54 protein-coding genes and 1 pseudogene (2 of these 55 cut by a window edge) are annotated in these 55,274 nt (G+C 72.8%); 27 read left to right on the plus strand and 28 right to left on the minus strand.

Annotation, left to right across the window (positions count from 1 at the left end; translation table 11 throughout):
• Window positions 1–420 carry the 3' portion of an SRPBCC family protein gene (locus tag ACIRO3_RS07805; protein WP_404133654.1) on the plus strand. 81 nt of this gene lie to the left of the window's left edge, so the window shows 420 of its 501 coding nt (coding positions 82–501); its start codon lies off the left edge, out of view; the stop codon is at window positions 418–420.
• A gap of 69 nt (window positions 421–489) precedes the next feature.
• Here the strand turns inward: ACIRO3_RS07805 and ACIRO3_RS07810 are convergent, their stop codons facing one another.
• A complete protein-coding gene (locus ACIRO3_RS07810) occupies window positions 490–1,617 on the minus strand; it encodes a PLP-dependent cysteine synthase family protein (RefSeq protein WP_404133656.1) in 1,128 nt (375 codons plus the stop codon).
• A gap of 231 nt (window positions 1,618–1,848) precedes the next feature.
• Between ACIRO3_RS07810 and ACIRO3_RS07815 the strand changes: the two genes are divergently transcribed.
• A complete protein-coding gene (locus ACIRO3_RS07815) occupies window positions 1,849–2,535 on the plus strand; it encodes an ATP-binding protein (RefSeq protein ID WP_404133658.1) in 687 nt (228 codons plus the stop codon).
• A 165-nt stretch (window positions 2,536–2,700) separates the two neighbouring features.
• Here the strand turns inward: ACIRO3_RS07815 and ACIRO3_RS07820 are convergent, their stop codons facing one another.
• Window positions 2,701–3,963 (minus strand): ROK family protein, encoded by a 1,263-nt coding sequence (locus ACIRO3_RS07820; RefSeq protein WP_404133661.1) that lies wholly within the window; start codon window positions 3,961–3,963, stop codon window positions 2,701–2,703.
• Between the two features lie 40 nt (window positions 3,964–4,003).
• On the minus strand, window positions 4,004–4,726 hold the full coding sequence (locus tag ACIRO3_RS07825) for an alpha-ketoglutarate-dependent dioxygenase AlkB family protein (protein WP_404133663.1): 723 nt from the start codon (window positions 4,724–4,726) through the stop codon (window positions 4,004–4,006).
• A gap of 224 nt (window positions 4,727–4,950) precedes the next feature.
• On the opposite strand from ACIRO3_RS07825, the gene ACIRO3_RS07830 reads away from it, so the two are divergent.
• Window positions 4,951–5,202: a DUF6332 family protein gene (locus ACIRO3_RS07830; protein ID WP_404133665.1), complete on the plus strand. Its 252-nt coding sequence runs from the start codon at window positions 4,951–4,953 to the stop codon at window positions 5,200–5,202.
• Window positions 5,203–5,276: 74 nt separating this feature from the next.
• On the opposite strand, the gene ACIRO3_RS07835 is transcribed toward ACIRO3_RS07830, so the two are convergent.
• A complete protein-coding gene (locus ACIRO3_RS07835; RefSeq protein WP_404133668.1) occupies window positions 5,277–6,248 on the minus strand; it encodes a spherulation-specific family 4 protein in 972 nt (323 codons plus the stop codon).
• A 356-nt stretch (window positions 6,249–6,604) separates the two neighbouring features.
• Between ACIRO3_RS07835 and ACIRO3_RS07840 the strand changes: the two genes are divergently transcribed.
• A complete protein-coding gene (locus tag ACIRO3_RS07840; protein ID WP_404133670.1) occupies window positions 6,605–7,837 on the plus strand; it encodes an MFS transporter in 1,233 nt (410 codons plus the stop codon).
• A gap of 581 nt (window positions 7,838–8,418) precedes the next feature.
• Here ACIRO3_RS07840 and ACIRO3_RS07845 read toward each other — a convergent pair.
• Window positions 8,419–9,117: a TetR/AcrR family transcriptional regulator gene (locus ACIRO3_RS07845; protein WP_361776564.1), complete on the minus strand. Its 699-nt coding sequence runs from the start codon at window positions 9,115–9,117 to the stop codon at window positions 8,419–8,421.
• Window positions 9,118–9,266: 149 nt separating this feature from the next.
• Here ACIRO3_RS07845 and ACIRO3_RS07850 point away from each other — a divergent pair, with 149 nt between their 5' ends.
• Complete coding sequence (locus tag ACIRO3_RS07850) at window positions 9,267–9,725, plus strand: nitroreductase/quinone reductase family protein (protein WP_404133673.1); 459 nt, start codon at window positions 9,267–9,269, stop codon at window positions 9,723–9,725.
• A 509-nt stretch (window positions 9,726–10,234) separates the two neighbouring features.
• On the opposite strand, the gene ACIRO3_RS07855 is transcribed toward ACIRO3_RS07850, so the two are convergent.
• A complete protein-coding gene (locus ACIRO3_RS07855) occupies window positions 10,235–11,461 on the minus strand; it encodes a geranylgeranyl reductase family protein (RefSeq protein WP_365996798.1) in 1,227 nt (408 codons plus the stop codon).
• A gap of 236 nt (window positions 11,462–11,697) precedes the next feature.
• Here ACIRO3_RS07855 and ACIRO3_RS07860 point away from each other — a divergent pair, with 236 nt between their 5' ends.
• Both ACIRO3_RS07860 and ACIRO3_RS07865 read left to right on the plus strand, forming a co-directional pair.
• Entirely contained in the window at window positions 11,698–13,062 is a 1,365-nt protein-coding gene (locus ACIRO3_RS07860; protein ID WP_404133675.1) for a dipeptidase, read from the plus strand.
• A gap of 233 nt (window positions 13,063–13,295) precedes the next feature.
• Complete coding sequence (locus tag ACIRO3_RS07865; protein ID WP_404134121.1) at window positions 13,296–13,994, plus strand: MBL fold metallo-hydrolase; 699 nt, start codon at window positions 13,296–13,298, stop codon at window positions 13,992–13,994.
• A gap of 48 nt (window positions 13,995–14,042) precedes the next feature.
• Here the strand turns inward: ACIRO3_RS07865 and ACIRO3_RS07870 are convergent, their stop codons facing one another.
• The gene (locus ACIRO3_RS07870) at window positions 14,043–15,080 is read right to left on the minus strand and encodes an NUDIX domain-containing protein (RefSeq protein ID WP_404133677.1); all 1,038 of its coding nucleotides are present in this window, start codon (window positions 15,078–15,080) and stop codon (window positions 14,043–14,045) included.
• Window positions 15,081–15,278: 198 nt separating this feature from the next.
• Between ACIRO3_RS07870 and ACIRO3_RS07875 the strand changes: the two genes are divergently transcribed.
• Complete coding sequence (locus tag ACIRO3_RS07875; protein WP_404134124.1) at window positions 15,279–16,265, plus strand: LacI family DNA-binding transcriptional regulator; 987 nt, start codon at window positions 15,279–15,281, stop codon at window positions 16,263–16,265.
• A gap of 97 nt (window positions 16,266–16,362) precedes the next feature.
• Here the strand turns inward: ACIRO3_RS07875 and ACIRO3_RS07880 are convergent, their stop codons facing one another.
• The 5 genes from ACIRO3_RS07880 to ACIRO3_RS07900 all read right to left on the minus strand — a co-directional run bounded on the left by ACIRO3_RS07880 (window position 16,363) and on the right by ACIRO3_RS07900 (window position 21,029).
• Entirely contained in the window at window positions 16,363–17,661 is a 1,299-nt protein-coding gene (locus ACIRO3_RS07880) for a DUF6986 family protein (RefSeq protein WP_361776582.1), read from the minus strand.
• Between the two features lie 184 nt (window positions 17,662–17,845).
• Window positions 17,846–18,808, minus strand: a complete 963-nt coding sequence (locus tag ACIRO3_RS07885; protein WP_361776585.1) for an electron transfer flavoprotein subunit alpha/FixB family protein — start codon at window positions 18,806–18,808, stop codon at window positions 17,846–17,848.
• 56 nt (window positions 18,809–18,864) lie between these two features.
• Window positions 18,865–19,650 (minus strand): electron transfer flavoprotein subunit beta/FixA family protein, encoded by a 786-nt coding sequence (locus tag ACIRO3_RS07890; RefSeq protein ID WP_053678301.1) that lies wholly within the window; start codon window positions 19,648–19,650, stop codon window positions 18,865–18,867.
• Between the two features lie 201 nt (window positions 19,651–19,851).
• Window positions 19,852–20,388, minus strand: coding sequence for a flavin reductase family protein (locus ACIRO3_RS07895; RefSeq protein ID WP_361776588.1), 537 nt, complete (start codon window positions 20,386–20,388; stop codon window positions 19,852–19,854).
• A 296-nt stretch (window positions 20,389–20,684) separates the two neighbouring features.
• Complete coding sequence (locus tag ACIRO3_RS07900) at window positions 20,685–21,029, minus strand: TlpA family protein disulfide reductase (RefSeq protein WP_404133681.1); 345 nt, start codon at window positions 21,027–21,029, stop codon at window positions 20,685–20,687.
• Between the two features lie 214 nt (window positions 21,030–21,243).
• On the opposite strand from ACIRO3_RS07900, the gene ACIRO3_RS07905 reads away from it, so the two are divergent.
• Both ACIRO3_RS07905 and ACIRO3_RS07910 read left to right on the plus strand, forming a co-directional pair.
• A complete protein-coding gene (locus ACIRO3_RS07905) occupies window positions 21,244–21,966 on the plus strand; it encodes a lysophospholipid acyltransferase family protein (RefSeq protein WP_361776594.1) in 723 nt (240 codons plus the stop codon).
• A 45-nt stretch (window positions 21,967–22,011) separates the two neighbouring features.
• On the plus strand, window positions 22,012–23,247 hold the full coding sequence (locus tag ACIRO3_RS07910; protein WP_404133684.1) for an MFS transporter: 1,236 nt from the start codon (window positions 22,012–22,014) through the stop codon (window positions 23,245–23,247).
• On the opposite strand, the gene ACIRO3_RS07915 is transcribed toward ACIRO3_RS07910, so the two are convergent.
• From ACIRO3_RS07915 to ACIRO3_RS07935, 5 genes are all read right to left on the minus strand, one after another.
• A complete protein-coding gene (locus tag ACIRO3_RS07915; protein WP_404134127.1) occupies window positions 23,183–23,779 on the minus strand; it encodes a transglutaminase family protein in 597 nt (198 codons plus the stop codon). The genes ACIRO3_RS07910 and ACIRO3_RS07915 overlap by 65 nt on opposite strands.
• 72 nt (window positions 23,780–23,851) lie before the next feature.
• Window positions 23,852–24,946, minus strand: coding sequence for a threonine aldolase family protein (locus ACIRO3_RS07920; protein WP_404133686.1), 1,095 nt, complete (start codon window positions 24,944–24,946; stop codon window positions 23,852–23,854).
• On the minus strand, window positions 24,925–25,695 hold the full coding sequence (locus ACIRO3_RS07925) for an SDR family NAD(P)-dependent oxidoreductase (protein ID WP_361776604.1): 771 nt from the start codon (window positions 25,693–25,695) through the stop codon (window positions 24,925–24,927). The genes ACIRO3_RS07920 and ACIRO3_RS07925 overlap by 22 nt, the downstream gene beginning before the upstream one ends.
• Before the next feature lie 26 nt (window positions 25,696–25,721).
• On the minus strand, window positions 25,722–27,128 hold the full coding sequence (locus ACIRO3_RS07930; RefSeq protein ID WP_361776607.1) for a DUF6421 family protein: 1,407 nt from the start codon (window positions 27,126–27,128) through the stop codon (window positions 25,722–25,724).
• A gap of 278 nt (window positions 27,129–27,406) precedes the next feature.
• Entirely contained in the window at window positions 27,407–28,534 is a 1,128-nt protein-coding gene (locus ACIRO3_RS07935; RefSeq protein ID WP_361776610.1) for an LLM class flavin-dependent oxidoreductase, read from the minus strand.
• A 49-nt stretch (window positions 28,535–28,583) separates the two neighbouring features.
• On the opposite strand from ACIRO3_RS07935, the gene ACIRO3_RS07940 reads away from it, so the two are divergent.
• Both ACIRO3_RS07940 and ACIRO3_RS07945 read left to right on the plus strand, forming a co-directional pair.
• On the plus strand, window positions 28,584–29,195 hold the full coding sequence (locus ACIRO3_RS07940; protein ID WP_404133690.1) for a PadR family transcriptional regulator: 612 nt from the start codon (window positions 28,584–28,586) through the stop codon (window positions 29,193–29,195).
• A gap of 238 nt (window positions 29,196–29,433) precedes the next feature.
• Entirely contained in the window at window positions 29,434–30,126 is a 693-nt protein-coding gene (locus ACIRO3_RS07945) for a glycerophosphodiester phosphodiesterase (RefSeq protein WP_404133692.1), read from the plus strand.
• Window positions 30,127–30,147: 21 nt separating this feature from the next.
• On the opposite strand, the gene ACIRO3_RS07950 is transcribed toward ACIRO3_RS07945, so the two are convergent.
• A complete protein-coding gene (locus ACIRO3_RS07950; RefSeq protein ID WP_404133695.1) occupies window positions 30,148–30,687 on the minus strand; it encodes a GNAT family N-acetyltransferase in 540 nt (179 codons plus the stop codon).
• Between the two features lie 146 nt (window positions 30,688–30,833).
• On the opposite strand from ACIRO3_RS07950, the gene ACIRO3_RS07955 reads away from it, so the two are divergent.
• From ACIRO3_RS07955 to ACIRO3_RS07980, 6 genes are all read left to right on the plus strand, one after another.
• Entirely contained in the window at window positions 30,834–31,409 is a 576-nt protein-coding gene (locus tag ACIRO3_RS07955; RefSeq protein WP_404133698.1) for a DUF5134 domain-containing protein, read from the plus strand.
• Between the two features lie 88 nt (window positions 31,410–31,497).
• On the plus strand, window positions 31,498–32,436 hold the full coding sequence (locus ACIRO3_RS07960) for a M56 family metallopeptidase (protein WP_404133701.1): 939 nt from the start codon (window positions 31,498–31,500) through the stop codon (window positions 32,434–32,436).
• A gap of 33 nt (window positions 32,437–32,469) precedes the next feature.
• Window positions 32,470–33,132: a phosphatase PAP2 family protein gene (locus ACIRO3_RS07965; protein ID WP_404133704.1), complete on the plus strand. Its 663-nt coding sequence runs from the start codon at window positions 32,470–32,472 to the stop codon at window positions 33,130–33,132.
• A 2-nt stretch (window positions 33,133–33,134) separates the two neighbouring features.
• Complete coding sequence (locus ACIRO3_RS07970) at window positions 33,135–33,575, plus strand: hypothetical protein (protein ID WP_404133707.1); 441 nt, start codon at window positions 33,135–33,137, stop codon at window positions 33,573–33,575.
• A 129-nt stretch (window positions 33,576–33,704) separates the two neighbouring features.
• The gene (locus tag ACIRO3_RS07975; protein ID WP_404133709.1) at window positions 33,705–34,514 is read left to right on the plus strand and encodes a hypothetical protein; all 810 of its coding nucleotides are present in this window, start codon (window positions 33,705–33,707) and stop codon (window positions 34,512–34,514) included.
• 117 nt (window positions 34,515–34,631) lie between these two features.
• Window positions 34,632–35,261: a helix-turn-helix domain-containing protein gene (locus ACIRO3_RS07980; protein WP_361776637.1), complete on the plus strand. Its 630-nt coding sequence runs from the start codon at window positions 34,632–34,634 to the stop codon at window positions 35,259–35,261.
• A 21-nt stretch (window positions 35,262–35,282) separates the two neighbouring features.
• Here ACIRO3_RS07980 and ACIRO3_RS07985 read toward each other — a convergent pair whose 3' ends face one another.
• A complete protein-coding gene (locus ACIRO3_RS07985) occupies window positions 35,283–36,767 on the minus strand; it encodes an LVIVD repeat-containing protein (protein ID WP_404133712.1) in 1,485 nt (494 codons plus the stop codon).
• 76 nt (window positions 36,768–36,843) lie between these two features.
• On the opposite strand from ACIRO3_RS07985, the gene ACIRO3_RS07990 reads away from it, so the two are divergent.
• Window positions 36,844–37,497 carry a DUF305 domain-containing protein gene (locus tag ACIRO3_RS07990; protein ID WP_404133714.1) on the plus strand — a complete coding sequence of 218 codons (654 nt, stop codon included), beginning with the start codon at window positions 36,844–36,846 and terminating at the stop codon, window positions 37,495–37,497.
• A gap of 52 nt (window positions 37,498–37,549) precedes the next feature.
• Entirely contained in the window at window positions 37,550–38,926 is a 1,377-nt protein-coding gene (locus ACIRO3_RS07995) for an FAD-dependent oxidoreductase (RefSeq protein ID WP_404133717.1), read from the plus strand.
• Here ACIRO3_RS07995 and ACIRO3_RS08000 read toward each other — a convergent pair.
• Both ACIRO3_RS08000 and ACIRO3_RS08005 read right to left on the minus strand, forming a co-directional pair.
• A complete protein-coding gene (locus tag ACIRO3_RS08000) occupies window positions 38,916–39,287 on the minus strand; it encodes a helix-turn-helix domain-containing protein (RefSeq protein WP_361776649.1) in 372 nt (123 codons plus the stop codon). The genes ACIRO3_RS07995 and ACIRO3_RS08000 overlap by 11 nt on opposite strands.
• 157 nt (window positions 39,288–39,444) lie before the next feature.
• Complete coding sequence (locus tag ACIRO3_RS08005; protein WP_404133720.1) at window positions 39,445–40,545, minus strand: NADH:flavin oxidoreductase/NADH oxidase; 1,101 nt, start codon at window positions 40,543–40,545, stop codon at window positions 39,445–39,447.
• Window positions 40,546–40,772: 227 nt separating this feature from the next.
• Here ACIRO3_RS08005 and ACIRO3_RS08010 point away from each other — a divergent pair, with 227 nt between their 5' ends.
• The 3 genes and pseudogenes from ACIRO3_RS08010 to ACIRO3_RS08020 all read left to right on the plus strand — a co-directional run bounded on the left by ACIRO3_RS08010 (window position 40,773) and on the right by ACIRO3_RS08020 (window position 43,607).
• Window positions 40,773–41,861, plus strand: a complete 1,089-nt coding sequence (locus ACIRO3_RS08010; protein WP_404133723.1) for a WD40/YVTN/BNR-like repeat-containing protein — start codon at window positions 40,773–40,775, stop codon at window positions 41,859–41,861.
• A 27-nt stretch (window positions 41,862–41,888) separates the two neighbouring features.
• Window positions 41,889–42,576 (plus strand): annotated as a pseudogene (locus ACIRO3_RS08015) (uracil-DNA glycosylase).
• Between the two features lie 110 nt (window positions 42,577–42,686).
• Window positions 42,687–43,607 carry a sirohydrochlorin chelatase gene (locus ACIRO3_RS08020; RefSeq protein ID WP_404133726.1) on the plus strand — a complete coding sequence of 307 codons (921 nt, stop codon included), beginning with the start codon at window positions 42,687–42,689 and terminating at the stop codon, window positions 43,605–43,607.
• A 96-nt stretch (window positions 43,608–43,703) separates the two neighbouring features.
• On the opposite strand, the gene ACIRO3_RS08025 is transcribed toward ACIRO3_RS08020, so the two are convergent.
• From ACIRO3_RS08025 to ACIRO3_RS08040, 4 genes are all read right to left on the minus strand, one after another.
• Window positions 43,704–44,771 (minus strand): lactonase family protein, encoded by a 1,068-nt coding sequence (locus tag ACIRO3_RS08025; RefSeq protein WP_404133728.1) that lies wholly within the window; start codon window positions 44,769–44,771, stop codon window positions 43,704–43,706.
• A 55-nt stretch (window positions 44,772–44,826) separates the two neighbouring features.
• Entirely contained in the window at window positions 44,827–45,966 is a 1,140-nt protein-coding gene (locus ACIRO3_RS08030; protein ID WP_404133731.1) for a nitric oxide synthase oxygenase, read from the minus strand.
• A gap of 219 nt (window positions 45,967–46,185) precedes the next feature.
• Window positions 46,186–46,839 (minus strand): response regulator transcription factor, encoded by a 654-nt coding sequence (locus tag ACIRO3_RS08035; protein WP_361776670.1) that lies wholly within the window; start codon window positions 46,837–46,839, stop codon window positions 46,186–46,188.
• Entirely contained in the window at window positions 46,836–47,789 is a 954-nt protein-coding gene (locus ACIRO3_RS08040) for a HAMP domain-containing sensor histidine kinase (RefSeq protein WP_404133734.1), read from the minus strand. Before ACIRO3_RS08040 ends, ACIRO3_RS08035 begins: the two co-directional genes overlap by 4 nt.
• 215 nt (window positions 47,790–48,004) lie before the next feature.
• On the opposite strand from ACIRO3_RS08040, the gene ACIRO3_RS08045 reads away from it, so the two are divergent.
• Together ACIRO3_RS08045 and ACIRO3_RS08050 are read left to right on the plus strand one after the other, a co-directional pair.
• Window positions 48,005–48,490, plus strand: a complete 486-nt coding sequence (locus ACIRO3_RS08045; protein WP_404133738.1) for a cation:proton antiporter regulatory subunit — start codon at window positions 48,005–48,007, stop codon at window positions 48,488–48,490.
• A gap of 4 nt (window positions 48,491–48,494) precedes the next feature.
• Complete coding sequence (locus ACIRO3_RS08050; RefSeq protein ID WP_404133741.1) at window positions 48,495–49,757, plus strand: cation:proton antiporter; 1,263 nt, start codon at window positions 48,495–48,497, stop codon at window positions 49,755–49,757.
• Between the two features lie 21 nt (window positions 49,758–49,778).
• Here ACIRO3_RS08050 and ACIRO3_RS08055 read toward each other — a convergent pair whose 3' ends face one another.
• Entirely contained in the window at window positions 49,779–51,281 is a 1,503-nt protein-coding gene (locus tag ACIRO3_RS08055) for an FUSC family protein (RefSeq protein ID WP_404134129.1), read from the minus strand.
• Between the two features lie 302 nt (window positions 51,282–51,583).
• The gene (locus ACIRO3_RS08060) at window positions 51,584–52,042 is read right to left on the minus strand and encodes an Lrp/AsnC family transcriptional regulator (RefSeq protein WP_267797030.1); all 459 of its coding nucleotides are present in this window, start codon (window positions 52,040–52,042) and stop codon (window positions 51,584–51,586) included.
• 128 nt (window positions 52,043–52,170) lie between these two features.
• Here ACIRO3_RS08060 and ACIRO3_RS08065 point away from each other — a divergent pair, with 128 nt between their 5' ends.
• Window positions 52,171–53,139, plus strand: coding sequence for a DMT family transporter (locus ACIRO3_RS08065; RefSeq protein WP_404133744.1), 969 nt, complete (start codon window positions 52,171–52,173; stop codon window positions 53,137–53,139).
• Window positions 53,132–54,337, plus strand: coding sequence for an aromatic amino acid transaminase (locus ACIRO3_RS08070; protein ID WP_404133746.1), 1,206 nt, complete (start codon window positions 53,132–53,134; stop codon window positions 54,335–54,337). The genes ACIRO3_RS08065 and ACIRO3_RS08070 overlap by 8 nt, the downstream gene beginning before the upstream one ends.
• 161 nt (window positions 54,338–54,498) lie before the next feature.
• Here the strand turns inward: ACIRO3_RS08070 and ACIRO3_RS08075 are convergent, their stop codons facing one another.
• On the minus strand, window positions 54,499–55,274 hold the final stretch of the coding sequence (locus tag ACIRO3_RS08075; protein WP_404134132.1) for a M28 family peptidase. Its footprint extends 2,713 nt past the window's final position; the window shows 776 of its 3,489 coding nt (coding positions 2,714–3,489); its start codon lies beyond the right edge, outside the window — the gene reads right to left on this strand; it ends in the stop codon at window positions 54,499–54,501.

Consider the following 55,274-nt stretch of genomic DNA (forward strand, 5'->3'; position numbering starts at 1 on the left):
GCGACGCCCGAGGCCGTGTACCGGGCGCTCGCGGAGGAGGTGACGGGCTGGCCCGACTGGTTCCGGGCGGTGACGTCGGCCCGCCCGACGGAGGGCGGGGCCGGTCGCGAGGTCCGGCTGACGGGTGGGGTCCGGTTCCGCGAGACGATCATGGCGGCGGAGCCGGAGCGACGGTACGCGTACCGGGCGGACGTGACCAACGCGCCGGGTCTGCGGGCCCTGTTGGAGGAGTGGCGACTGTCGGCCGCCGGCCCGGAGGGGTCTTCCGGCACCCGGATCCAGTGGACCTTCGCGGCGGACGGGCCCTCCCCGTTCCGGCTGGCCCTCAAAGCCGCCCGACCGGGACTCGACCACGCGTTCCGCTCGGCGGTACGTGCCCTCGACGCCCGACTCACGGGCCGGCGCGGCGCGGCTCACTGACGCCGGCGCGCCGCGCGCGAGCGGTCCGCTCTCCGGGGCCGGGCCCGCGGGGCGGGCGCCGCCCCGGCGTCAGCTCGCCGGTTCCCGCCAGACGCCGGCCGTCAGCAGCGTGTCGATGGTCTGCGCGTACGGCGCGATGTCCAGGCCTTGTTCGGCCAGCCAGGCGTTCGAGTAGTACTTGTCCAGATAGCGGTCGCCCGGGTCGCAGAGCAGCGTCACGACACTGCCCGTGCGGCCTTCGGCCACCATCTCCGAGATGATCTTCAGGGCGCTCCACAGGCCGGTGCCGGTCGAGCCGCCGGCCTTGCGCCCTATGGCCCGCTCCAGGGCGCGACAGCCCGCGACGCTCGCCGCGTCCGGCACCTTCATCATCCGGTCGATGGCGCCCGGCACGAAGCTCGGCTCCATCCGGGGACGGCCGATGCCCTCGATGCGGGAGCCGCGGTCGCTGCTCGCGTGCGGGTCGTGGTGGGTCCAGCCGTCGAAGAAGCAGGAGTTCTCCGGGTCGGGCACGCAGATCCGGGTGTCGTGCTGCATGTAGTGCACGTAGCGCGCGATGGTCGCGGAGGTGCCGCCGGTGCCGGCCGTGGCGACGATCCAGGTGGGCTCGGGGTACCGCTCCAGGCGCAGCTGCTGGTAAATCGATTCTGCGATGTTGTTGTTGCCGCGCCAGTCCGTCGCCCGTTCGGCGTAGGTGAACTGGTCCATGTAGTGCCCGCCGGTCCGCGCCGCCAGCTCCGCGGATTCCTCGTACATCTTCATCGAGTCGTCCACGAAGTGGCACTCGCCGCCGTGGAACTCGATGAGCCGACACTTCTCCGGGCTGGTCGTGCGCGGCATGACGGCGATGAACGGGACGCCGATCAGCTTGGCGAAGTACGCCTCCGACACGGCGGTGGAGCCGGACGAGGCCTCGATGACCGGGCGGCCGGGGCGGATCCAACCGTTGCACAGCGCGTACAGGAACAGAGACCGGGCGAGGCGGTGCTTGAGCGAGCCGGTCGGGTGCGTGGACTCGTCCTTGAGGTACAGGTCGATGCCCCACTCCTCGGGGAGCGGGAAGCGCAACAGGTGGGTGTCGGCGGACCGGTTGGCGTCCGCCTGCACCTTCCGTACGGCTTCTTTCAGCCAGGCGCGGTAGTCCGCGTCGCTGCGGTCGACGTCAGCGGTCGTGGCCGTCGTGCGGGTGGTGCCCATGCGCCGTACTCCTTCGTGCCTTCCGTGGTCCCCTGCTGCGCAATGTACCTCCCTCACCTGCGCAAACACTTGCTTTGGGTGTCCATGCGAATCCCTTTAGGACCCCTGTCGGCCGGGCCCCGGAGCGCCCGTCGTGCTCGTTCGGTTGCACAGCGGGGTGGTGTGGGTGACTCTGGTGGAGCATTACCGAGGGTGCAGCACCCGTAACACTCATGTCGGGGAGTCGCAGCCGTGATCAGTCATTCCCGCAGGCACTGCGTCGTCGAACTGCAGGCCCTGCCGTCGCGGATCGGCCAGATCCGCCGCATCGTTTCCGCTCAACTGCGCCACTGGCAGCTCGACCCGCTCATAGACCGGGCTGCGCTCGGCGTGACGGAGCTGCTCGGCAACGTCCACCGCCACGCGCAGCCGAGCAAGGTCTGCACGGTGGAGATCGAGCTCCGTCTCGGGCGCCTCACCGTCTCGGTGGCCGACAGTGATCCGCGCCTGCCCGTCCTGCGGGCGGCCGGTGACCTGGAGGAGCTGGAGACCTGCGGCCGCGGGCTCGCGCTCGTCGAGGCGGTCAGCGAGGCGTGGGGGGCGCGGCAGCGGACGGACGGCGGCACCGGCAAGGTGGTGTGGTTCTCCCTGCGGGCGGCCCCCGCCATGACCCCGCCGACGGGTACGGTGCGGATCCCGTCCAAGCCCGTGCGCGAGGTCGCCCCGATCGTGTCGGTCGCCGTGGAGCCCGCGGCCGTGATCACGAGCGTGCCGGTGTCGGCGTCGATGCAGGCGTCGATGGTCGCGTCGATGCCTGCCGCGTCCATGCCCGCCGCGACGGCTGCGGCCGGGGCGACGGGGGCCGGTGCGACGGCGTCCATGCCGGTGACGCCTGTGTCGGCGTCACCGCCGGTGGCCGTCGGCGCCGAGCCCGGTTAGGGCCCGCACCGGCGGGCACCCGTCCGCCGGTGTGGGCCCGCCCTCCGCCGGGGTTCGGGTAGGGCGGGGGTTCGGCTCCGCCGGGGGTTCGGGTCCGCCGGGTGTTCGGGTAGGGCAGGGGTTCGGGTAGGGCAGGGGTTCGGGTAGGGCGGGGGTTCGGGTCCCTCAGGCCGCCGCGCCCAGTGTCCCGAGCGGGTCGTCGAGTACCGGCTGCCACGCCAGTTCCGCCGCCCCGACCAGGCTGTTGTGGTCCAGGGTGCACGGCAGGATCGGTACGCCGCCGCTGCGCCCCCACAGGCTCCGGTCCGCCACCACCGCGCGCAGCCGCTCCGGGTCCGCGGACAGCAGCTCCCGGTGCAGGCCGCCCAGGATGATCCGGTCCGGGTTCAGGATGTTGACCAGGCCCGCCAGGCCCAGGCCGAGCCGGTCGATGAGTTCCTCGGCCGCCGCCCGTACGGCCGGTTCGGCGTACTCGGCGCGCAGCAGGTCACGTGCCTGCTGGAGCAGTGACACCTCGGGCCCCGGTGTGCGGCCCGCCGCCGTGAGGAAGGCCAACGGGTCCGCCTCGACGTCCAGGCAGCCCCGGCTCCCGCAGTGGCAGGCGCGCCCCTCGGGGTTGACGGTGAGGTGGCCGACCTCCAGGGCCAGGCCGGCGCTGCCGCTGTGCAGGCGGCCGTCCAGCACCAGTGCCCCGCCGACCCCGCGGTGGCCGGTGGCCACGCACAGCAGGTGCTGGGCGCTGCGGCCCGCACCGTGGCGGTGCTCGGCGAGCGCGGCGAGGTTGACGTCGTTGCCGGTCAGCGCCGGACCGTCGATCCCGGCGGCTTTCACCCGTTCGGCGAAGATGGCCCGTACGGGAGAGCCGGCCGGCCAGGCCAGGTGCAGCGGGTTCAGTGCGGTGCCCTCCGGTTCGGCGACCGCCGAGGGGACCGCGAGGCCCGCGCCGACGCACCGCAGCCCCGATTCGGCGAGCAGCGCGGCGCCCGCCTCGACGACGGCGCCCAGCACCTGCGCGGGGTCGGCGGAGACGGTGACCTTGCCGGGCGCGGTGGCCACGATCCGGCCGCCGAGGCCGACCAGGGCGGCCCGGAACCCGTCGGGGTGGACCTGCGCGGCCAGGGCCACGGGGCCGTTCTCGTCGATGGAGAGCCGGTGCGAGGGCCGGCCCTGCGCGCCGCCCGCACCGCCGGGGCGGGAGTCGACGCGGATCAGCCCGAGCGCCTCCAGTTCGGCGGCGACGGCCCCGGCGGTGGCACGGGTGACCCCCAGCTCGGCGGTGAGGACCGCGCGGGTCGGGGCCCGGCCGGTGTGCACGAGCTCCAGCGCCGGACCGAGTGCGCCGCGCCCCCGCTCCAGTCTGGTCCTCGCGGACGCCGCGGACACCGTGGACACATCCCCCACCCGCGGCGGGGCCCCGTTGCCGTTCATGACAGCGATCCTCGCATGATCGGGAGGCACCCGAGGCCGCTCACGGGACGAGGCCGCCGACCCGCAGTGTGATGTTCAGCCGCCCGCTCAGGCCGAGGGCTCGCGGCCCGGTGCCGGGCAGGACCTTCGGCACGCCGTGGTGGGCCAGTCGGCTCGGGCCGCCGAAGACGAACAGGTCCCCACTGCGCAGTTCGACGTCCTGGTACGGGCGTCCGCGCGAGGCCGTGTTCCCGAAGCGGAAGACGCAGGAGTCACCGAGGCTGAGCGAGACGACGGGCGCCCCGGACCGCTCGTCGGCGTCGCGGTGCATGCCCATGCGGGAGTCCCCGTCGTAGAAGTTGATCAGCGCGATGTCGTAGACCTCGTCGCCCTGCCAACCGTACGAGGGGTACGAGCCGAGCCGCCCGGCGGGCTGCTCCCCATCGCCCCGCCCGAGCGCGTCGGGCGCCCCGTACGCCGCGGCCACCGCGGCGCGCCCGAGGTCGGCGAGCCTGGCGGGCATCGGCTTGACCGGCGCCCCGTCGCCGTCGACGGCGGTGCGGGCGTATCCGTACGGGTACCAGTGCAGGCCCAGGCACACCTGCCGGGCGGTCATCGTGCCGCCGCCGGGGGTGTGCACGGTGCGCAGCCCGGCGGGCGGTCGCGCCCACTCCCGGCACTCCGCGAGCAGTTCCCGCTGCCGGTAGGGGCCGAGCCAGTCGGGCACGTGCACGGCGCCGGGTGCGATCTCGGTCCGCTCGCGCGGGAAGAGTTCCCCATGCATGCCTCCATTGTCACGGCCGGCCGATCCCCTCGCCCGCGCGGCGCCTCCACGGCGGGGACGGCGGAGACTGCGGGGACTGCGGAGAGGGGGGTGAGGCGGCCGGGTGGGCGGGGCGGGGATACGGGGGGTGTGGGGGTGGCGGGTGCCAGCGGTGGGGCGGTCGTGCCCAACGGCGGCTCGAAGATGCCCTTGTGACAGTCCGTCCGACATTGGACACTGCCCGTATGGGGCGACGCACACAGGCCGATCGGGACGCGATCACCATCGAGATCGGCTACGCCTTCGTCAGCGCGGGGCTCGCCGCCGGCCTCGTCTTCGCGGCGGTGTTCGCGCCCGCGCCGGTCTTCGACCTCTCCCCCGCCGCACACCGCCTCCTCGCGGTCGCGGGCGGGATCCTGGCCGCCGCCGTGTTCGTACTGCGCGTCACACACCTGCTGTGGCGCTTCTCGCGCCGCCCGGAGAACGACGGTCGCTAGGTCCTGTCGTCAAAGTGGCGCCACGGGCCAGGCGAAACCTTGACGACAGGACCCAGTGCTGTGACCGGAAGGGTTCAGCCCAGGGTGGCGGCGTAGCTGGTCTGGCCGCGGTACTTCCATGTCGGGCCGGTGTTCCACGGGTTGGGCATGACGGTGTTGGTGGCGTAGGCGTAACCGGCGCCGCGCTCGAAGGCGGTGCGCAGGGTGGTCAGCATGGCGGAGGCGTCGGGCACGTCGTGGACGAGGTGCCAGAACGAGGTTCCGCTCGGGTCGAGTTCATCGCCGGCGCGGTAGCCCGTCGCCTCGTTGAAGACGTTCCCGCCGAGCCGGCCCTCGGAGGTGTAGGCGGCGTAGGTGTCCTCGAACGTGACGAAGACGTCGGCGGTGCGACGGCCGGGCTCCAGGTAGCAGTCGGCGATGGCGGTGCCCGGGTTGTTGACGACCAGGTCGGGGGCGGCGGGGTCGACGGCGTCCATCGTCTCCTGGACGTAGCGGCGCAGCGCGGCGTAGTGGTCGCGGGTGGCATTGTCCGGCCCGCAGTCGCGGCTGACGACGTCGAAGAAGATCCCGTCCACGTGCAGCCGACCGTCGGGGGTCTTGAGGTAGTTGTCCACGGAGGCCTTGACGGCGGCGATGTCCCGATTGCCGTGGTCGGTGTGGACGTAGCCGAGTACCTTGGTCCGCTCGCCGGTGGAGGTGGTGCCGCCGCGCAGGGCATCGGCCCGGTCCCGCCACGGGGAGTCGAAGGGGGAGTCCCCGTTGCCGGGGTTCAGGACGACCAGCGAGGCGGCCGGGCCGGTGGCGGTGAGGTCGTTCAGCATCGGATCGTCGGCCCACACGTACGCGGGGACGCCGATCTCCAGCCCCCGGACGCCGGGCAGCCGGGGGACGGGGGGCGTGGTGGGCGCCGGGGCCGGCGCGGGTTTGCGGGCCGCCGGCGCGTGGTCGGCGCTGTCCGCCGAGGCGGTCACGGCCGGCGCCGGGGCCACCAGTAAGAGGGTGGCCACGACGGCGAGCAGAGCCTTGCCGGCACGAGCGCGGGTCATGGCTGTTCCTTCGGCGGCAGTGGGCGGGACCCGACGAACACTAGGCGGACGGACGGTTCGTGAAAGCCGAACCACCCGCTTTCGTATGAGGAACAGAAAAACGATCCTTCACCTCATCATGTGAATCTCCGTCAGATGCCGCCGGCCGCCCCGCGCCCGTCCGCCCCGCGTCGGCCCCCGGCGCTGTCGGCCGGGGGCGGCCAGTGCCGGCACCGTGTCACCGCGTTCGACCGCGTTCGACCGGCCACCGGCGGGGGGCGGGCCGGGTGTGGGGGGCCGGGGGTTCCGGGGGGCGGGTGCTACAATGATCACGTCGGCCTTCAACGCCCCACCTCGGGCGTTCGGGGGCTTTTTTCATGCCCTCTCACACCTCCCGCCCCTCCCCGGTGCCCGCCACGGCCGGCTACCGATCCCTGCTCCGCAACCGCGAGTTCGCCGGCCTGTACGTCGGCTTCACCCTGACGGTCGCCGCGAGCACACTTTCCGGTTTCGCCCTCGGCACCCTCGTCCACGAACGGACCCACTCCCCGTTCCTGACGGCCGTGAGCATGTACGGTGCCACGTTCGCGGCGGTGCTCGGTGCGCTGACGCTGATGTCGGTCGCGGACGGACACCGCCCCCGCCGCACCCTGGTCACGCTCCAGTGCCTCGCCTTGACGGGTGTCGCCGCCCAGGCGATACCGGGGCTCCCCCTGGCGGCCCGGTTCGGACTGCTGCTGATGCTGGGGTTCTTCCAGTCCCTGGGAACCGGCACCCGGATGGGACTGCTCGCCGAGATCGTGCCCGCAGCTTCCTACGCGACGGCGCGTTCGCTCATGAACATCACTTCCGGCGGCATGGCGATCCTTGGCTACGCCGTCGGCGCCGCCCTGCTGAAGTACCTGAGCCCATACGGCGTGTTCCTCGTCGCCGCCGTCCTCACCGGCATCGCCCTCGTCGTGGTCGCGGCCACCGTCCGGGAGCACTCGATCCGCCTGACCCGCAGGCCGGGACTGCGCCAGACCTGGACCACGAACGTGGAGCTGTTCTCCCACCCCGGCCGGCGGGCGCTGCTGCTGAACCTGTGGGTTCCCAACGGTCTGATCGTCGGCTGCGAGGCGCTGTTCATCTCCTACGCGCCCGACCACGCCGGCGCCCTCCTGGCCGCGGGTTCGGCCGGCATGCTCCTCGGAGACCTCACCGTCGGCCGACTGCTCACCGCCGAACGGCGACGGCGGTACGCGTTCGCCCTGCGGCTGCTCCTCGCCGCCCCCTACCTGCTGTTCACGTTCCACCCACCCGTACTGATGGTGACGGCGGCCGTGTTCGTCGCCGGCGCCGGGTTCGCCGCGACCCTTCCCCTCCAGGAACAACTCCTCGAACTGACCCCCGATCCGGTCCGCGGCCAGGTCCAGGGCGTCGAGTCCGCCGGCCGGATGACCTGGCAGGGCGTCGGGGCGGCGATCGCCGGGGGCATCGCCCAACACCTCACGCCGGCCGTCACGATCACCACGATCGCCGCGGTCTCCGTCGCCGTCACCGTGACCTCCCGCCCCTTCGTGACCCGCGCCCACGCCCACACCGACCGGGTGAAGGGGGGCGGTGCATAGGGGCGCGGGCGCGTGGACGTCGAACGCGTGGGGGGGCGGACGCCCTGGGGGGCCCGGGGGCGGAGGCCCGGGGGGGGCGGACGCCCGGGGACAGACCCGAGGGCAGACGCCCGGGGGGCGGACGCCCGGGGGGCGGACGCCCGGGGGGCGGACGCGAGAGGCAGACGCCCAGGGGAGCGGAGGCCCGGGCAGCGAATGCCAGGGGACGGACCCGAGGGCGGACGCCGGGGAGCGGAGGCGTGCTGTGGGCGGGCTCGCAGGGGTCGGAGGCGTTGCGGACCGGATGCGCAGGGCGCTGGATGCGCCCAGGCGCCGGGGCGGACGCACAGCCGACCCGATACGCGCAGCGGACCCGATACGCCCGCGGTAAGGCCGGTGTCGCCGGAGCGCCACATGAGTAGTGCAGCGGGGGCGTCATACGGCGGACGGCTCCATACCGGCGGACGCCTCCGCACTGACAGGGCTCCGTACCGGCCGACGCCTCCACACTGGCCGACGCCTCCGCACTGACGGGGGCTCCACACTGACGGGGGCTCCGTACGGCGGACGCCTCCGTACGGCGGGCTCTCGTACGGCGGGCGCTACACGGCGGGGAGTCCGACCCCCTGCGCCAGCTGTCCGGCAGCGTGCGTGAAGAGGCCCGCGCGATCCTCGACCACGCGGTTGAACTGGCCGAACAGCTCGAAGGAGACCATCCCGACGAGCTGCGCCCAGGCGACGACCAAGGCGGCGGTCGCCTCCGGGGGCAGCCCTTCGGCGAAGTCCTCAGTCATCCGGGCGGCCTCGGGACGCAGGCTGTCGGGCAGCGGCGGCAGGGCGAGGCCCCGCCCCTCGTACGCGGCACGCACCACGCCGATGAGCGTGTTGCCGACCCTCGACGCGGGACCGACGGTATCGAGGGGGGCGCTGTAGCCGGGGACGGGGGAACCGTAGATCAGGGCGTACTCATGGGGGTGCGCGAGGGCCCAGGACCGGAAGGCCTCGCAGATCGCGAGCCAGCGCCGGCGGGGCGGCGCGCCGGCGGCGCGGGCGGCGGCGTCGGCCCGTTCCGCCGCCGCGCCGACGCTGTCGTACGCGTCGACGATCAGCGCGGTGAGGAGCTCGTCTCGACTGGGGAAGTAGCGGTAGAGGGCCGAGGAGACCATGCCCAGCTCCCGGGCGACGGCGCGCAGCGAGAGTTTGGCCGCGCCTTCGGCCGCGAGCATGCGGCGCGCCTCGTCCTTGATGGCGGCGGTGACCTCGATACGGGCCCTTTCCCGGGCCCCACGCACGGTGCTCATGGGGATCAGTGTGCCATGCGGTCGGAGCAGTGCCCAAAAACGAGAGCGCCGGTCACATACGAGAGCACCGCTCTTGCTTCGCGCCGCGCATGCGTGCACACTGATCTCAAGCGAGAGCAGTGCTCTCCCAAGCGGTCTCGGAGGCCAACATGAACGCGCCCGCTCCCTATTACCTCAAGGCCGGCCCGCTCGGCGTGCGCTTCAACGCCCTCTTCGGCAAGCTCGCCCGCCTGGGCGTCAGCCTCGCCGGCACCGCCGAGCTGTCCGTCCGCGGTCGCACCTCCGGCACGATGCAGAGGATCCCGGTCAACCCGCACACCTACGAGGGCGACCAGTACCTCGTCTCCGCCCGCGGCCACTCCCAGTGGGTGCGCAACATGCGGGTCGCGGGCGGTGGGGAGTTGCGCGTGGGTCGCAAGGTGCGCACCTTCACGGTCGCCGAGATCACGGACCCGGTGCGGCAGGCGGAGATCCTGCGCGCCTACCTGGAGAAGTGGGGCTGGGAGGTCAACCGGTTCTTCCAGGGCGTCACCGCGAAGTCCTCCGACGCCGAGCTCCAGGCGGCGGCCGGTGACCACCCCGTCTTCCGGATCACCCTCGTGAACTAGGGCGCCGACTCCCGCGCCGGCGGACGGCGGGAGTCACGACCGCGCCAGCCCGACCCCACGCCATCACCCACCTCTCCCGCACCGCCGATCTGGCCAGGGCCGGGGAACGGGGGCCAGGGACCGGGACCGGACCGGCCCCGCCCCGGCTTCGCGCCCGACTCCGACCCAGGTCCGGATCCGGCCCGAGCCCCACGCCCCCACCAGAGGCCGGGCCCGCCCCCGGCCCGAGCCCCAGCCCGGGCCCGGGCCCGGGCCGGAGCCGCACGGGTCGCACGCGTCGGACGCCTCGGACGGTCGCCACGGGTCGGACGGGCGACAGCCGGCTGGGCAGACAGTCAGCCGGGCCGCCGGGCGGACAGTCAGCCGGCCAGACGGCCGCGTACACCAGCCGGATCCGCCGGCCGCTCCGGCCCGCCCCGCCCGCTCCGCCTCGGCCCACTCCGCCTCGGCCGGCTCCGCCCCGCCTCACCCCGCTCCCAGCCGCCCCGATCCGCCCCGCCCCACCCGACCTAAGAACCGCCCTTGCCGGTCTGTCGGCTGTCCAGCGCGTGCAGCGCCCGCCGTGCCAGCGGGTACTGGCGCACCAGTTCGGCAAGGGTCGTCGAGCCGCGCGTGATCCGGGCGAAGGCCAGCCACGCGGGCCGCAGACCCGTGATCACGGCGTGCAGCAGGCCCGGCTTGGCCTCGAACAGGGTCAGCATGCGCCGGCCCACGCCCATCTCCACGCCCAGCCCGGCCTTGACGGCGAAGGCGTAGTTCAGGGCCTGACGCCGAGCGTCCACCGCGTCCTGTGCCTCGGAGATCTTGACGGCCCACTCCCCCGCGAGCCGTCCCGAACGCAGTGCGAACGAGATGCCCTCGCGGGTCCACGGCTCCAGCAGTCCGGCCGCGTCGCCCGCCACCAGCACCCGGCCCCGCGACAGCGGCGAATCGGGCTTGCGGCAGCGGGTCAGGTGCCCGGAGGAGACGGACGGCTCGAAGCCCGCCAGGCCCAGCCGGGCGATGAAGTCGTCCAGGTACCGCTTGGTGGCGGCGCCTTCGCCCTTCGCCGAGATGACCCCGACGGTGAGGACGTCGCCCTTGGGGAAGACCCAGCCGTAACTGCCGGGCAGCGGACCCCAGTCGATGAGCACCCGCCCCTTCCAGTCGGCGGCGACGGTGTCCGGTACCGGGATCTCGGCCTCCAGCCCGAGGTCGACCTGCTCCATCTCGACCCCGACGTGCGCGCCGATGCGGCTGGCGCTGCCGTCCGCGCCGACCACGGCGCGGGCCAGTACCGTCTCGCCGTCCGCGAGCACCACGGCCACGGTGCGCCGGTCGGGCACGGCCGCGCCGTGCTGCTCGACCCGGGTCACGGCCGTGCCCGTACGGATCGTCGCGCCGGCCTTCTCCGCCTCCGCGACCAGGGCCGCGTCGAACTCCGGGCGGTTGACGAGCCCGAACAGCATCCCCCTGGAACGCCGGGTCCGGGTCAGTCGCCCGTTCATGGAGAAGGTGACCGCGTGCACGCGGTCCTGGAAGGGCAGCACGAACCCCGGCGGCAGGGCGTCGCGCGAGGGCCCGATGATGCCACCGCCGCAGGTCTTGTACCGGGGCAGTTCGGCCTTCTCCAGCAGCAGGACGCGCCGCCCCGCCGTCGCCGCCGCGTGCGCGGCCGAAGCCCCGGCCGGGCCGGCGCCGACCACGACCACGTCCCAGACCTCGCCGGTCCCCCCGGCGTTCCCCTCCTCCGTCACCTCGGCGGCGGACCGCTCTGCGCTTGCGTCGTGTACGTCGTCGTCGCTGCTCACGATGTGTTGCTGCTCCTGATCGCGCTGTTGCTCGGATGCCGGGGAAATCCTACGGTGAGAGATCGCCTCGGCCTGCTGTGCGAGGATCGGGAATGTCTTTCGCCGTACCCGACATACGCACACCCTTGCGGATGCGGGCGGCGTACAAACAGCACAACGTCGCACCCAAGAGGAGCGTGCCCATGTCCCAGAATCCGATCGCCGAGACCATCGCCTCGTTGATGCCCCGCGCCAAGACGGAGCTGACCGAGCTGGTGGCCTTCCAGTCGGTTGCGGACTGGGCCCAGTTCCCGCAGAGCGAGAGCCACGGCGCCGCGAACTGGGTGGCCGACGCGCTGCGCGTCGAGGGGTTCCAGGACGTGGCGCTGCTCGACACCCCCGACGGTACGCAGTCGGTGTACGGATTCCTGCCCGGGCCCGAAGGCGCCCCGACCGTGCTGCTCTACGCGCACTACGACGTCCAGCCGCCCTTGGACGACGCCGCCTGGATATCGCCGGCCTTCGAACTGACCGAGCGCGACGGCCGCTGGTACGGGCGCGGCGCGGCGGACTGCAAGGGCGGGTTCATCATGCACCTGCTGGCGCTGCGCGCGCTGAAGGCCAACGGCGGCGTACCGGTGAACGTGAAGGTGATCGTCGAGGGGTCCGAGGAGCAGGGCACCGGCGGCCTCCAGCAGTACGCCGAGGCCCACCCCGAGCTGCTGACGGCCGACGCGATCGTCATCGGCGACGCCGGCAACTTCCGTCTGGGTCTGCCCACCGTGGTCGCGACCCTGCGCGGGATGACCCTGCTGAAGGTGAAGATCGACACGCTGGGCGGGAACCTGCACTCCGGCATGTTCGGCGGGGTCGCGCCCGACGCGCTGGCCGCGCTCATCAGGGTCCTGGACTCGCTGCGCGACGCGGACGGCACGACGACGGTCGACGGTCTCGCCTCGGACGCGATCTGGGAGGGGCTCCAGTACCCGGAGGCGGATTTCCGCACCGACGCGAAGGTCCTCGACGGTGTCGAGCTGATCGGCCGCGGCACGATCGCGGACCGGCTGTGGGCGCGTCCGGCCGTCACGGTCCTCGGCATCGACTGCCCGCCGGTGATCGGCGCCACCCCGTCGGTGCACGCCAGTGCCGGCGCCCTGGTCAGCCTGCGGATCCCGCCGGGCGTGGACACCGCGGAGGCCATCAAGCTGCTGGAGGCGCACCTGGTGGCGCACACGCCGTGGAAGGCGCGCCTCGAACTGGAGGTCGTCGGCCAGGGTCAGCCCTTCCAGGCTGACACGAACAGCCCGGCGTACGCGTCGATGGCGGCGGCCCTCGAAGTGGCGTACCCGGGGCAGGAGATGCAGATCAGCGGCATGGGCGGCTCCATCCCGCTGTGCAACGCGCTGACCTCCCTCTACCCGGAGGCGGAGATGCTGCTGATCGGGCTGAGCGAGCCGGAGGCGCAGATCCACGCGGTGAACGAGAGCGTCTCTCCCGAGGAGTTGGAGCGCCTCTCGGTCGCGGAGGCCCACTTCCTCGTCAACTACGCGGAATCCAAGCGAGCCTGAGGCGGGCGCGTCCGCGACGCCCGCCTGAAGGCACACACTCGAAGGCACACACCCGAAGACACACGCCCGAGGCACACGCCCGAGAGGTACGTCCCAGACGTACGTCCCAGACGTACGTCCCAGACGTACGTCCGAGACGCGCGCCCTGGGCTTGCGCCACGGGCGAACTCCGCTCCCGGTGAACCGGACGCCGGGAGCGGGGGTCATCACCGTAGGTTCGCGACATGACTCTCATCGATCGCGTCGAGGTACTGCCCGGTCGGCTCCACATGCTGCGCTTCCCCATCGGTCAGGCCTACTTGTGGTGTGACGACGAGGCCCTCACCCTGATCGACGCCGGGTACGCCGGTTCGGCGCCGGAGATCGAGGATGCGATCCGCTCGCTCGGCCTGCGACCCGAGCTCCTGGAACGGATCGTCCTGACCCACTGCCACCGCGACCACGTGGGATCCTCGGGGGAACTCGCCGCCCGCCTGGGTGCCGAGGTCGTGGCGCACCGGTTGGACGCGCCGGTGATCCGTGGCGAACAGGACGTCCCTGAGCCGGTGTTGGCGGATTGGGAGCTCCCGCTGTACGCGCACGGTCTGACGGCCCCGAAGGCTCCACCGACCCGCGTGGACCGGGAGGTCGAGGACGGCGAGGTCCTGCCGTTCGGCGGCGGCGCGGTGATCGTCCACTCCCCCGGGCACACACCGGGCAGCATCGGCGTCCATCTGCCCGCGTGGGGCGTGCTGTTCACGGGCGACTGCGTCGCGGGGATCGGTCAGGTCAGGCCGGGGGTGTTCAACGTGGACGGCGCGCAGGCGCAGTCCTCGTTCCGCCGCTTGGCGGCTCTGGCCCCGTCGATCGCCTGCTTCGGCCACGGTGACCCGCTGACGCGGGACACCGCCCGGATCCTCACCGCCGCCACCACCGCCCCCCAACCGCGCTGAACGTCCCGGAGGCCGCCCCGATGCCTCCGGGGCGGACTCCGCCAGGACCTACGGAACGGGTCGCCCCCCCTCCAGGTACAGCGCCCGGCCCCGCTCCCGCGCGCGCAACGCCCACCGCAGGCGTTCGTGGCGCTGCGCCGGCAGCAACGCCCCCGCCTCCTCCTCCGTCACGAACCGCCACTGCCTCAACTCCGGTCCGGGCAAACAGAGTTCGGAGACCTGGGCGTCTGTCAACCGCCCCCCGTCGAAGAGCAGCCGCAGACCTCCGTACGCCGGGTGGGCGGGCGGTTCCCAGTCCATCACCAGCAGCCCCGGCAGCCCTCCCAGGACCAGTCCCAGCTCCTCCTCGACCTCCCGCAGCCCGGCGCGGGCCGGCGCTTCTCCGGGCTCGACGACTCCTCCGGGGAACTCCCACCCCGGTTTGTACGTCGGGTCGACGAGCAGGACCCGGTCCCGGTCGTCGAAGAGGAGCACCCCGGAGGCCACCGTCTCGCGGGTCGGTTCGGGTGTCTGCACGATGTCGCAGATCCCGGCTGCGTCCGTCCGAACGGCTTCCGCGATCCGTTCGGCCGTCTCGCGGACGGACAACCGCCCGTTGTCGACGACGTGCGCGTCGGCCGCCAGCCAGCCCAACGCCTCCTGGTACGCGGGAATGTGGTCGTACGCCCACTGTCTGACCCGCAGGTCCACCCGCTCCGGCGCCCCCGACTCCTCCCTGGTCGCGATCCGTTCCCGGAGAATCGTTTCCTCGGGAGCGAGCAGCACGTGCCGCACGGGAATCCGTCGGGCCGCGAGCCCGCCGAAGATCTCGTCCCGGTACTCCTGCCGCAGCAGCGTCATCGGCACGACCAGCACCCCGCCCAGCTCCGCCAGCAACGCCGCCGCCGTGTCCACGACGAGCCGCCGCCAACTCGGCAGGTCCTGGTAGTCGCAGACCTCCGCGAGCCGTTTGCGCGGCAGCAGCACCCGCAGCGCGTCCCCGATGAACTCCGGGTCGAACAAAGCGCTATCCGGCAGGAGTCCGGCCAGTTCGCGGGCCGTGCTGGTCTTCCCGGCACCGAAAGTGCCGTTGATCCAGACAATCACGTCTACCCCTCTCCCGATGGCTCGCCTCGAAGCCCCCAGAGGCTTGCCCGCACCACCCTGCCACGGAAACCCATTCGTCGACCGAGTGCTTATCCTCAAGGTCAGAGCCTTGCCCGAGGCTCGTCCGACCACTCCGCCGGAGATCCCGTGCCCCACTCCCGCCGCCCGTCCGAGACCCGTTACGGCAACCGGCCGACCATGAAGGACGTGGCGGCGCACGCCGGCGTGGGCCTGAAGACGGTCTCACGGGTGGTCAACGGCGAGCCGGGGGTCACGCCCGACACCGAACGGCGCGTCCAAGAGGCCATCGACGCGCTCGGTTTCCGGCGCAACGACAGCGCCCGCGTGCTGCGCAAGGGACGCACGGCCACCGTGGGCCTGGTCCTGGAGGACCTCGCCGACCCCTTCTACGGGCCGTTGAACCGGGCCGTGGAGGAAGTGGCCCGGGCCCACGGCGCCCTCCTCATCAACGGGTCCAGCGCCGAGGACCCGGACCGGGAACGGGAGTTGGCCCTCGCACTGTGCGCCCGGCGGGTGGACGGGCTGATCGTGATTCCGGCCGGAGACGACCACCGCTACCTGGAACCGGAGATACGGGCGGGCGTGGCCACGGTGTTCGTGGACCGCCCGGCGGGCCGGATCGACGCGGACGTGGTCCTGTCGGACAGCTTCGGCGGCGCCCGGGACGGGGTGGCCCACCTGATCGCCGGCGGCCACCGCCGGATCGGTTTCATCGGCGACCTGCCGCGCATCCACACCGCGACGGAACGCCTGCGGGGCTACGAGGCGGCCATGGCGGCCGCGGGCCTGCCGGTGTCCGAGTCGTGGGTCTCCCTGGGCTCCACCACACCGGACCGGGTCACGGCGGCGGCGCACCGGATGCTGACCGCCCGGGAGCCGGTCACCGCGCTCTTCGCGGGCAACAACCGGGTGACGGTCACCCTGGTCCGGATCCTGGCCGGCGGTGTCGATCCGGTGGCCCTGGTCGGCTTCGACGACTTCGAGCTGGCCGACCTGTTGCGCCCCGGTGTGACGGTGGTCGCCCAGGACGCGGCCGCCCTGGGCCGGGTCGCCACGGACCGCCTCTTCCGCCGCCTTTCGGGCGCCGCGCTGCCCCCGGCCCGCATCGAGCTCCCGACGCGCCTGATCCCGCGCGGCTCGGGCGAGATCCCCCCGAGGCCCTGACCCGGCGCCGGAAACCGATCACCAACCGCCGACGCCGAAGCGCACGAGGCCCGGCCGGAATCAGCGGGCCGGGCCTCGTGCGCTTCGGACGAACGGGTCAGGCGGTGGCCGTCAGGGTCGCGGAGCGGCGCGGGATCGCGAAGGCGTCCAGTTCCGCGCGGGTCAGGCCGGTCAGGGCGGTGACCTCGTCGGCGCCGACGGCGCCGCAGTCGAGGCCGCGGACCAGGTAGCCGGCCAGGGCCTTGGCGGTGGCGGGCTCGTCCATCACGTCGCCCTCGATCTTGGCCACGTACGCCTTCAGGCGCGCGGCGGCGGTCTCCAGCCCCTCGCGGTAGAAGGTGAAGACGGCCGCGTAGCGGGTCGGCAGGTGCGCGGGGTGCATGTCCCAGCCCTGGTAGTACGCGCGGGCCAGGGCGCGGCGGGTGAGACCGTAGTGCAGTTTCCAGGCCTCGTGGACGTGCTCGGTGGTGCCGATCGGCAGGACGTTGGTCGAGCCGTCGGAGACCCGTACGCCGGTGCCCGCGGCCGCGACCTGCATGATGGCCTTCGCGTGGTCGGCGGCCGGGTGGTCGCTCGACTGGTACGCGGCGGAGACCCCGACGCAGGCGCTGTAGTCGAAGGTGCCGTAGTGCAGGCCGGTGGCGCGGCCCTTGGCGGCCTCGATCATCCGGGCCACGGTGGCGGTGCCGTCGGAGGCGACGATGGACTGGCTGGTCTCGATCTGGATCTCGAAGCCGATGCGACCCGGGCGCAGGCCGCGGGTGATCTCGAAGGCTTCCAGCAGTTTGACGAAGGCGCTGACCTGCTCGGCGTAGGTGACCTTCGGCAGGGTGAGGACGAGGCCCTCGGGCAGGCCGCCGTGCGCGAGGAGCCCGGACAGGAAGATGTCCGTGGTGCGGATGCCCCGGTCGCGGACGTTGGACTCCATGCACTTCATGCGGATGCCCATGTACGGGGCGTTGGTGCCGTTGGCGAAGGCCTCCGAGACGAGGCGGGCGGCGCGGGCGGCGGCCTGGTCCTCCTCCTCGTCGGAGCGGACGCCGAAGCCGTCCTCGAAGTCGACGCGCAGGTCCTCGATGGGCTCGGACGCGAGCTTGGCGCGCACCCGGTCGTAGACGGGCCCGGCCAGTTCGTCGGAGATGCCGAGCACCTTGGCGAAGGTCGCGGCGTCCGGGGCGTGCTCGTCGAGGGCCGCGAGGGCCTGGTCGCCCCAGGAGCGGATGGTGTCGGCGGCGAAGACGTCACCGGGGACGTAGACCGTGTGGATGGGCTGGCGGGTGCCGGGGTCGCCCGGGTAGTGGCGCGCGAGTTCCGCGTCCACCGGCGCGAGGGAGGCGCTGATGCCCTCGCTGACCGCGCCTGCGAGGCTCGTCGCCACCTTCTCCTGCTGACCCATCGTGCACTCTCCTCTTTTCCGCTTCACGGAATCTTAGATCCGTATTGCAGAATTTAGTCACGGGGTTCCGCTCAGTCAATGGTCCCCCGGCCCTCCTGGACAAACGACTCGGGGCCGCGTGGTGACAAACACCACACGGCCCCGGAGGCGGAGAGTACGCAGGTCAGCGAGTGACCCGGGGGTTTCAGCCCTTGCGCGCCTTGATCTCGCCGGTCAGCTGCGGGACGACCTCGAAGAGGTCGCCGACCACGCCGTAGTCGACCAGGTCGAAGATCGGGGCCTCGGCGTCCTTGTTGACGGCCACGATGGTCTTCGAGGTCTGCATGCCGGCCCGGTGCTGGATCGCGCCCGAGATGCCGGAGGCGATGTACAGCTGCGGGGAGACCGACTTGCCGGTCTGGCCGACCTGGTTGGAGTGCGGGTACCAACCGGCGTCGACGGCGGCACGCGAGGCGCCGACGGCCGCGCCGAGGGAGTCCGCGAGGTCCTCGATGATGTGGAAGTTCTCGGCACCGTTGACGCCACGGCCGCCGGAGACCACGATCGCGGCCTCGGTCAGCTCGGGGCGGCCGGTCGACTCGCGCGGGGTGCGGGAGGTGACCTTGGTGCCGGTGGCCAGGGCGCCGAAGGTGACGGCGAGCGCCTCGACGGCACCGGCGGCAGGGGCGGCCTCGACCGGGGCCGAGTTCGGCTTCACGGTGATGACCGGGGTGCCCTTGGAGACGCGGGACTTGGTGGTGAACGACGCGGCGAACACGGCCTGGGTCGCGACCGGACCCTCGTCGCCGGCCTCCAGGTCGGTGGCGTCGGTGATGATGCCGGACCCGATGCGGACGGCCAGGCGGGCCGCGATCTCCTTGCCCTCGGCGGAGGACGGGACGAGCACGGCGACCGGGGAGACGGCCTCGTACGCGGCCTGGAGGGCGTCCACCTTCGGTACCACGAGGTACTCGGTGAACTCGGGGGCGTCGGCGGTGAGGACCTTGACGGCGCCGTGCTCGGCGAGCACGGCGGCGGTGGCCTCGGCGCCGGCGCCGAGGGCGACGGCGACGGGCTCGCCGACGCGGCGGGCGAGCGTCAGCAGCTCGAGGGTGGGCTTGCGGACGGCGCCGTCCACGTGGTCGACGTAGACGAGAACTTCAGCCATGGGAATGCTCCTGCGAATGCGAAGAGGTCAGGGGGGTGTCGAGGTGACCGAAGCTCTTAGATGAACTTCTGGCCGGCCAGGAACTCGGCCAGCTGCTTGCCGCCCTCGCCCTCGTCCTTGACGATCGTGCCGGCGGTGCGCTCCGGGCGCTTGGTCGCGGAGTCCACGGCGGTCCAGGCGCCCTCGAGGCCGACCTCTTCGGCCTCCAGGTCCAGGTCCGACAGGTCCCAGGCCTCGACCGGCTTCTTCTTGGCGGCCATGATGCCCTTGAAGGACGGGTAGCGGGCCTCGCCCGACTGGTCCGTCACCGAGACGAGCGCGGGGAGGGAGGCCTCCAGCTGCTCGCTCGCGGAGTCGCCGTCGCGGCGGCCCGTCACGGTGCCGTCCTCGACCTTGACCTCGGAGAGCAGGGTGACCTGCGGGACGCCCAGGCGCTCGGCCAGGATCGCCGGGAGGACGCCCATGGCGGCGTCGGTGGACGCCATGCCGGTGATGACCAGGTCGTAGCCGGCCTTCTCGATCGCCTTGGCGAGCACCAGCGAGGTGCCCATGACGTCGGTGCCGTGCAGGTCGTCGTCCTCGACGTGGATGGCCTTGTCGGCGCCCATCGAGAGCGCCTTGCGCAGCGCGTCCTTGGCGTCCTCGGGGCCCACGGTCAGGACGGTGATCTCCGCGTCGTCCGCCTCGTCGGCGATCTGCAGCGCCTGCTCCACGGCGTACTCGTCGAGCTCCGACAGCAGACCGTCGACGTCGTCGCGGTCGACGGTCAGGTCATCGGCGAAGTGCCGGTCGCCGGTGGCGTCGGGTACGTACTTCACACAGACAACGATCCTCAGGCTCACGCCGGCTCTCCTACCGCATCGTCTTTTTCTGATACCGCCTTGTGCAGGCAGCATAGGCGCCTTGTCGGGCGGATCCCGATCGGGGCGGCCCGCGCCCCGACAGGAATGTTACTCGTCAGTACACAGTTGGTCTTCCCTGGTGGCAAGGCCACCGAACTGTGATCTGCCCAACGCCGCCCGAACGGCGCCCGCAGGGACGATTCAGTCGCGCAGCGCGTTGAAGCGACCCTGGTGGTAGAGCAGCGGACGCCCCTCGCCGGCGGGGCCCGAGGCGGGATCCCCCGCCACCACCTCGGCGATGATCACCCGGTGTTCCCCGGCGGGCACCCGCGCCACCACCCGGCACACCAGCCACGCCAGTACCCCGGACAGCACCGGCACCCCGTGCGGTCCCTCGGTACGCTCCGTGCCCGGCCCGAAGCGGTCGGCTCCGCTGCGCGCGAACAGTCCCGCCAACTCCCGCTGGTGCTCGCCGAGTATGTGCACCCCGAGGTGCGCGGAGTCCCGTATCACGGGCCAGCTGGAGGACCCGGTCCCGAGGGTGAAGGACAACAGCGGCGGATCGGCGGAGACCGAGTTGAGCGAGGTCGCGGTGAAACCGACCGGGCGGCCGCTCGGATCGGCGGCGGTGATCACGGCGACTCCCGCGGCGTGTTGCCGGAAGACGGAGCGCAGCAGATCGGGTGAACCGGGCCGGCCGGTGGTCGAAGGGTGGAACTCAGCCGTCGGGGCCGTCATGGAGGGACTCCTTCTGCCGCGCGATGGCGGGCACGATGGGGATCGGGCAGCCGGGGGCGTTCAACGATCCCAACAGCGCGCGCTCGCGTACCGGACGAGGTCCACATGTGCCCGTCCGTAAAGCAGGAGTTCGTACCGCATGTCGCCAGCCTGACGATCATCCGTGTACACAGTCAAGCCGCAGCGGCCAGATGTCAGACGCGTCACGCCGCGTACGGGCGCACGCACCGGCGCGATCACGCCGGCCCCGGCACGCGCCCGTCCGTCCGGGTGACCGGCGGCCCCGCGTACGGGCGTCACACGGCGGCGCCCAGGGCCGCGATCACATCCGCCTTGCGCGGCATCCCGGCCGCCCGCCGGACGATCCGCCCGGCCGCGTCCAGCACCAGCACCGTCGGGGTCCGGTCGATGCCGAGGGCGCGCACCAGCTCCAGGTTCCGCTCGGCGTCGACCTCGATGTGCGCGACCCCCTCCACCATGGCCGCCACCTCGGCGAGGATCCGCCGCGTGGCCCGGCAGGGCTGGCAGAACGCGCTGGAGAACTGGACCAGGCTGGCCCGCTTCCCCGGCTCCGCGCCGAGCTCCGCGACGCCCAGCGCCGTCGCGTTCCCGTGTCCGCGCACCTCGGCTCCCCTCGTCACCCGCCCACTCCCGTTCGTACGCTGATCCGAGCGCCCCGCGGGTGCGCCGCATTCCCCGCGGCTTCCCGGCGTGACGAGAATCTCCCCGGGCACAAGCGTCTGGGCTGGCCAGCAGCCCTCGTATGGGGCACGATCCCCATGGTCAGCGTACCTACGCTTCCGTAACTTCCGACCGGGAGCACCTCCCCAGGCAGAAAGGCGGGGTCTCCCCACCATGGCTGAGCTCGTCTACCCTCCCGTGATCGGCGCGGCGCACACGCTGTTCCGCGCGCTGGACATCCGCATCGACATGAAGGGCACCGAGAACATCCCGCGCAAGGGCGGGGCGGTCCTGGTGTCCAACCACATCGGCTACCTGGACTTCATCTTCGCCGGCCTGACCGCCCGGCCGCAGAAGCGCCTGGTGCGCTTCATGGCCAAGGAGTCGGTCTTCCGGCACAAGGTCTCCGGTCCGCTGATGCGGGCGATGAAGCACATCCCGGTGGACCGGGCGCAGGGTGAGTCTGCGTACCAGCACGCGCTCGACTCGCTGCGCGCGGGCGAGATCATCGGGGTCTTCCCCGAGGCGACGATCTCCCAGTCCTTCACCCTGAAGACCTTCAAGTCGGGTGCGGCGAGGATGGCGCAGGAGGCCGGGGTCCCGCTGATCCCGGTGGCGCTGTGGGGTACCCAGCGGCTGTGGACCAAGGGGCGTCCGAAGGACCTCAAGCGCAGCCACATCCCGGTGACGATGCGGATCGGCGAGCCGATGGAGGCCCCGTCGGACCAGTACGCCGGGGCGATCACGCGCCGGCTGCGCGAGCGCGTGCAGGAGTTGCTGGACGCGGCGCAGCGCGCCTACCCGGCCAAGCCGAAGGGCACGGAGGACTCCTGGTGGCTGCCGGCCCACCTGGGCGGTACGGCGCCCACGCCGGCGCAGGTCAAGGAAGCCGGCTGAGCGGAGCGGTACCGGCGGACCGCGTCCCGGGGGGGAAGGTTCCGAATGAGCGGGTTCGGGCGATACCTGGCTGCCGCGCTCGCCGCGCGGTTCGCCTCCGAGGGCATGGGCATGGCCGTGGTGCTGTTGGCCCTGGAACGCACCGGGGACGCGGCGTACGGCGCGTTCGTCCTGACCGCCTGGCTGGCCCCGCACGTGTTGGCGGCTCCGCTCGCCGGGGCCGCCGCCGCGCGGGCGCGCAGCCCCCGCCTGTTCCACGTGGGCGCGCTGGCCGGGTTCACGGCGGCGGTGGCGGCCCTCGCCGTGCTGTTGGGTCGGGCCCCCGCGCCGGCGGTGTTCGCGGTGGCGGTGCTCGGCGGCGCCTGCGGGCCGATGGTGACGGGTGGACTGTCCAGCCTGGTCGCGGGGTTGTTTCCGCCCGGGCCGGGCCGTGACCGGGCGTACGGCTGGGACGCCTCCACCTACAACGCGGCGGGGGTCACCGCCCCGGCCGCGATCAGTCTGGTCGCGGCGACGGGCTCGGCGGCCTCCGCGATGGCGCTGCCGGCGGCGGCCGGGGCGCTGGCGACGGTGCTGGCCGCGACGCTTCCGTATGGGCCCCCGCGCGCGGGCGGGTCGCCGGGCGGGCCCGGGGTGGGGGTGGGCGCCGGTCTGGCGGCGCTGTGGCGGGTCCGGGAACTGCGCGCCATCACGTCGGCGACGACCCTGGCGTTCGTCGGCATCGGCTCGCTGACCACCACCTCGGTGCTGTTGGCGGCCGATCTCGGGAACCCGGGCGCGGGCGGGGTGTTGATGACCGCCTTCGCGGTGGGGGCGCTGGGCGGTTCCCTGACGTTGGGTCGGATCACGGCCGTGGCTCCGGGCCGGCTCGCCGTCGGCGCGCTGGCGGGCACCGGAGTGGCCTTGGCGGGGGCCGCGTTCGCCCCTTCCGTCGCGTGGACGGCGGCGGCGTTCGCGGTGGCCGGGGTGTGTGACGGCCCCCTCCTGACGGCCACGCTGCGGATCCGCTCGGACCACGCACCGGACGGGGTGCGGACCCAGGTGTTCACGCTCGGGGCGGGGCTCAAGCTGACGGCCGCGTCGGTGGGCGCCGCCCTGGTGGGGTTCGCCGCCGGTGCGCCGCCCTGGACGCTGCTGCTCGGGATCGCCGGGCTCCAGTCGGCCGCCGCGCTGCTGCACGCGGCGCTCACGCGTGGCTCCGTACCGCCGAAGGCCGTCACAGCGCCGTCGGCAGCCGCCGCCACAGCTCCGACCGGTCCGTCGACTCCCGGAGGGCCGTGAGCGCGGCGGGGTGGGGGGCCGCGTACAGCTCGGGGTAGTCCACTTCGCCGAGTTCGGGGCGGACGGTGAAGGCGAGTTGCTCGTGGTCGAGGGTGAACCGGGCGTCCACGCCGGGCTTGTTGCCGCGCGGGTCCACCCGGGCCCAGTGCGCGCTGCCGGGCAGGCGCAGGGCGACCAGGCCATGGATCAGCGGTTGGGAGCCGTCGTCCTCGGTCAGGCGCTGGTAGCAGAGGGCGGCCGGGATGCCCCGGGCGCGCAACAGCGCGGTGAGGGCGTGGGACTTGGCGTGACAGATGCCGGTCCGCGCGTCGAGCACGTCGGAGGCGCGCCAGGTGACGCGGTCGTCCCCGGCGTCGGCGGAGTGCGTGACGGTGTCGCGGACGAACTCGTAGGCCACGGCGGCGTAGGCGTACGGGTCGCCGCCCGTGGCGGTCCAGAGCGCGTCGGCGGTCTCGGCGACCAGGGGGTGGCCGTGGTCCACGGCGTCGTCGGCCGCGAGATAGGCGGCGAGGTCGGGTTGCTCCTGGATCATTTTCACGATCCAGGAGCATACCTATGCACGCTTCGGCATTCCTATCGAATTATGGGCGGTCGAGCGGCGGCCCTACCGGGCCAGCTCTTCCTTCAACGCCTGGAGGAAGGCGTCGACGTCCTCCTCCTGGGTGTCGTAGCTGCACATCCAGCGCACGTCACCGGCGATCTCGTCCCAGAAGTAGAAGCGGAACCGCTCTTGGAGCCGGCGCGTCACCGCGTGCGGCAGTCGTGCGAAGACCGCGTTGGCCTGCACCGGGTAGAGGATCTCGACGCCGTCGGTCTCCCGGACGCCGGCAGCCAGCCGGCGCGCCATCGCGTTGGCGTGCCGCGCGTTGCGCAGCCACAGGTCCTTGGCGAGCAGGGCCTCCAACTGCACCGACACGAAGCGCATCTTGGACGCGAGTTGCATCGACATCTTGCGGATGTGCTTCATCTGCCGGACCGCGTCGGGGTTCAGCACCACGACCGCCTCGCCGAACATCATGCCGTTCTTGGTCCCGCCGTACGACAGGACGTCCACGCCGACGGCGTTGGTGAAGGCGCGCATCGGCACGTCGAGCGCGGCGGCGGCGTTCGCTATCCGCGCGCCGTCGAGGTGCACCTTCATGCCCATGCCGTGGGCGTGCTCGCAGATGGCCCGGATCTCGTCGACCGTGTAGACGGTGCCGAGCTCCGTGTTCTGGGTGATCGACACGACCTGCGGCATCGCGCGGTGCTCGTCCTCCCAGCCCCAGGCCTGCCGGTCGATCAGCTCGGGGGTGAGCTTGCCGTCCGGAGTGGGGACGGTGAGCAGCTTGAGCCCGGCCATCCGCTCGGGCGCGCCGCCCTCGTCCACGTTGATGTGCGCCGACTCGGCGCAGACCACCGCGCCCCAGCGGTCCGTCAGGGCCTGGAGGGCCGTGACGTTCGCACCGGTGCCGTTGAAGACCGGGTAGGCCTGCGCGTACGGGCCGAAGTGGCTGCGGAAGATCTTCTGCAGGTGTTCGGTGTACTCGTCGTCGCCGTAGGAGACCTGGTGGCCCCCGTTGGCCAACGCGATGGCCTCCAGGATCTCCGGATGCACCCCCGCGTAGTTGTCGCTGGCGAATCCGCGCACCGCCGGATCGTGGTGGCGGTGCGCATCGGTCTTCCCGCTCGCGGTTCTCACGGTTGCGGAGTGAGCCACAGACGCTGTCCGTTCACATCGGGTGCGGGCCGCTCCCAGACGCCGGCGATGGCCTCGGCCAGCTCCTTGACGTCGGTGAAGCCCGCGAACTTCGCAGTGGGACGCTCGGCGCGCATCGCGTCGTGCACCAGTGCCTTGATGACCAGGATCGCAGCCGCGGCGTTCGGGCCGTCCTCGCCCCCCGCCTTGCGGAAGGAGTCCGCCATGGCGAGCGTCCAGGCCTCGGCCGCCGCCTTGCCCGCGTTGTACGCGGCGTTGTTGGCGACCGGCTTGTGCGCGCCGGACTGGCTGATCAGGACGTAGCGCCCGCGGTCGCTGCGCAGCAGGCCGTCGTGGAACGCGAGCGAAGTGTGCTGGACGGTGCGGATGAGGAGCTTCTCCAGGAAGGCCCAGTCCGTCAGGTCGGCGTCGGTGAAGGTCTTGCTGCCGCGCCAGCCTCCGACGAGGTGGACGAGGCCGTCCACCCGGCCGAACTCCTTCTCGGTGCGCTCGGCCCAGGCCTTGGTGGCCTCCAGGTCGAGCAGGTCGACGGTGTCGCCGACGACGGTGGCGCCGCCGTGGGCGTAGCGGGCCGCGTCCACGGCCTCCGCGAGGCGCGTCGGGTCGGCGTCGGCCGCGACGACCACCGCGCCCGCCTCGGCGAGGCGGAGCAGGGCTGCCTGGCCGGCGGGCCCACCGGCCCCGGCCACCGCGATCACCGCTCCGTGCAGCTTCCCGTCACCGTTGCCGGTGTTACCGGAGCCGTTCATCTGTGCAGCCTCCTGTGGGCGAGGGCTCACGCGGCGGCCTGCTCGGCCGTCTCGGCGTTCAGGGCGGTGATGCCCTTCGTGGAGGCGATCACACCCTTGAGCTTTTTGGCGAGGGCCTCATAGAACATGCTCAGGGGAAACTCGTCCGCGAGCACGTCGTCGACGAGCTTGCGCGGCGGCAGGGTGAGGTCGAGGGCGTCGGGGCCCTTCGCCCACTTGGACCCCGGGTGCGGGGCGAGGTAGGTGGAGACCAGCTCGTATGCCTTGAACCAGTGGACGAGCTTCGGGCGGTCGATGCCGGCCCGGTAGAGGTCCTCGATCTCGGCGCAGAGCTGGTTGGTGACCTGCGGCGCGCGCATCCAGTCGATCTTCAGCTTGTTGTCCGTCCAGCGCACGACGTCGTGCTTGTGGAGGTACGCGAAGAGCAGCTGGCCGCCGAGGCCGTCGTAGTTGCGGTTGCGGTCGCCGGAGACCGGGAAGCGGAACATCCGGTCGAAGAGGACGGCGTACTGCACGTCACGGCCGTGCTCGTTGCCCTCGGACTCCAGCTTCACCGCCTCCTTGAAGGCGGTGAGGTCGCAGCGCAGCTCTTCCAGGCCGTACATCCAGAACGGCTGGCGCTGCTTGATCATGAAGGGGTCGAAGGGCAGGTCGCCGTGGCTGTGGGTGCGGTCGTGGACCATGTCCCACAGCACGAAGGCCTTCTCGCAGCGGTGCTGGTCCTCGACCATGGCGGCGATGTCCTCGGGCAGCTCGATGCCCAGGATGTCCACGGCGGCCTCGGTGACCCGGCGGTAGCGCGCGGCCTCGCGGTCGCAGAAGATGCCGCCCCAGGTGAAGCGCTCGGGGGCCTCGCGCACGGCGATGGTCTCCGGGAAGAGCACGGCGGAGTGGGTGTCGTAACCCGGGGTGAAGTCCTCGAAGGTGATGCCGAGGAAGAGCGGGTTGTCGTACCGGGTGCGCTCCAGCTCGGCGAGCCACTCGGGCCACACCATCTTCAGCACGACGGCCTCGAAGTTGCGGTCCGGGTTGCCGTTCTGCGTGTACATGGGGAAGACCACGAGGTGCTGGAGGCCGTCCGCGCGCCCGGAGGCGGGGTGGAAGGCCAGCAGGGAGTCGAGGAAGTCCGGCACGCGGAAGTCGTCCGCGACCCACTTGCGCAGGTCCGCGACGAGCGCGGCGTGGTACTCGGTGGCGTGCGGCAGCAGCGGGGACAGCGCGAGCACGGCGTCCGCGACGCGCTCCACGACGGCCTCGACCTCGACGCGGGCGGGGGCTCCCTCGGCTTCGAAGTCGATCGAGCCGTCGGTCGACTGCCAGGGGCGGATCTCCTCCACGGCGGCCTTGAGCGCGAGCCACGCGGGCTGGTCCACTACCCGCGTTTCCGCGGTTGTCACGGCACCGCCGACGCCCGGCACAAGAGTTTCCGTCATGTCACTTCCTCCACAGGAGAACCTCACGTCAAGACAGCGTATGCATGTGAGGCTCTCCCACTCAAGAGAGAAGTCGGGAAATTATCCTGCCTCACCCCCCGCTTCACCGAAATTCTTCCCGTCCTTCTCGGTGGAGGCCGCGCCTCCGGTATTCCGTCGCGGCACCTCGCGGACCTGCGGGAACGCCCCCGGGACCGCTTCGGGCCCGGCGGCCGCGCCCGCCGGGAAAGCCGTTGACCGGGGAAACCGGGCCCGTTCCCGGCCCTCCGTGATCCTGCTCACTCCCGGCAGTCGCGAAAGTGCGGGATGACGTGCTCGCCCCACTGACGCAGCGTCTCCATGCAGGCCTCCTGCGGCACCGTGCCCATCTGGACCAGGCACATCACCTCGTCCGCGCCGGCCGCCCGGAGGCGTTCCACATGGGCGATGGCGTCTTCGGCGCTCCCGTAGGCGTGGTCGGCGTTGAAGGTGGCCGTCGCGGTGGGCCGCACCGGGATGTCCTGCTCGTGCAGCCGGGCCACGACCTGCTCTGCGGCCCTGCGCATCTGCGCCGGCTCGTCGGCGCCCGCCACCACCGCCTCGTCCGGGACGCCTGCCCCGCCGTACCAATGGCCGATCGACTGGGCGAAGAAGCGCTGCCCGCGCACACCGATCCGGCGGGCCTCGGCCGGGTCGTCGAGCACGATCGTCGGACAGAGCACCGAGAAGTGGTCGTTGACCGCGCTCGACACGAAGCGCGCCCCGTCCCGCCCGGCGATCGCCCCGTCGTACACGGCCCGCATCCGCGCGATCGACTCCGGCCCGGCGAAGCCCATCACCAGCGCCCCGACGCCCAGCTCGGCGGCCCGTACGAGGGTCTCGGCGCGGCTGCACGCCAGGAAGAGCGGTGGGTGCGGGGTCTGGGCCGGGCGGGGCAGGATCGGGTGCGGGCCGATGTCGAGCAGTTCGCCGTGGTACTCCAACTCCTCCTCCTGCCAGGCCCTGCCGATGATCCGCAGCGCCTCCTCCACCTCGGCGGTGGTCCGGTCCTTGTCCACCCCGCACAGGGAGGTCTCCTGCGCGGTGCCGCCCCGCCCGGCACCCAGGTCGAGCCGCCCGCCGGACAACAGGTCGAGCATGGCGGCGCGCTCGGCGACCCGGACCGGGTGGTTGAAGTTGAAGGGCATGCACACGACGCCGTGCCCGATGCGTATGGTGTCCGTCCGGGCCGCGACCCAGGTGAGGAAGATCTCCGGGGCGGACATGTGCGCGTACCACTTCAACGAGTGGTGCTCGACGGCCCAGATCCGGTCGAATCCCATGCGTTCGGCGCATACGGCCTGCTCGACGCAGTCGCGGATGACCTGGTGTTCCCGTTCCGCGGTCGGGTCGGCCAGCTGAGCTTCGAAGATCACGGAGAATTTCACGATGCCTCCAGAGTTGCGTCCCGTGCCCGGCCTTGCTTCGATTCGGAATATGACTAGTAGTCAGAGGCTGGAGAAGCAAGACCTCCCGCAGGCCCTTCCGCCGACCGCGTGGGCGGTTCTCGGTCTGCTGTCCTTCCCCGGGGAGCGCACGGGCTACGAGCTGAAGAAGTGGGCGGACTCCTCCCTGCGCTTCTTCTACTGGTCGCCGGCCATCAGCCAGATCTACGCCGAGCTGCGCCGCCTGGAGGAACTGGGGTACGCGGCCTCCGTCCGATCCGGCCCCGAGGAGGTACGGACCAAACGGCGCTACGCGATCACCGACGCCGGACGCGCGGCCCTGGCCGGGTGGGCCTCGGACACCGCCGAGGCGGGGCCCCCGATCCTCAAGCACGGACTGCTGCTGCGGATCTGGCTCGGACACCTGGCCGAACCGGCGCTCCTGCGGGCGATGGTGGAGGACCACCTCGAACGGACCCGGGGCGAACTGGCGGCCGTCCGGGAGGCCATGGAGCACGCCGCCGGGGTGGGCGAGTGGGCCTTCCCCACGCTCGCGCTGCGCTGGAGCGAGCGACAGCACCTGGCCGAGCTGGAGCTGGCCGACGCCCTGCTCGCCGACTTGGCCGAGGTCGAGGCGGCCGGCGGGGCCGGCGCCGGCGCCTGAGTCGCGGGTGCCCGCGGTACGTCCGTCAAGCCGATGGGGACGCGCCCACGCCCGGGTGACGCGACGACGGCCCGGCGGGCGGCGGGAACCCGGCGGCGAAAGGCCGGCGCGCTCCTCCGCGCCCCCGCACGGACGGTCTCATCGCACGCCCGGCGCACTAGCATGCGCCTCACCGCGCGCGGCCGGTCGGGACACCGCGACCGTGCGGGGAGCCGCCGTCGACGGAAGCGAGAGAACCTTGACTTTCCTCACCATCGGTCACCGCGGGGTCATGGGTGTCGAACCGGAGAACACGCTGCGGTCGTTCGCCCGCGCCCAGCGATCCGGCATGGACGTCATCGCCCTGGACGTGCGCCTGAGCAAGGACGGCGCCCTCGTCGTGCTCCACGACGAGGAGGTGGACCGCACCACCGACGGGGCGGGTCCCGTCGCCGATCTGACCCTGGCCGAACTGCGCGCGCTGGACGCCGGTCAGGGCGAGCGGGTGCCGGTCCTGGACGAGGTGTCGGACGCGCTGGAGGTACCGCTCCAGGTCCGCGTCCAGGATCCGGCCACCGCCGAGGCGCTCGCCCGGTGGATCCTGCGCTGCGACCTGACCTCCCGGGTCGAGGTCGCCTCGTTCGACGACGAGGTGCTCGCGGAGGTCACCCGGCTGGTGCCGGGCGTGCGCGGCTGCCTCTACGCCGACCGGCACGAGGAGCAGCGCGGGGTCGTCGAGGACCGGGCGGTGGCCGCGCGAGCCGAGACCGTCGCCCTGGACATCCACCGGCTCAACCTGGCGAGCGTGGAGTCGCTCCACGCGGCGGGACTGCGGGTCACCGGTTGGACCGTCAACACCCTGGATCACCTGCGGTTGGCGCGGGCCCTCCAGCTGGACGGCGTGATCACGGACTTCCCGGAGATCCGCAGCACGGGCCGCTTCACCGCCTGACCGCCCGCGGCGGCCACCGCACTAGAGGGACTTGACCAGCAGCTCGAAGGCCAGGTCCGCGCGGCGCGGCTTGCCGAAGCGCTCGTCTCCGTACGGGAAGGGGCTCAGCTCGCCGGTGCGCGCGTAGCCGCGGCGCACGTAGTAGGCGATGAGCTCCTCCCGCACGTTGATCACCGTCATCCGCATCTCCTTGACGCCCCACTGCTCGCGGGCACGCCGCTCCGCCTCGGCCAGGATCTCCTTGCCGAGGCCGCCGCCCTGGAGGCCGGGGCGGACGGCGAACATCCCGAAGTACGCGTGGTCGCCCCGGTGCGCGAGGTGGCAGCAGGCGACGATCTCGCCCGCGCGTTCGACGACGAGGAGCACGCTGTCGGGGCCGCCGATGACCTGGCGGACGCCGTTCTCGTCGGTGCGCTGTCCGTCGAGGTGGTCCGCCTCGGTCGTCCAGCCGCCGCGGCTGGCGTCCCCCCGGTAGGCCGACTCGACGAGCGCCACCAGTTCCGGCACGTCGGCCTCGACGGCGCTGCGGTAACTCAGTTCGGTGGGGTGGGCGGTCGACATCGACGGCTCCGTTCTTCCTCAGGGCACATGCCGCGCCCGGCACGGTACGCAGAGCCTAACCCGGGTCGGCGTGCGGACCCGTGGACAGGGGCATCACTTCCGGTGACGCCGACGAACCGGGGGGTTCCGCCGTGCACGGATCCGCGATGTTCTCCATCTCCTCCCTCTTCTCCGCCTGGCTGCTCGTGCTGCTCTGCGCCGTGAGCGGCACCTACTGCCTGCTGCGCGCGCGCAGAGCCGGCCACGGGGGTCGGGGCCCGGCGGTGGGCGAGGCCGTGATGGGCATCGGGATGGCCGTGATGGCCGTGCCGGCGGGGACCGGGGCGTGGGGTGCGCGGATCCTGCTGGTCGCGTTCTGCGCCACCGCCGCGCACGCGCTGTGGCTGTTGCGCGACGGCGCCCACCACGCGCACCACCTGGTGGGCTCCCTGGCGATGGCCTACATGGCGTACCAGGGCCTGGCGATGACCGCCGGGCACGGGCACGGCCCGGCCGCCGCGGCCCGGGGGGTGCCGCTGGTGACCGGGGTCCTGCTCGTCTACTTCACGGCGTACGTCCTGCTCGGCGGGGCCCGGCTGATGGCCGGCGGGGGCGGCCGGCCCGTGCTGTCCGCGGCGGGCGGGCACCCCCTCGCGTCGGCCGTCGCGGGGACCGGCGAACTGACCCGGGCCTGCCGACTCGCCATGGGCATCGGCATGTTGGCGATGTTGCCGGTCATGTGAGGCGGGCGGGCCGCGCCAGACGTGTCCTGCGTCACCAATGCGCCGAGGCGATACCCGGGGGTGGTCCCGCGCTCATAGGCTGGCGACCATGATGGTCCCCGCCGCCCTTCTGCTGCTCGGCGCACTGACCGCTGTGCTCGCTCCCCGCCTGCTGGCCCGGGCCCGGTGGCCCGACCGTGAGCCGATCGTCGCGCTGTGGGTGTGGCAGTGCGTGGTGGGCGCGGTGCTCCTGTGCCTGGCGCTGTCGATGGTGTTGAGCGCGGCGGCCGCCTGGCCGGCGGTCCGGGGCCGGCTCTTCGCGTCCGCCCCGCACGGCGTGGCCGACGCCTACGCGCCGGGTACGACGGGCGGCCCCTGGGCCATCGGCACCGCGCTGGCCCTCGCGGGCGGCGGACTGTGGACGGGCGCGATGCTGACGCGCGAGGTGCTGCGGGCGCGGGCCCGGCGGCGCGTGGGAGCGGCCGCGCTGCGGGACAGGGCCCCGCTGCTGCCCGGCGAGGACCCCGCGGCGGCGCGGCTCGTCGTCCTGGAGGGGCCCCGCCCCGAGGCGTGGTGGCAGCCGGGGGCGGTACCGCGCCTGGTGGTCAGCACCGCGGCGCTGGGTCGACTCAAGGGCAGCCAGTTGGACGCGGTACTGGCGCACGAACAGGGCCACGTCGCGGCCCGGCACGACTGGTTGCTGCACTGCTCGCGGGCGCTCGCGCAGGGCTTCCCGCAGATCCCGGTGTTCGCGGCGTTCGAGGCCGAGATGCACCGGCTGGTGGAACTGGCCGCCGACGACGTGGCCTCGCGGCGCTTCGGGCGGCTCACGATCGCGCTCGCCCTCGTGGGACTCAACGAGGACCGCGGAGTCTTCGGCCCCTGCCCGACCCCGCAGGCCCACGTACCGCAGCGGGTGCGGCGCCTGCTGTCGGCCGCGCCCCGCCTGTCGCCGGTGCGCCGGTTGCGTCTGACGGCGCTCGCCACGCTGGCGCCGGCGGTGCCGCTGCTGGTGGCGTTCGTACCGGGGCTCAGCGCGCTGACGTAGGGCCGGGCCGCGCGCGGTGCGAGGATCACCCGTATGCGGAATGACCTCGTACGGATTGCCGGGACCTCCTGCACGCTGCTCGCCGCCGTTTTGACGGCGCTGGTGGTGAGACGGTGGGAACCGCTGATCTCCTACGACGAGGGGGTCGCCCGGGAACTGCACGCGCACGCCGTGACGCACCCCGGGGTCACCCACCTGACGCGGATCCTCTCCGACTGGGTCTGGGACCCCTGGACCATGCGCGCCTTGGCCGTGGCGGCCTGCCTCCTGCTGTGGTGGCGGGGCGATCGCAACCGCGCGCTGCGGGTCGCGGTCGCCGCCCTCGTCGCCTCGGCGGTGCAGCAGGGGTTGAAGGCGCTGGTGGGTCGGGAGCGACCGGAGTGGCCGGACCCGGTGGACTCGGCGCACTTCGCCGCGTATCCCTCCGGGCACGCGATGACGGCGACCGTCGTGTGCGGGACGCTGCTCTGGCTGTTGCCCGAGAAGTTCCCGCGGGCGATGGCGGCCGCCGCGTGGACCCTCGCCCTCGTCTCGGTGCTCGGGGTCGGCCTCACCCGGCTCTACCTCGGCGTCCACTGGTTCTCGGACGTGCTCGCCGGCTGGCTGCTGGGCGTGGCCCTGATCGCGCTCGTGACGCTGTGGCGGCCACGCTCCGGGCAACCCCCCGCGTCGCCCGCTTCGCCCGGAGAGCTGTGATCATGGACGTACCCTCGCGCGGCGCCTGGTCCCGCGCCGGAATCAGTCGTGACGGCGGACCGCTGCGGGAGACCGACACCGTCGTGTGGCTCCAGAGCGGTCGGTTCTACGCGGACAGTCGCGGTTTCGCCGGCACCACCTCGTACGACGGCGGGCAGGTCACCTTCCACCACGAGGTTGGCGTCCCGGGCCACGACGTGGGGACCCTGCGCCGGGAGGGGGCCGGCCTGGTGGAGACCGGCACCAACCTCGACGGCAGCACGTTCCTGGAGGTCTGGATCCCCCTGGGCGGCGGGTCGGGCGAGGGTGCGGGCGAGGCCAGTGAGGCGCGTGTGGACGGGTCGTGGTGCGCGGGCGGCACCCGGACGGTCCGGGTGGGTCCGCACGTCGCGCACGTGGACGGGGCCGGGGTCGGCGCGTACTTCCTGTTGCCCCGCGCCTGACCGGCCCGGCGCCCGTCCGGGCGGATCCGGCCCGCGTGCGCGCCGGCCGGCCTCCCCCGCGTCGAACGCGTCGGTCCGGCGTACGTTGGAACGTGAGGCAGGGTGCGGGCGGCAGGAAGGCCGGAGCCGATGGCAAGAGCAACCCATTCCCCCGTCGCCGGCAAGGTGTCCGGCATCCTGAACAGTCCCTTCGTCGGCATTTCCCCCTGGATCGCGTTCTCGCTGCTGGTGGGGCCGGGGCGGTTCGAGTGGGCGGTGGCGCTGGCCCTGGTCATCTCCCTGACGCTCGTCATCGGGGGCCGGCTGGTCAACCGCGGCTCCTCGTGGAAGCTCCTGGAACTGTCCGACCTGGTGTTCTTCGGGGTCCTGAGCATCGTGGGCCTCACGGCGAGCCAGGGGACCCTACGGTGGCTGGAAACGTACGCAGGCGAGGTCTCCAACATCGCCCTGGTGGTCATCGCGTTCGGCTCCATGGCCGTGCGGATGCCCTTCACGCTCCAGTACGCCCGTGAGCGCGTGGACCCCTCGCTCTGGAAGACGCCCGCCTTCCTGCGGACGAACTACGCGATCACCGGGGTCTGGGGTCTCGCCTTCCTGGTGGCCGCCATCGCCGGCGCCTTCGGCGACCTGGTCCTGCACAACCCGAACAACATCTGGACGGGCTGGATCATCCAGATCCTGGCCATCGTGGCGGCCCTGCGCTTCACCGACTGGTACCCCGACGTGGCGCGCGCACGGGCCCGCGGCCTGCCCGCACCGCCGGTCTCCAAGCTGCTGCTCCCGCTGGCCGGGCTGCTGATCCCGGTGGGGATCGCGGTGCTGGTCTTCGACGACACGTGGTGGCTCGGCGTGGCTCTGATCGTCGTCGGCGGTGGGGCCACCCGGCTGTTGCGGCGCCAGGAGGGGCCCGCCGTCGACGATCGCCAGGTACCCGACTGAATCGTTTCACCACACCGCCGGACCCAGTCTGCTCTGGGCGATCCCCCGCGTCGCCCAGAGCAGACGATCTCGTGCGCTGAGTATATTGGCTCGCAGCCAGTCAACGCAGGAGTAAGCATGTCCCCGCGCAGCGCATCGGTCAATGAAGAATTGCGCAGACGTTCCCGGGAGCGGCTGCTGCAAGCCACCGTCGAACTCGTCGCCGAGCGCGGCTACGAGGCCACGACCCTCGGGGACATCGCGGACCGCGCGGGCGCGGCCCGCGGCCTGGTCTCGTACTACTTCCCCGGCAAACGGCAGTTGCTCCAGTCCGCCGTGCACCGCCTGATGCACCTGACCCTGGAGGCGGCCCTGGAACGGGACCCTCCGACGCAGGACGGCCGCGAGCGGCTGGCCCGGGCGATCGACGCGATCCTGGGCCTGGCCCGGGACCGGCCGCGGCTGATGCGGACCCACATGGCGGGCATCCTCCAGGCGGAGGGTTTCGTCCAGTGCGTCGAGCAACAACGGCTCGCGGAGTTGCTGAGGGACACGGTCACCCGCTACGGGTCCGCGGACGTGGACACCGACTATCCGCTGCTGCGGGCCCTGCTGATGGGCGCGGTGGTGGCGGTGCTGTTGCCGGGAGCCCCGATGCCGGGGACCCGGCTTCGGGCCGAGCTGTTCCAGCGGTACGCGTTGGACTGGGAGATGGGCGATCCGCCGGACGGCGGGCCGCCCGGCGGATCGTTCCCCTCGGCACGGTGAGTGCCCCGGCGTCGAGCGGGGTCAGTGGTACTCGGGTTGGGTCTGGACGTTGAGGCCGTCCATCCGCACCCGCTTGGCGCTCTCGGTGCGCCAGTCGTCGATCCGCAGCACGTCGAGGCCCTTGACGATGTCGTTCGAGTAGATGTGTCCGTTGTAGTAGTACGCCGACCAGGAACCGCCGAGGCCGAGCGCGTCGGTGGTCAGGGGGCCGCGCTCGAAGTAGGCGATCTCCCTGGGCCGGGTGGAGTCGGTGAAGTCCCACACCGAGATCCCGCCCTGGTACCAGGCCTGCACCATGACGTCGCGACCGCCGCCGACCGGGATCAGCGAGCCGTTGTGGGCGACGCAGTTCTCGGTGTCGGCCTGGAGGCGCGGGATCTTGAAGTAGCTCTTGAAGACCAGCTTGCGCTGGTCCCCGCGCCCGGTGATGTCGTAGATCCCGTCCGCACCCCGGTCGGGGCCGGTGGTCGCGTTGCAGGTGGCGCCGCTGCCGCCGCCCAACTCGTCGGTGAACACGACCTTGTTCGCGCGTTCGTTGAAGGTCGCGGAGTGCCAGAACGCGAAGTTCACGTTGTCCTGCACCCGGTCGATGACCCGCGGCTGCTCGGGCTTGCTGATGTCGAAGAGGATGCCGTCGCCCATGCAGGCGCCGGCGGCGAGGTCCTTCGAGGGGAGCACGGTGATGTCGTGGCAGCCGGTGGTCTTGGAGACACCGGGGTTGGCGGGCGCTCCCGGGTTGCCGCCGTCCGGGAAGAGGACCGGGAAGGCGACGACCGAGGCCTTCGTCGGGGCCTTCTTCGGGACCTTGACGACGGAGATCCCGTCGTGCGGCGGCTTGCAGTCGGGGAAGGCCTCGCTCGGCGAGTACGAGGAGACGTACAGGTAGATGTCGCGGCCGCCCGGCACGAGGGTGTGGGTGTGCGAACCGCAGGCGGTCTCCACCGACTTGATGTACTTGGGGTTCTTCTTGTCCTTGATGTCGAAGATCTTGATGCCCTCCCACGAGGACTTCTCCGTCGCGGGTTGCGAGACGCTGTTGCAGGAGTCGTCGCTGCGCGAGGAGTCGGTGGAGAGGAACAGCAGGTCGCCGGAGACCGAGATGTCGTTCTGCCCGCCGGGGCACAGGACCGTGGTGACGGTCTTGGGTGCCTTGGGGTTGCCGATGTCGTAGATGGTGAAGCCGTCGTAGCTGCCCGCGTAGGCGTACTTCCCCTGGAAGGCCAGGTCCGAGTTGATGCCCTCGGGGTTGGCGCTGGGGATGTTCGCGAGGGGTTTGATGTTCCGGCTGTGCACGATCTCGTCCTGACCGGGGATCTCCCCGGGGGCGAGTTCGCGGCCTTGGGCGGGTGCGGCGTTCCGCGCGGATCCGACGCCGGGTAAGGCGTCGCCCGGGTCGGGGCTGGCGGCCGCCGGGGCGGCGGTGGCCAGGAGCGTGGAAAGGAGCCCGGCGGCCGCGATGGCCACTCCCAGACTCCTGCGTGGCGCTCTGACGGTGTGCGAGGTCACTGTGCCTCCCGTGGGGGCCCGTGCGTTCCGCCCTTCCTGGGAACGGAACCTGGACCCCGGCAGTATCGTCCTTTCCATGGACATGGCAAAAGCCTTACTCGGCCGAATCCTGCGAGCGGCTCTGGCCGCCGGGCTCCTGTTCACCCTCGCCGGCTGCCGGGGGGACGGGGCGGCGGACGACGCCCGTGACGACGCGCCGGTGGTCGTGGCCCCCGGCAGACCGGGCGAGAAGGCGCGGACCATCTCGCCGGAGCAGGCCGCGAGGGAACGCCCGGACGACAGCCCCAACGCCGCCGACCAGACGTACGTGCGCCACATGATCGAGCACCACGGGCAGGCCCTGACGATGAGCGCGCTCGCCCCGACCCGGGCCTCGGCCGAGGGGGTCAAACGGGTCGCGGAACGGATAGCCGCCGCACAGCGACCCGAGATCGGGGCCATGGAGAAGTGGCGGGCCCGGCACCCGGAGCCCACCGCCGGCGCCGGAACCCACGATCACGCGGCGATGCCGGGCATGGCCACGCGGGGACAACTCGCGGATCTCGCCGCGGCGCGGGGCGCGGACTTCGACCGGCTCTTCCTCACGTTGATGATCGCCCACCACGAGGGCGCCGTGAAGATGGCGGGCGAGGCGCTGGCCGGGGGCAACAACGTCGCGGTCGAGGAGATGGCGACCGAGGTGGTGGCCACCCAGAGCGCCGAGATCCACCGGATGCGCGCCATGGGCTGACGGCCGCGGGGCCCGGTGTCATGCTGGGACCACCTGCGGGAGGAGCTCCGCCGTGCTTCGTGTCGCCGTCGTCGGTTCGGGCCCGAGCGGGGTCTACGCCGCACAGACCCTGGTGCAGCAGCGTGAGGTGCCGGGCGTACGGGTCGACGTGCTGGACCGGCTGCCGGCGCCCTACGGGCTCGTGCGGTACGGCGTGGCCCCCGACCACGAGAAGATCAAGTCGCTGACCGGAAGCCTGCGGGCGGTGCTGGAGGACGAGCGGATCCGCTTCCTGGGCAACGTGGAGGTGGGCGGCCCGGCCCTGACCACCGAACGGCTGCTGGAGCTGTACCACGCGGTCGTGTACTGCGTCGGCGCCGCCCGGGACCGGCTGCTGGGGATCCCCGGCGAGGAACTGGCCGGGGTGCACTCCGCGACGGCCTTCGTGTCCTGGTACAGCGGGCATCCGGACGCCGCGGCCTTCGAGCTGGGCGGGGTGCGCTCGGCGGTGGTGATCGGCGCGGGCAACGTCGCGGTGGACGTGACCCGCATCCTGGCCCGGGGCGCGCCCGCGCTGACGGCGACCGACATGCCGCATCCGGCCCTGGGCGTCCTGGCGGGCAGCGGCCTGCGGGCGGTGTCGATGGTGGCCCGGCGCGGGCCCTCCCAAGGCCGGTTCACCACGAAGGAACTGCGCGAACTGGGCACCCTGCCGGGGGTCGCCGTGCGGGTGGATCCCGCCGAACTCGCCCTGGATCCGGCCTACCTCGACCCGGACGCGGCGGCCGCGCTGCCCGCTGCGGCCCGGCGGAACGTGGAGGTGCTGCGCGGCTGGGCCGAGGCGGACGGCGGGGCGGCCGAGGAGACGCAACGGAGCATCACCCTGCGCTTCCACCTGCGGCCGGCGATGGTGCTGGGCGGTCCGGGCGGGCGGGTCGCCGGCGTGCGGTTCGAGCGGACCACCCCGGACGGCGCGGGCGGGGTGAGCGGAACGGGCGTGTACGAGGACATCCCGGCGGAGCTGGTCCTGCGGTCGGTGGGGTACCGGGGCGTGCCCCTGCCCGGCCTGCCGTTCGACGCGGCGCGGGGCACGATCCCGCACGCGGCGGGTCGGGTGCTGCGCGCGGGCCGCGCCTCGGTCGGGGAGTACGTGGCGGGCTGGATCAAGCGCGGTCCGACCGGGGTGATCGGCACCAACCGGCCGTGCGCCAAGGAGACGGCCTCCTCCTTGCTCCAGGACGCGGGGGCGCTGGCCCGGCGCGAGCTTCCGGGCGACCCGCTGGACGCCCTGCGGGCGGCGGGCCTGCGGCCCGTGGAGTGGCCGGGCTGGCTGGCCATCGAGGTCGCGGAGGCCGACCTGGGCCGCTCGCTGGGACGCCGCTCGGTCAAGATCCCGGACTGGCCGGGTCTGCTGGGCGCGGCGGGATCCCCCTCGTCCCCTACGCCGTGACGGGAGGCGCCGCCGGCGCGGCGAGGCGGGCCTCCTGCGCGGTCGCCGCCCGCAGGATCCGCTCCAGCAGGCCGGGGAAGAGGGCCTCCAGGTCGGCGGCGCGCAGGCCGTTGAGCTTGGTGGTGCCCGCGTAGGTCTGACGTACGACGCCGCTCTCGCGCAGCACCCGGAAGTGGTGCGTGGTCGTCGATTTGGTGATCGGCAACGCGAAGTGCGAACAGGCCAGTTCGCTGTCCGAGGAGGCCAGGTCCCGGACGATGGACAGGCGCAGCGGGTCGGAGAGCGCGTGCAGCACGCCCTCCAGGCGGATCTCGGCGCGGTCGGGGTGGGCGAGTGCGCGGGTGGTCTCACGTTCCGCCATGTCCTGCTCCACTCGCTCGGGGTGACTCGTGCCGTCATGGCTCGCGCCGTCATTGTACGAGGGATGCCGTACGAGACGGCCCGCGCGGAGGGCCGTCTCCCGGCGGGGCCGTCTCCCGGGGGGATCGGCCCGGCGTGGGGGCCTGGGCCGACCCGGTTCACCAGGCCCGGTGGTACGGGGAGGGCGTGCGCGGCTCCCCGCCCAGCTCGGCCGCCGCGCGGCGGGCCCAGTACGGGTCGCGCAGCAGTTCCCGGCCGAGCAGGATGGCGTCGGCCTCCCCGTTGGCCAGGATCTTCTCGGCCTGGGCCGGCTCGGTGATCAGGCCGACGGCGGCGACGGGGAGCGCGGTCTCGGCCTTGACCCGGGCCGCGAAGGGCACCTGGAAGCCGGGGGCCGCCGGAATCTTGGCGTCCGGGGCGAGTCCGCCGGTGGAGACGTCGAGGAAGTCCACTCCGTGCTCCCGCAGCAGCGCGGCCAGTCGGACGGTGTCCTCGCCGGTCCAGCCGTCCTCCTCCAGCCAGTCGGTGGCGGAGATCCGGAAGAACACCGGAAGCTCCTCGGGCCACACGGCCCGTACGGCGTCCACGACCTCGAGGGCGAAGCGGGTGCGGTTCTCGAAGGAGCCGCCGTACTCGTCGGTGCGACGGTTGCTGCGCGGGGAGAGGAACTGCCCGATGAGGTAGCCGTGCGCGCCGTGGATCTCGACGATCTCGAAGCCGGCGTCCAGGGAGCGGCGGGCCGCGTCCGCGAACTGCGCGGTGATCTCCCGGATCTGGTCGACCGTCAGCTCGTGCGGGATCGGGTCGCCCTCGTGGAAGGGCAGCGCGCTCGGGGCGGAGGGCAGCCAGCCGTGCTGCTCGGGGCCGACCGACCGGCCGCCCATCCAGGGGCGCTCGGTGGACGACTTCCGGCCGGCGTGGGCGATCTGGATGCCGGGGACGGTGCCCTGCGACTTCAGGAAGGCGGTGATCGGGCGCAGCGCCTCGACCTGGGTGTCGTTCCAGATGCCGAGGTCGTACGGGGAGATGCGGCCCTCCGGCGAGATCGCGGTGGCCTCCTGGATGATCAGGCCGGTGCCGCCGACGGCGCGGGCGGCGTAGTGCGCGAAGTGCCACGGGCCGGCCGCACCCGCCCCGGGGCCGGTGGCCTCGGCGCTGTACTGGCACATCGGAGCCATCCACACGCGGTTCGGGATGGTCACCGAGCGGATCGTGCGGGGCTGGAAAAGGGCGGCAAACGCAGCGGGGGCAGCACTCATCGGGCTCTCCGGGTGTCAGCGGACGCGCGCCGGGCTCGGCGGCTAAGTACGAGGTTCACCGTACTACGATTTCTCCCGTACTACGAGACTTCTCGTACAACGGGGTCACGGAGCCCCAGGACCCGACCCGGGAACCTCGCGGTACGTCCTGCGAGCCGTTGTCGGCGCTCGGGTGCAGACTGGCCGAACGCTGTCGTGAGGGACAAAGAAGTCCGGAGGTGTCGGCCATGTCCGACGTTCTGCTGCTCGCGGGTACCCGCAAAGGGCTCTTCATCGGCCGACGGACGGACGACGGGCCCTGGCGGTTCGACGGGCCGCACTTCAACGCCCAGGCCGTGTCCGCGGTCGCGATCGACACCCGGGGCCCGGCGCCCCGTCTGCTGGTCGGCGGGGACAGCGCGCACTGGGGCCCGTCCGTCTTCAGCTCGGACGACCTGGGGGTGACCTGGCGGGAGCCCGCCGCGGCCGCCGTGCGGTTCCCCCGGGACACGGGCGCCTCGCTGGAACGCGTCTGGCAGTTGCACCCCGCGGGACCGGAGGCCCCCGACGTGGTCTACGCGGGCACCGAACCGGCCGCCCTGTTCCGCTCGACCGACCGGGGCGAGTCCTTCGAGCTGGTCCGACCGCTGTGGGAGCACCCCAGCCGCGGGAGTTGGGTGCCGGGTGGCGGCGGCGAGGGCCTGCACACCGTGATCACGCACCCCGGCGACCCGGACGCCGTGACCGTGGCGGTCTCCACCGCCGGGGTGTTCCGGACCAGGGACGGCGGGGCGAGCTGGGCGCCGTCGAACCACGGGGTCTCCGCGGTGTTCCTGCCGGACCCGAACCCGGAGTTCGGCCAGTGCGTCCACAAGATCGCCCAGGACGCCGGGAACACCGACCGGCTGTACCTCCAGAACCACTGGGGGGTCTACCGCAGCGACGACGCGGGCACGGACTGGACCGACATCGGCGCCGGACTGCCCTCCGACTTCGGTTTCGCGGTGGCCGCCCACCCGCACCGGCCGGACACCGCGTACGTCTTCCCCCTCAACGCCGACTCCGACCGCGTCCCGGCCGAACACCGCTGCCGGGTGTTCCGCACCCGGGACGCCGGGGCCCGCTGGGAGCCCCTGACACGGGGGTTGCCGGACGGGGACCACTACGGGACCGTCCTGCGGGACGCGCTCTGCACCGACGACGGGGACCCGGCGGGGATCTACTTCGGCAACCGCAACGGGGAGTTGTACGGGAGCCACGACGACGGGGACAGTTGGCGGCTCCTGGCCGAGCACCTGCCGGACGTGCTCTGCGTACGGGCCGCCGTCCTGCCGTGACGGATTGAGCCAGTAGAGTGATCGACCGTGGCAGCACGACCGTTGAACGAGATCGTCGAGCCGGGCTGGGCCCGGGCTCTTGAGCCGGTGGCCGCGCAGATCGCCGTGATGGGCGACTTCCTGCGCGGCGAGATCGCGGCGGGAAGGACGTACGTCCCCTCGGGGGCGAACGTCCTGCGCGCGTTCCAGCAGCCCTTCGACGAGGTGAAGGTGCTCATCGTCGGACAGGACCCGTACCCCACCCCGGGGCACGCGATGGGCCTGTCCTTCTCGGTGGCGCGCCGAGGTGAGTCCGTGGCCGCCGAGCCTGGACAACATCTTCCGCGAGATGCACGCGGACATCGGGACCGGCCGGCCGCTCAACGGCGATCTGACCCCGTGGACGCGTCAGGGCGTGCTGCTGTTGAACCGCTCGCTCACCACCGCCCCGCGCAAGACCGGCGGTCACCGCGGCAAGGGCTGGGAGGCCGTCACCGAGCAGGCCATCCGCGCGCTCGCGGCGCGCGGCAAGCCGCTGGTGTCCGTGCTGTGGGGGCGTGACGCACGCAACCTTCGGCCGCTGCTGGGGGACTTGCCGGCCGTGGAGTCGGTGCACCCCTCCCCCATGTCCGCGGCCAACGGTTTCTTCGGTTCCAGGCCGTTCAGCAGGACGAACGAACTGCTGGTGGGGATGGGGGCGCAGCCGGTTGACTGGCGCCTGCCGAACGCCAGTTGATCCGTGCAGTTGAAACTTATACGACATTCAACGGATAAATACGGACAGAAGCCGCCGGAAGAGGCCCTGCCCGAACATCCTCTTCCGATAAGCCAGTAGCATGCGGCGCCATGAGCTCCCCCACTGGGCCCGACAATGGCCTGCCCGTACGAATGCCGCGACCCCGCCCTGCCGGACGGCACCGCCGACCCGAGCCCGCGGTGGCGCCCGAGGGCGCGCCCGCGCTGGTGCTCGCCGTGCCCGGTGCCCCCTCCGCCGCCTCGCGCGGACTCGCCGAAGAGATCATCAGCATCGGCCGTTCCGAGCTGCCGGGCCTCGACGGCCGGGTCGGATACCTCGACGGCGATGACGCCGAGGGTTCCGAGTTCCCGTCGCTCTCCGGCGTACTGACCGCCGTCGCACACGAACGTGCCGCGCGCGCGGAGTTCTCCCGCGCCGCCGGGCACGAGGTGCCCCCGGCCACCGGCCCGGACGCCGTGGTCGTGCCCTTGCTGGCCGGCCCCGACGGCGACCTGCTGCGCCGCGTCCGCCAGGCGCTGATGGACTCCTCGGCCGCCGCCGAACTGGCCGACGTGCTCGGCCCGCACCCGCTGCTCGCCGAGGGCCTGCACGTGCGGCTCTCCGAGGCCGGACTGGCCCGCGCCGACCGGGCCCGCCTGTTCACCGTGACCACCGCCGCGGACGGCATCATCCTGGCGACCACCGGTGGCGAGGAGGCCGTCCGGGCCGCCGGGATCACCGGCATGCTGCTGGCCGCCCGCCTCGCGGTGCCGGTCAAAGCCGCCGCCCTGGACCAGGAGGGCTCGGTGGCGTCCATCGCCGAGCAGCTGCGCGCCGAGGGCTCGACCCAGCTGGCACTGGCCCCGTACCTGATCGGCCCGGAGGCCGCCGAGGGGCTGCTGGACACGGCCTGCAAGGAGGCCGACTGCGCCACCGCCGAGGTGCTCGGGTCCTACCCGGCGCTCGGCAAGCTGGCCGTCGCGCAGTACAGCGCGGCGCTGGGGATCACCCTGGGCGCCGCGGCGCACTGACCCGCCCGCTCGACACCCGTACGCGAGGGCCCGCGCTCCACGACCTGGAGCGCGGGCCCTCGTGCGTGCGGAGCGGGGTCCCGCCGGCGCGGCGGGTCAGCCGAAGACCACGCACGTGGCGGCGGGCGCGGGGAGCGATCCGGCCCGGCGCGGCCGGCCGGTCAGCGGGTCCACGTCGAACCAGGTGACGTCCCCGGACCGCTCGTTCGCCGCGTACAGCCGGCGGCCCGAGGGGTCGAGGGCGAGATCGCGCGGCCAGTGCCCGCCGCAGGAGACGATGGCGGTGAGCTGGGGTTTCTCGGCTCCGCCGGCGAGCGAGAAGGTGACGAGGGTGTCGGCGCCGCGCACGGCGGCCCAGAGGAAACGCCCGTCGGGCGAGGCGACCACGGCCGAGGGGTAGTCCCGTACGGGCCCTGAGGGCCCGCCGGGGGCGATCGGAACCTCCGCGACCGGTTCCAGTCGTCCGGTGGCCGCCGTCCAGCGGCAGACGGTCAGCTGGGCCTCCAGTTCGTGCAGGACGTAGACCACCTCGCCGTCGGGGTGGAAGACGAGGTGGCGCGGTCCCGTCCCGGCCCGCAGCGCGGCCTCGGCGTGCAGTCGCGGCTCGCCGCCGGCCGGGTCGAGGGCGTACACCCGTACCGAGTCGGTGCCCAGGTCCACGGCGAGCAGGTGGCGGCCGGTGGGGTCGGGCAGCACCTGGTGGGCGTGCGGGGAGGCCTGCCGGTCGGAGTCGAGCCCGGAGCCGCGATGGGCGTGGACGGCGGCGGGTCCCCCGATGCGGCCGTCGGCGGCGAGCGGGAGGCTGCTGACGCTGCCGGAGGTGTAGTTGGCGGTGAACAGCCGCCGGCCGGCGACGCTGAGGTGGGTGGGGCCGGCCCCGCCCACCCGGACGGGGCCGCCGAGCGGGGTGAGCCCCTCGGCCGTGGCACGGAAGGCGCCGACCCCGCCCTGCTCGGTCTCGCTGACCGCGTAGAGCGCCCCGGTGTCCCGCGCGAGGGCGAGGTACGAGGGGTCCGCGAGGGCGGCGGTGGCGGAGAGCGGGATCAGCGCCCCGGTGGCCGGATCCACGGCCGCGGTGGTGACACCGCGGCCGCCCCCCGAGGTGAACGAGCCGATGTAGGCCCGGTGTCCGTCCGCTCGGTCCGTGCTGTGCGCGTCGTCCACAGGTACCTCAATTCCGCCGTTCCGGATCCGTTCGGAGCCGACGGTAACAGAAGGTCTAGACCAAATCCCGTCCTTGGGCCCTTTCTTGCGCGCCGGGGTGGTGCACGTAGGCCGTCGCGCTCGCCCGGTTCTCGTACGTCCGGTGGAACACCGGGGTCGCGGAACCCGAGATCGGCGGCACGATCCAGGACCAGTCCGCCCCGACCGCACGCCCCTTGCGCTCCTCCCGCTCCAGGTGGGACAGGAAGCGCCGGGACTCGGTGTGGTGGTCGGCGATGGTCACCCCGGCCCGGTCGAAGGAGTCCAGCACGGCCCGGTTCAGCTCGACCAGGGCGCGGTCCTTCCAGAGGGAACGGTCGGTGGAGCGGTCGAGGCCCAGCCGGCGGGCGACCGCGGGGAGCAGGTTGTAGCGGTCGGTGTCGGCCAGGTTCCGGGCCCCTATCTCGGTGCCCATGTACCAGCCGTTGAAGGGCGCCGCCGGGTAGTGGATGCCGCCGACCTCCAGACACATGTTGGAGATCGCCGGGACCGCGTGCCAGCGAAGCCCCCAGTCCGCCCAGTCGTCGGCGGTGTCGGGGTGTCGGATCGGGACCTCCAGCACGGCGTCCGCGGGCGTCTCGAACCAGCGCGGCTTGTCGTCCACGCCCTGCACCACGAGCGGGAGGAGGTCGAAGGGGGTGCCGGGCCCGCCGGGCCAACCCAGGCCCGACAGGGCGCTCGTGAGCGGGGCGTTGCGGGCGTCGCCGACGGTGATGGAGGGGTGGTCGCCGTACCCGGCGTAGCGGACCAGTTGCTCGCTCCAGATCAGCGGGCCCGGGCGGTCCGGGGCGTCCGGGGCGAAGACGGTGATGGTGGGCCGGACCCGGCCGCCGTTGGTGGCCTCGCGCAGGTGGGCGAAGCACTCCTCGGCCACGTCGTCGGCCTCGACCAGTTCGCGGCGGTCGCGGACCCGCAGCGAGTTCCAGTAGAGCCTGCCTATGCAGCGGTTGCTGTTGCGCCAGGCGACGCGGGCGCCGTGCACCAACTCCTCCGGGGTGTGGCGGTAGGTTCCGGTCCCCGCGAGTTCGGCCCGTACGGCGGCGAGACGGACACGCGGATCACCGGCTTCCGGATCCTCGCGGTGGAAGAGTCGGATGAACTCCTCGGCTGCTTCCCACACCTGAGCGGTGTCGGAGCGCTGGTGAAGGATTTCCATTGCGGGCCGTTACCCCCCGTTCGACCGGTTCCACCCGGTACGTGCCGGATGAACGTGCATGCAACGCCAACCCGTTGTACATGCCGCAGGTCAGCGGCAGGCAACCCCCGCAGGGGGAACACTCGTCCGAGTGGTCTTCGGGGGACAAGCCGCGAGGAACTCCGCGCGCCAAGTAACATCCGCCGCGATCCGCCGGGTTGTACGGGACCGGCGGCAGGGTCACGGCTCGATGAGGCCGACTCGGATGGCGTAGCGGGTGAGTTCGAGGCGGTCGCGCAGGCCCAGCTTCTGGAGGAGGTTGGCCCGGTGGCGCTCCACGGTCTTGGCGCTGATGACGAGCAGGTCCCCGATCTCCTTCGAGGTGTGGCCCTCCGCGACGAGCTTGAGGATCTCCTCCTCGCGCTCGGTGATGGGACGGGCGGGGAGGGGGTCGCCCTGGCGGGCGCGGTCGAGGTAGCTGCGGATGAGGGCGGTCTCGGCGCCGGGGTAGATGAACGGTTCGTCGCGCAGGACGGCCCGGCAGGCTTCCACGAGGTCGCGGTCCGCGACGGACTTCAGGACGTACCCGCCCGCGCCGGCCCGCAGCGCTTCGAAGAAGTACTGCTCGTTGTCGTACATGGTGAGCATCAGGATCCGCAGCCCCGGCCGGAGGCGGGCCAGCTCCCGGGCGGCCTGGAGGCCCGTCTGTCGGGGCATGGCGATGTCGAGGACGGCCAGGTCCACGTCGGTGGTGCGGGCCAGGGCGACGGCCTCGGCGCCGTCGGCCGCCTCGGCCACGACGGTGAGATCGGGTTCGGCGTCCAGGATGAGCCGTACACCGCCCCGCACGAGGGCGTGGTCGTCGGCCAGCAGGATCCGGGCCGGTGCGCTCATCGGACGTTCTCCCCGGTGTCGGTGACGGTCAGGCGTACGTCGGTGCCGCCGCTCGCTCCGGGCGCGACGGACAGTTCGGCGCCGATCAGCAGGGCGCGTTCGCGCATGCCCTGGATGCCGGCGCCCTCCGGCGCGGCCCCGACGCCCCGGCCGTCGTCCTGGACCAGCAGCACCACGCCGCCGCCCGGTCGCGGGCCCAGGTGGAGTGCGACGCGGGTGGCGCCCGCGTGCCGGGCGGCGTTCGTCAGGCCCTCCTGGGCGACCCGGTACAGGACCAGTTCGGTGGCGGGCGACAGCGCGGATGGCCCGGGGGCGATGTGCGCGCTCACGCCGAGGCGCGGCGTGGTGAACTCGGCGACCAGGGACCGGAGCGCGCTGTGCAGACCCAGTTCCTCCAGGACGCCCGGACGCAGGCGTCGGGCGATGCGCCTGATCTCGTCGAGGCCGGCGCGGGTGGTCTCCTGGGCCTGACGCAGGTCGGCGCGCACGGGTTCGGGGACCCGGTCGGCGGCGTGTTTGAGCTGGAGGAGCACGGCGGTGAGGGTCTGGCCGACCTCGTCGTGGAGCTCCCGCGCGATGCGGTGGCGCTCAGCCTCCAACGCCGACAGGACGCGGCCGCTGCTGGTGGCCCGCTCGGTCTCCAGCCGGTCCAGCATGCTGTTGAAGGTCCCGGTCAGCTCGGCGATCTCGCCCCGGCCGGTGACCCGGGGGCGCCGGCCGGGACGCAGCAGGTCCGCCGTGGCCATGGCCCGGGTGAGGCGTTGCAGCGGGGCGAGACCGATCCGCAGGAGGACGGCGTTGGCCACGAGCATGGCGGCCAGTCCGCAGACCAGGACGAGGGCCTCGCCGAAGAGGACCGGGGTGGAGACGGTGACCGGGCCGAAGAGCAGCAGCACGGCGACGACGAGCACGGCGGCGTTCAACAGGAAGATCCGCCAGTACAGCGACATGGGTGCTCGCCTCTCTCGTCGGACGTCCGTCCCACTGTCGTCGGATCCACTCCCCCGCCCCACCCTCACCGCTGCGGGCCCGTCTGTCCATCCGTGCCGACACCCATTTCACGCGCCTTCGGAAAGTGGCAGCATGGGCCCGCGCCGAGGCCCTTGACCTGCCCGAACACGCCTTCGGCGCCGTACGGCAACCACGGATCGAGGGGGGACGGGCTGTGCCTGCTCCACGGATGAGTACGACACCACTGCCCGGCATCGGCGTCCAGTACGACCTCACCACGCGCGAACACCGCCACCTGTCGGTGATCGCGCACCGGGACGGCACCCGCACGGTGAACGTCTACCGGGCCGACGACCCCGACGCCTGCGCCCAGTCGCTGCACCTGACCGGGTCGGAGACGGCGTCGCTGATCGACGCGCTCATGCCGGCCCATCACAGCCCGAACGTCCTGCACACCACCGATCTGGGGCTGGTGGCCGAACGGATCGAGCTGTCGGCGCACTCCCACTGGAACGGCCGGGTGCTGGGCGAGACCCGGATGCGGACCGAGACGGGCGTCTCGGTGGTCGCCGTACTGCGCCGCGCCGAGGCCGGCCCCTCCCCCGCGCCGGACTTCCGCCTCGCCGGTGGGGACACGCTCATCGTCATCGGCACCCGCGAGGGCGTCGAGGCGGCCGCCGCGATACTCGGACGGGAGTGAGGTCGTGCACTCCACTGTCTTCCTCATCGAATTCGGCGCGATCATCCTCGGCCTGGGCCTGCTCGGTCGGGTCGCGGGGCGCCTGAGGTTCTCGCCCATCCCCCTCTACCTGCTGGCCGGGCTGGCGTTCGGCAACGGCGGGCTGCTGCCGCTCGGCGCGAGCGAGGAGTTCGTGGCGATCGGCGCGGAGATCGGTGTCATCCTGCTCCTGCTGATGCTGGGCCTGGAGTACACCGCCGGCGATCTCGTCTCCAACCTCAAGACCCAGTACCCGGCGGGGCTGGTCGACTTCGGCCTCAACGCCGTGCCCGGGGCGGTGGCCGCGCTGCTCATGGGGTGGGGGCCGGTGGCGGCCGTGGTGCTGGCCGGGGTCACCTGGATCTCCTCCTCCGGGGTCATCGCCAAGGTGATGGGTGATCTCGGGCGCCTCGGCAACCGGGAGACCCCGGTCATCCTCAGCATCCTGGTGCTGGAGGACCTCGCCATGGCCGTGTACCTGCCGATCGTCACGGCGCTGTTGGCCGGGGTGAGCCTCGCGGCGGGCAGTCTGACCCTGGCCATCGCGCTCGGCGTGGCCGGGGCGGTCCTGTTCGTCGCGGTCCGGTACGGGCGGGTGATCTCCCGCTTCGTCTCCAGCGACGACCCGGAGAAACTGCTCCTCGTCGTCCTCGGGCTGACCCTGCTCGTCGCGGGTGTCGCGCAGCAGCTCCAGGTCTCGGCCGCCGTCGGCGCGTTCCTCGTCGGCATCGCGCTGTCCGGGGAGGTCGCGGAGGGCACGCACACGCTGCTGAGCCCGCTGCGTGACCTGTTCGCCGCCGTGTTCTTCGTCTTCTTCGGTCTGCACACGGACCCGGCCGGCATTCCGCCGGTGATCCTGCCCGCCCTCGCGCTCGCGCTCGTCACCGCCGGCACGAAGATCGCCACCGGCCATTGGGCCGCGCGGCGGGCCGGGGTCGGCGTCAAGGGGCGTTGGCGGGCGGGCGGGACCCTGGTGGCGCGCGGGGAGTTCTCCATCGTGATCGCGGGGCTCGCGGTCACCGCGGGCATCGAGCCGGCCCTCGGACCGCTGGCGACCGCGTACGTGCTGATCCTGGTGATCGTCGGACCGCTGACCGCCCGCTACACGGAGCCGCTGGCGGTGTACCTGACCGGGCGGCGGGTCCGGCCGCGGCCCCTGTCGGCGGCGGCGCCCTCCCCGCCGGCGTCGCCGGAGGGCGTCCGCGAGAGCGTGCCGGAGCCGGACCAGGATCCGGCCGGGCGCGCCTGAGCGGCGGCCCGGCCGTCTCGCTCAGGCGCTGACCAGGGGGCCGCGCGCGGGGGTGCGCAACGGGGCGTCGAGCTGGGTCAGGAGTCGTTCCAGGCCGTGGAGGTGGGCCAGGGCGGGCTCGGCGGCGCGCTGCTCGGGGATCGCTCCCGCGACCGCTCGTCCGTCGTCGCCGGGCAGTGCCCCGGGCGAGATCAGCGCCTCCACGGCGGTCTCGACCCGCCGGCAGGCCGCCGCGAGCCGGGCGTCGTGGCCGGCGTCCGGGTCGGCGGCCATGGTGACCAGGCCCCGTACCTCGACCGCGCACTCGTCGAGGAGGGCCAGCACGTGGCGCGCCCGGGCCTTGCGGGCCGCGTACGGGCTGAGCGGGTGGACGAGCGGGGCCAGGGACAGCCGTACCCGGCCCAGCAGCAGCTCCAGCTCGGCGGCGTGCGGGGCGGGGTCGGCGGCCGGCGATCCGGCGAGCCGGGCGGCGGCCTCGGCCGTGCACGTGTGCACGCAGCGCAGGGCCCGCTGGATCCAGGCGTCGTTCGTCGCGTGCGTGGTGACGGGCAGGACGAGGATCACGGCGAGCGCCGCGCAGATCGCGCCGACGGCCGTCTCCTGGAAGCGCAGCACCAACAGGCCGGGGTCCAGGACCCCGAGGAGGCCGTAGAGCAGGCCGGCCATGACCGTCACGGCGAACATCATCCAGCTGTACGAGACGGGGGCCGTGTAGAAGATCCCGAAGACGCAGACGGCGACCAGCGCGGCGGTGGGCGCGGGCGCCCCGTCCAACGGGATGGCGACGAGCAGGCCGACGCCGATCCCGATGACGGTGCCGAGGACCCGGCGGAAGCCGCGGACCAGGGTCTCGCCGCGGGAGGCCGTGTTCACGAAGATCCACCAGACGGTGCCGACGGCCCAGTACCAGCGGTCCTCGGACAGCACCTGGCCCACGCTGAGCGCGACGGCGCAGGCGGCGGTGGCCTGGAGGGCCTGCCGGGTGGTGGTCCGCGCGAAGCCGGCGCCGGGCAGACCGGGCGGGACGGGGGGCGGCGGCGTGCGGCGCTCGATCGGCCACAGGACGAAGCGCACGGCGCCGGCGGAGAGCAGCGCCAGGCCGACGGCGGCGAACAGTTCGGGCAGTTGCGCGGGGACCGCGTGCAGGAACTGGGTGGTGAAGAAGCTCATGAAGGCGAACACCCCGAGGGCGTGGCCGCGCGGGCCCCAGCGGCGGGCGTAGACCCCGGCGAGGACGACGACGAGGAACGCCGCGTCCCGCGCGAGCGGGATCCCGTGCAGGGTCGTGGCGAGGGCCAGTACGGGGAAGCCCGCCAGGGGCAGGAGGGCCGTGGTCACCCGCTGGGCGCGCACGGTGGGGTCGAGGACGGTGAAGAGGGCCAGCAGGGCCGCCAGTCCGCCGGTGATGGAAGCGGTCAGGGAGAGCCCGGCCAGTTCGGCCGAGGCGACGGCGAGCGCGATGCCGATCACCGCGCGCAGCGCGTTCCTGAGCCTCATTCGCCCCGGGTCCGGAGCCACGAACATCCTCTTCACGGCGGTGTGCCGCCCCCCTCGATACGACGCTCGCCGGGCCTGCCGCCGCCCGGGGGTGGTGGGCGGTGTGCGGGCACGGCGAAGGCGCCACGGTCCGGAGCGGCCTCGTCGCCGTCCGGCGCTGCGTGGCGCCGTAAGTACATGGATAGGACACAGATAACCATCCCGGAGCCGGTGGCTCAACTCGGGCTCGGATCACTGGGCCATTGGCCCTGTTCCGGGGCCGGGACGTGGGCCGGCGCGGGCCAAGGGTCCGGCGTCGGGGCCGTGACCCGGAGCGACCGGGGCGGCGTTCAGGCGGGCCGGGGGTAGGTGCGGGACTGTTTCACGCTGCCGTACGCGAAGCTCGACTCGATCGAGGCGATGCCCGGGATGGCGTGGATCCGGTCGCGGACCAGGGCCTCGTACGCCTGGAGGCTCTCGATCACGACCCTGAGCAGGTAGTCGCTGCTGCCCGCCATCAGGTAGCAGTCCTGGATGTGCTCGATGCCGCCGACGTGTCCTTCGAAGATCCGCACGGCCTCGCTCGTGTGGCGTTCCAGCCGGATCCGGACGAAGACGGTGATGGGGAGTCCGAAGCCGACCTGGTCGACCATCGCCGTGTAGCCGCGGATGAGGCCGGCCTCCTCCAGCCGGCGGACCCGGCGCAGACACGGTGAGGGGGACAGTCGGACGCGGTCGGCCAGGTCCTGGTTGGACAGGCGGCCGTCGGCCTGCAATTCGCGAATGATCTGCAGGTCGACTGCGTCCACGGACTCTCCTTGGCAGATTCTGCCCCCACGCTATGCCTGGGAGGCAGAACTGGCAATCGGCTGCCCCGGCTCAGGGCCTAGCGTTGCCTGGTGGCCGAATCCGGCCCTCTCATGCTGGAGGAACCTCCTTGGTCACGCAGAGCATCCTGCCCGCGTCGGCTCCCCCGCGCGGGTCCGTCGCGCGCCGGCTCTCGCCCCGGGCGCGGGGCACGGCGGCGTTGGTGGTGACCGTGCTGATCTGGGCCGCCTTCGCGCTCAGCGCCCGGGCCCTGAGCACCTCGACCCTGCTGCCGGCCGACGCGGGCCTGTTGCGGTTCGGCGTCCCGGTCCTCGTCCTGGCGCCCGCGCTGTGGCGCCGGCGCGCCCGGATCGCGGCGGTGCGGCCGGCGGCCGCCGCGAAGATCGTCTGCGGGGCGGGCGTCCCGTTCTTCCTCGCCGCCATGCAGGGCGGCTCACTGACCTCGGCGGCGTTCGTCGGGTCGATCGTCCCCGGGATGGTCCCGCTGTTCGTGTCCGGGCTGATGGTCGCGGGCGGACGCGGGATGCCCCGGGGGACGCAGGCCGCCGGACTCACGCTGATCGCCGCGGGTGTCGGGGCGCTCGTCTGGCGGCACGTCGTCCCGGTGAACACGGACGTGCTGGCCGGCGCGGGGCTGCTGCTGGTGGCGAGCGGGTTGTGGGCCCTGTACACGGTGGGCCTGAAGGAGGTCGACCTCGATCCGGTCGGGTCGATCGGGCTGCTGTGCCTGCCCTCGGTCACGGTGCTGGGCCTCCTGGTCCTCACGGGCGTGCTCCCCACCGGGATGGCATCGGCGACGGGCGGCGACATCCTGCTGTTCCTCGTGGTGCAGGGGCTCGGGGTCGGGCTGTGCGCCGGCCTGCTGTACGCCTACGCCATCCGGGCGCTGGGCGCGGAGCGCAGCTCCGTCGTCGGGAGCCTGAGCCCGGTCGCCGTGGTCCTCCTCGCCATACCCCTGCTCGACGAGGCGCCGACGCTCGCCGTGCTCGTCGGCGTCCCCCTCATCACCGCCGGCGTCGTCCTCGCCAATCGGCGCTCGCGCCCCCGATCCCAGCCCGAGGTTCCCGCAGATGCTTGAGCTCCTCCTGCCGCCGCCCGTCGACCCGCTCTGGGACCTGACCGAGGCGTTCTGGGCCGACGCGCGGCCCGAGCGGCTGAACCTGGTCCTCGGCGTGTACCGCGACCAGACGGGCGGCACGCCCGTGATGGCGGCCGTACGCGAGGCCGAGATACGTCTGGCGGAACGTTCCGCCTCGAAGGAGTACCGCGGTCTGTCGGGCAACACCGACTTCAACCGGGCGATGCTGTCGCTGGTGCTGGGGTCCGGTTCGGGCGCGGCCGACGCACCGGCCGAGCGGGCCGTCGCCGTACAGACCGTCGCGGGCAGCGGCGCCCTGCGCCTGCTCGCCGACCTGATCTGCCGCACCCGCCCGGGCACCACCGTGTGGATCAGCGACCCCGCCTACGTCAACCACCGGCCCATCCTGGAGGCGGCCGGGCTGGACGTGCGGACGTACTCCTGGGTGGACGCCGAGGGTCGTCCCGACACGGCCGGCATGCTGGCGGACCTGGCACGGGCGCGCCGCGACGACGTCGTGCTCATCCAGGGCTGCTGCCACAACCCCAGCGGGGTGGACCCGTCCGCCCGGGAATGGGAGGAACTGGCCGCGCTCGCGGAGCGGGCGGGTTGGGTTCCGTTCGTCGACCTGGCGTACCACGGGCTCGGCGACGGCCTGGAGGCCGACCTGGCGCCGACGCGCATGCTCGCCGAGCGGGTGCCGGAGATGCTCGTCGCGATCAGCTGCTCGAAGAACTTCGGCCTCTACAGCGACCGCACCGGTTGCGCCGTCGTCATCGGTTCCTCCCGCGCCTCGCTGCGGAACGTCGAGACGGCGCTCCAGAACGCCGCGCGCACGCTCTACTCGATGCCGCCGGAGCACGGGGCCGCCATCGTGACGGCCGTCCTGGAGGACGAGGGGTTGCGGGCCACCTGGCGGGCGGAGCTGAACGCCATGCGCGACCGGATCGCGGACAACCGGCGCGATCTGGTCGCGGGTCTGGAGGCCCTCGGCTGGGGCCCGCAGGCGGACGTGCTCGCCCGGCAGAAGGGCATGTTCTCGATGTTGCCGCTCGACCCCCGGCAGATGCTGCGGCTGCGCAGCGGGTTCGCCATCTACGGGACCACCTCGGGGCGGATCAACATCGCGGGCATCCCCTCGCACCGCGTGCCCTGCCTGGCGCAGGGCGTCGCGGCCGTCTTGGCCGAGTCGAACTAGCCCTTCCCCCGCGGGTCCTGGCCGGCCCGGGGCCGAGGCGTGGAAGGACGTCTCGCACCGCGCGTTTTCCTCGCGCGCGGTGGCGCGAACGCCGACGAGCGGCACGCCCCCGGCCTGCCGGCCGGGGGCGTGCCGCTCCGGGACGGGTGCCCGGGCGGGTGTCAGCTCACCTGGAGGGCGACGTCGTCCACCACGAAGGAGGTCTGGAGGGACTGGTCCTCGGCCCCCTGGAACTGCAGGGTGACGGTCTGGCCGGCGAACCGGGAGACGTCGTAGGTCTTCAGCGCGTAGCCGGAGTTCGCGTTCACGTTGGACAGCGTCTCCAGTGTCTGGCCGCCCACCGAGACCTTGAAGGTGTCGTAGACGACGCTCTCGGTCTCGTCGGTGTCGATGTGGAGGTGGAAGGACAGTTGGTGGACGGAGCAGCCCGCCGGGATGGTCAGCGACTGGGAGGCGCTGTCCGTGCGGCTGGTGCCCCAGCCGTTCAGCCAGGCCTTGTACGAGCCGCCGTGCGGGGCCTGGCCGGCCTGGTTGGTGATGACGCCCGAGGAGGCCGTCCAGGGACTGGAGCCGTTCTCGAAGCCGCCGTTGACCACGACCTGGCGCGGGGTGCAGGTGCCGCCGCCGCCCCCGACGGTCAGGGTGTAGGTGGTGCTGTGGCTGGTGGTGCCGGTACCGGTGACGGTCAGCGTGTACGTGCCCTGCGCGGCGCCCGCGCCGACCTGTACGGAGAGCGTCGAGGACTGGCCGGACTGCACGGAGGTCGGGCTGAGCGTGGCACTGACGCCGGTGGGCGCGCCGGAGACGGACAGGGCCACGGTCTGGGCCGCGCCGCCGACGGTGGTGGTGTTGACGGTGGAGGTGACGCTGCCGCCCGGGTTGGCGGAGCCGGCCGCCGGGGAGGTGGCGAGGGAGAAGTCCTGCGCGGGGCTCTCGC

This window comes from Streptomyces sp. NPDC102278, assembly GCF_044766345.1.
Taxonomy (GTDB): domain Bacteria; phylum Actinomycetota; class Actinomycetes; order Streptomycetales; family Streptomycetaceae; genus Streptomyces.

Coding starts and splice junctions, on each gene's coding strand:
- ACIRO3_RS07810 (WP_404133656.1), bottom strand. CDS start 1,617: ATGGGCACCACCCGCACGACGGCCACGACCGCTGACGTCGACCGCAGC.
- ACIRO3_RS07820 (WP_404133661.1), bottom strand. CDS start 3,963: ATGAACGGCAACGGGGCCCCGCCGCGGGTGGGGGATGTGTCCACGGTG.
- ACIRO3_RS07825 (WP_404133663.1), bottom strand. CDS start 4,726: ATGCATGGGGAACTCTTCCCGCGCGAGCGGACCGAGATCGCACCCGGC.
- ACIRO3_RS07830 (WP_404133665.1), top strand. CDS start 4,951: ATGGGGCGACGCACACAGGCCGATCGGGACGCGATCACCATCGAGATC.
- ACIRO3_RS07835 (WP_404133668.1), bottom strand. CDS start 6,248: ATGACCCGCGCTCGTGCCGGCAAGGCTCTGCTCGCCGTCGTGGCCACC.
- ACIRO3_RS07840 (WP_404133670.1), top strand. CDS start 6,605: ATGCCCTCTCACACCTCCCGCCCCTCCCCGGTGCCCGCCACGGCCGGC.
- ACIRO3_RS07845 (WP_361776564.1), bottom strand. CDS start 9,117: ATGAGCACCGTGCGTGGGGCCCGGGAAAGGGCCCGTATCGAGGTCACC.
- ACIRO3_RS07850 (WP_404133673.1), top strand. CDS start 9,267: ATGAACGCGCCCGCTCCCTATTACCTCAAGGCCGGCCCGCTCGGCGTG.
- ACIRO3_RS07860 (WP_404133675.1), top strand. CDS start 11,698: ATGTCCCAGAATCCGATCGCCGAGACCATCGCCTCGTTGATGCCCCGC.
- ACIRO3_RS07875 (WP_404134124.1), top strand. CDS start 15,279: ATGAAGGACGTGGCGGCGCACGCCGGCGTGGGCCTGAAGACGGTCTCA.
- ACIRO3_RS07880 (WP_361776582.1), bottom strand. CDS start 17,661: ATGGGTCAGCAGGAGAAGGTGGCGACGAGCCTCGCAGGCGCGGTCAGC.
- ACIRO3_RS07885 (WP_361776585.1), bottom strand. CDS start 18,808: ATGGCTGAAGTTCTCGTCTACGTCGACCACGTGGACGGCGCCGTCCGC.
- ACIRO3_RS07895 (WP_361776588.1), bottom strand. CDS start 20,388: ATGACGGCCCCGACGGCTGAGTTCCACCCTTCGACCACCGGCCGGCCC.
- ACIRO3_RS07905 (WP_361776594.1), top strand. CDS start 21,244: ATGGCTGAGCTCGTCTACCCTCCCGTGATCGGCGCGGCGCACACGCTG.
- ACIRO3_RS07910 (WP_404133684.1), top strand. CDS start 22,012: ATGAGCGGGTTCGGGCGATACCTGGCTGCCGCGCTCGCCGCGCGGTTC.
- ACIRO3_RS07915 (WP_404134127.1), bottom strand. CDS start 23,779: ATGATCCAGGAGCAACCCGACCTCGCCGCCTATCTCGCGGCCGACGAC.
- ACIRO3_RS07925 (WP_361776604.1), bottom strand. CDS start 25,695: ATGAACGGCTCCGGTAACACCGGCAACGGTGACGGGAAGCTGCACGGA.
- ACIRO3_RS07930 (WP_361776607.1), bottom strand. CDS start 27,128: ATGACGGAAACTCTTGTGCCGGGCGTCGGCGGTGCCGTGACAACCGCG.
- ACIRO3_RS07940 (WP_404133690.1), top strand. CDS start 28,584: ATGACTAGTAGTCAGAGGCTGGAGAAGCAAGACCTCCCGCAGGCCCTT.
- ACIRO3_RS07950 (WP_404133695.1), bottom strand. CDS start 30,687: ATGTCGACCGCCCACCCCACCGAACTGAGTTACCGCAGCGCCGTCGAG.
- ACIRO3_RS07955 (WP_404133698.1), top strand. CDS start 30,834: ATGTTCTCCATCTCCTCCCTCTTCTCCGCCTGGCTGCTCGTGCTGCTC.
- ACIRO3_RS07960 (WP_404133701.1), top strand. CDS start 31,498: ATGATGGTCCCCGCCGCCCTTCTGCTGCTCGGCGCACTGACCGCTGTG.
- ACIRO3_RS07965 (WP_404133704.1), top strand. CDS start 32,470: ATGCGGAATGACCTCGTACGGATTGCCGGGACCTCCTGCACGCTGCTC.
- ACIRO3_RS07970 (WP_404133707.1), top strand. CDS start 33,135: ATGGACGTACCCTCGCGCGGCGCCTGGTCCCGCGCCGGAATCAGTCGT.
- ACIRO3_RS07975 (WP_404133709.1), top strand. CDS start 33,705: ATGGCAAGAGCAACCCATTCCCCCGTCGCCGGCAAGGTGTCCGGCATC.
- ACIRO3_RS07980 (WP_361776637.1), top strand. CDS start 34,632: ATGTCCCCGCGCAGCGCATCGGTCAATGAAGAATTGCGCAGACGTTCC.
- ACIRO3_RS07990 (WP_404133714.1), top strand. CDS start 36,844: ATGGACATGGCAAAAGCCTTACTCGGCCGAATCCTGCGAGCGGCTCTG.
- ACIRO3_RS08000 (WP_361776649.1), bottom strand. CDS start 39,287: ATGGCGGAACGTGAGACCACCCGCGCACTCGCCCACCCCGACCGCGCC.
- ACIRO3_RS08005 (WP_404133720.1), bottom strand. CDS start 40,545: ATGAGTGCTGCCCCCGCTGCGTTTGCCGCCCTTTTCCAGCCCCGCACG.
- ACIRO3_RS08010 (WP_404133723.1), top strand. CDS start 40,773: ATGTCCGACGTTCTGCTGCTCGCGGGTACCCGCAAAGGGCTCTTCATC.
- ACIRO3_RS08020 (WP_404133726.1), top strand. CDS start 42,687: ATGAGCTCCCCCACTGGGCCCGACAATGGCCTGCCCGTACGAATGCCG.
- ACIRO3_RS08030 (WP_404133731.1), bottom strand. CDS start 45,966: ATGGAAATCCTTCACCAGCGCTCCGACACCGCTCAGGTGTGGGAAGCA.
- ACIRO3_RS08035 (WP_361776670.1), bottom strand. CDS start 46,839: ATGAGCGCACCGGCCCGGATCCTGCTGGCCGACGACCACGCCCTCGTG.
- ACIRO3_RS08040 (WP_404133734.1), bottom strand. CDS start 47,789: ATGTCGCTGTACTGGCGGATCTTCCTGTTGAACGCCGCCGTGCTCGTC.
- ACIRO3_RS08055 (WP_404134129.1), bottom strand. CDS start 51,281: ATGTTCGTGGCTCCGGACCCGGGGCGAATGAGGCTCAGGAACGCGCTG.
- ACIRO3_RS08070 (WP_404133746.1), top strand. CDS start 53,132: ATGCTTGAGCTCCTCCTGCCGCCGCCCGTCGACCCGCTCTGGGACCTG.